General features: G+C 75.3%; 36 protein-coding genes and 3 pseudogenes. 18 read left to right on the plus strand and 21 right to left on the minus strand.

The window, feature by feature from the left end; genetic code table 11:
* Window positions 1-115 precede the first annotated feature (115 nt).
* From GQS09_RS05450 to GQS09_RS05475, 6 genes are all read left to right on the plus strand, one after another.
* Window positions 116-9,247, plus strand: a complete 9,132-nt coding sequence (locus GQS09_RS05450) for a type I polyketide synthase (protein WP_165984835.1) — start codon at window positions 116-118, stop codon at window positions 9,245-9,247.
* Between the two features lie 101 nt (window positions 9,248-9,348).
* Window positions 9,349-10,242: a 3-hydroxyacyl-CoA dehydrogenase family protein gene (locus tag GQS09_RS05455; RefSeq protein ID WP_165984836.1), complete on the plus strand. Its 894-nt coding sequence runs from the start codon at window positions 9,349-9,351 to the stop codon at window positions 10,240-10,242.
* 11 nt (window positions 10,243-10,253) lie between these two features.
* The gene (locus tag GQS09_RS05460) at window positions 10,254-10,514 is read left to right on the plus strand and encodes an acyl carrier protein (RefSeq protein ID WP_165984837.1); all 261 of its coding nucleotides are present in this window, start codon (window positions 10,254-10,256) and stop codon (window positions 10,512-10,514) included.
* Between the two features lie 13 nt (window positions 10,515-10,527).
* A complete protein-coding gene (locus tag GQS09_RS05465; protein ID WP_165984838.1) occupies window positions 10,528-11,727 on the plus strand; it encodes an acyl-CoA dehydrogenase family protein in 1,200 nt (399 codons plus the stop codon).
* Window positions 11,724-12,794, plus strand: coding sequence for an HAD family hydrolase (locus GQS09_RS05470; RefSeq protein WP_165984839.1), 1,071 nt, complete (start codon window positions 11,724-11,726; stop codon window positions 12,792-12,794). Before GQS09_RS05465 ends, GQS09_RS05470 begins: the two co-directional genes overlap by 4 nt.
* On the plus strand, window positions 12,791-13,570 hold the full coding sequence (locus GQS09_RS05475) for a thioesterase II family protein (protein WP_207957497.1): 780 nt from the start codon (window positions 12,791-12,793) through the stop codon (window positions 13,568-13,570). Before GQS09_RS05470 ends, GQS09_RS05475 begins: the two co-directional genes overlap by 4 nt.
* A 168-nt stretch (window positions 13,571-13,738) precedes the next feature.
* Here GQS09_RS05475 and GQS09_RS05480 read toward each other — a convergent pair whose 3' ends face one another.
* Complete coding sequence (locus GQS09_RS05480) at window positions 13,739-14,452, minus strand: NAD(P)-dependent oxidoreductase (RefSeq protein WP_165984840.1); 714 nt, start codon at window positions 14,450-14,452, stop codon at window positions 13,739-13,741.
* Window positions 14,453-14,662: 210 nt separating this feature from the next.
* On the opposite strand from GQS09_RS05480, the gene GQS09_RS05485 reads away from it, so the two are divergent.
* Complete coding sequence (locus GQS09_RS05485; protein ID WP_165984866.1) at window positions 14,663-15,286, plus strand: TetR/AcrR family transcriptional regulator C-terminal domain-containing protein; 624 nt, start codon at window positions 14,663-14,665, stop codon at window positions 15,284-15,286.
* On the opposite strand, the gene GQS09_RS30270 is transcribed toward GQS09_RS05485, so the two are convergent.
* The 5 genes from GQS09_RS30270 to GQS09_RS05510 all read right to left on the minus strand — a co-directional run bounded on the left by GQS09_RS30270 (window position 15,225) and on the right by GQS09_RS05510 (window position 21,678).
* Window positions 15,225-18,017 carry a beta-ketoacyl synthase N-terminal-like domain-containing protein gene (locus tag GQS09_RS30270; RefSeq protein ID WP_165984841.1) on the minus strand — a complete coding sequence of 931 codons (2,793 nt, stop codon included), beginning with the start codon at window positions 18,015-18,017 and terminating at the stop codon, window positions 15,225-15,227. The two genes, GQS09_RS05485 and GQS09_RS30270, sit on opposite strands and share 62 nt — an antisense overlap.
* 69 nt (window positions 18,018-18,086) lie before the next feature.
* Complete coding sequence (locus tag GQS09_RS05495) at window positions 18,087-18,932, minus strand: ABC transporter permease (protein ID WP_165984842.1); 846 nt, start codon at window positions 18,930-18,932, stop codon at window positions 18,087-18,089.
* Complete coding sequence (locus GQS09_RS05500; RefSeq protein ID WP_165984843.1) at window positions 18,922-19,755, minus strand: ABC transporter ATP-binding protein; 834 nt, start codon at window positions 19,753-19,755, stop codon at window positions 18,922-18,924. The genes GQS09_RS05495 and GQS09_RS05500 overlap by 11 nt, the downstream gene beginning before the upstream one ends.
* Window positions 19,749-21,404, minus strand: coding sequence for an acyl-CoA ligase (AMP-forming), exosortase A system-associated (locus GQS09_RS05505; RefSeq protein WP_165984844.1), 1,656 nt, complete (start codon window positions 21,402-21,404; stop codon window positions 19,749-19,751). The genes GQS09_RS05500 and GQS09_RS05505 overlap by 7 nt, the downstream gene beginning before the upstream one ends.
* Window positions 21,397-21,678, minus strand: a complete 282-nt coding sequence (locus tag GQS09_RS05510; RefSeq protein ID WP_165984867.1) for a phosphopantetheine-binding protein — start codon at window positions 21,676-21,678, stop codon at window positions 21,397-21,399. The genes GQS09_RS05505 and GQS09_RS05510 overlap by 8 nt, the downstream gene beginning before the upstream one ends.
* Window positions 21,679-21,936: 258 nt before the next feature.
* On the opposite strand from GQS09_RS05510, the gene GQS09_RS05515 reads away from it, so the two are divergent.
* A complete protein-coding gene (locus tag GQS09_RS05515) occupies window positions 21,937-23,103 on the plus strand; it encodes a helix-turn-helix transcriptional regulator (protein WP_165984845.1) in 1,167 nt (388 codons plus the stop codon).
* A gap of 234 nt (window positions 23,104-23,337) precedes the next feature.
* Here the strand turns inward: GQS09_RS05515 and GQS09_RS05520 are convergent.
* From GQS09_RS05520 to GQS09_RS05590, 15 genes and pseudogenes are all read right to left on the minus strand, one after another.
* Window positions 23,338-23,868 (minus strand): annotated as a pseudogene (locus tag GQS09_RS05520) (class I SAM-dependent DNA methyltransferase); the annotation flags it as partial.
* A 65-nt stretch (window positions 23,869-23,933) separates the two neighbouring features.
* Complete coding sequence (locus tag GQS09_RS05525) at window positions 23,934-24,452, minus strand: NUDIX domain-containing protein (RefSeq protein ID WP_165984847.1); 519 nt, start codon at window positions 24,450-24,452, stop codon at window positions 23,934-23,936.
* A 20-nt stretch (window positions 24,453-24,472) separates the two neighbouring features.
* Window positions 24,473-25,678 (minus strand): annotated as a pseudogene (locus GQS09_RS05530) (IS256 family transposase).
* Window positions 25,679-25,784: 106 nt separating this feature from the next.
* Complete coding sequence (locus tag GQS09_RS05535; RefSeq protein WP_165984848.1) at window positions 25,785-26,579, minus strand: hypothetical protein; 795 nt, start codon at window positions 26,577-26,579, stop codon at window positions 25,785-25,787.
* Window positions 26,572-27,711, minus strand: coding sequence for an acyl-CoA dehydrogenase family protein (locus GQS09_RS05540; protein WP_165984849.1), 1,140 nt, complete (start codon window positions 27,709-27,711; stop codon window positions 26,572-26,574). Before GQS09_RS05540 ends, GQS09_RS05535 begins: the two co-directional genes overlap by 8 nt.
* Window positions 27,708-28,715: a 3-oxoacyl-[acyl-carrier-protein] synthase III C-terminal domain-containing protein gene (locus GQS09_RS05545; protein WP_165984850.1), complete on the minus strand. Its 1,008-nt coding sequence runs from the start codon at window positions 28,713-28,715 to the stop codon at window positions 27,708-27,710. The genes GQS09_RS05540 and GQS09_RS05545 overlap by 4 nt, the downstream gene beginning before the upstream one ends.
* Before the next feature lie 22 nt (window positions 28,716-28,737).
* Entirely contained in the window at window positions 28,738-28,998 is a 261-nt protein-coding gene (locus GQS09_RS05550; protein WP_165984851.1) for an acyl carrier protein, read from the minus strand.
* A 140-nt stretch (window positions 28,999-29,138) separates the two neighbouring features.
* Window positions 29,139-30,443 (minus strand): AMP-binding protein, encoded by a 1,305-nt coding sequence (locus GQS09_RS05555; RefSeq protein ID WP_313896003.1) that lies wholly within the window; start codon window positions 30,441-30,443, stop codon window positions 29,139-29,141.
* Window positions 30,341-30,709, minus strand: a pseudogene (locus tag GQS09_RS30580) (AMP-binding protein); the annotation flags it as partial. The gene GQS09_RS05555 and the pseudogene GQS09_RS30580, both read right to left, overlap by 103 nt.
* Window positions 30,710-31,732: 1,023 nt before the next feature.
* The gene (locus GQS09_RS05565) at window positions 31,733-32,893 is read right to left on the minus strand and encodes an acyl-CoA dehydrogenase family protein (protein ID WP_165984853.1); all 1,161 of its coding nucleotides are present in this window, start codon (window positions 32,891-32,893) and stop codon (window positions 31,733-31,735) included.
* The gene (locus GQS09_RS05570; RefSeq protein ID WP_165984854.1) at window positions 32,890-33,522 is read right to left on the minus strand and encodes an acyl-CoA dehydrogenase family protein; all 633 of its coding nucleotides are present in this window, start codon (window positions 33,520-33,522) and stop codon (window positions 32,890-32,892) included. Before GQS09_RS05570 ends, GQS09_RS05565 begins: the two co-directional genes overlap by 4 nt.
* Window position 33,523: 1 nt before the next feature.
* Window positions 33,524-34,486: a 3-oxoacyl-[acyl-carrier-protein] synthase III C-terminal domain-containing protein gene (locus GQS09_RS05575; RefSeq protein WP_313896002.1), complete on the minus strand. Its 963-nt coding sequence runs from the start codon at window positions 34,484-34,486 to the stop codon at window positions 33,524-33,526.
* Window positions 34,483-35,847 carry a diaminopimelate decarboxylase gene (locus tag GQS09_RS05580; protein WP_165984868.1) on the minus strand — a complete coding sequence of 455 codons (1,365 nt, stop codon included), beginning with the start codon at window positions 35,845-35,847 and terminating at the stop codon, window positions 34,483-34,485. Before GQS09_RS05580 ends, GQS09_RS05575 begins: the two co-directional genes overlap by 4 nt.
* 128 nt (window positions 35,848-35,975) lie before the next feature.
* Window positions 35,976-37,319 (minus strand): ATP-grasp domain-containing protein, encoded by a 1,344-nt coding sequence (locus GQS09_RS05585; protein WP_165984855.1) that lies wholly within the window; start codon window positions 37,317-37,319, stop codon window positions 35,976-35,978.
* A complete protein-coding gene (locus GQS09_RS05590) occupies window positions 37,316-39,229 on the minus strand; it encodes a condensation domain-containing protein (RefSeq protein WP_165984856.1) in 1,914 nt (637 codons plus the stop codon). The genes GQS09_RS05585 and GQS09_RS05590 overlap by 4 nt, the downstream gene beginning before the upstream one ends.
* A 231-nt stretch (window positions 39,230-39,460) precedes the next feature.
* Between GQS09_RS05590 and GQS09_RS05595 the strand changes: the two genes are divergently transcribed.
* The 10 genes from GQS09_RS05595 to GQS09_RS05640 all read left to right on the plus strand — a co-directional run.
* Window positions 39,461-39,655, plus strand: a complete 195-nt coding sequence (locus GQS09_RS05595) for a hypothetical protein (RefSeq protein ID WP_207957499.1) — start codon at window positions 39,461-39,463, stop codon at window positions 39,653-39,655.
* 130 nt (window positions 39,656-39,785) lie between these two features.
* Complete coding sequence (locus GQS09_RS05600) at window positions 39,786-40,394, plus strand: acyl-CoA dehydrogenase family protein (RefSeq protein WP_165984857.1); 609 nt, start codon at window positions 39,786-39,788, stop codon at window positions 40,392-40,394.
* Complete coding sequence (locus GQS09_RS05605) at window positions 40,391-41,698, plus strand: acyl-CoA dehydrogenase (RefSeq protein ID WP_279577702.1); 1,308 nt, start codon at window positions 40,391-40,393, stop codon at window positions 41,696-41,698. The genes GQS09_RS05600 and GQS09_RS05605 overlap by 4 nt, the downstream gene beginning before the upstream one ends.
* Entirely contained in the window at window positions 41,695-42,288 is a 594-nt protein-coding gene (locus GQS09_RS05610) for a hypothetical protein (protein WP_165984858.1), read from the plus strand. Before GQS09_RS05605 ends, GQS09_RS05610 begins: the two co-directional genes overlap by 4 nt.
* The gene (locus tag GQS09_RS05615) at window positions 42,285-42,755 is read left to right on the plus strand and encodes a GNAT family N-acetyltransferase (protein ID WP_165984859.1); all 471 of its coding nucleotides are present in this window, start codon (window positions 42,285-42,287) and stop codon (window positions 42,753-42,755) included. Before GQS09_RS05610 ends, GQS09_RS05615 begins: the two co-directional genes overlap by 4 nt.
* The gene (locus GQS09_RS05620; RefSeq protein WP_165984860.1) at window positions 42,748-43,329 is read left to right on the plus strand and encodes a hypothetical protein; all 582 of its coding nucleotides are present in this window, start codon (window positions 42,748-42,750) and stop codon (window positions 43,327-43,329) included. The genes GQS09_RS05615 and GQS09_RS05620 overlap by 8 nt, the downstream gene beginning before the upstream one ends.
* A complete protein-coding gene (locus tag GQS09_RS05625) occupies window positions 43,323-43,964 on the plus strand; it encodes a GNAT family N-acetyltransferase (RefSeq protein WP_165984861.1) in 642 nt (213 codons plus the stop codon). The genes GQS09_RS05620 and GQS09_RS05625 overlap by 7 nt, the downstream gene beginning before the upstream one ends.
* Entirely contained in the window at window positions 43,964-47,401 is a 3,438-nt protein-coding gene (locus GQS09_RS05630) for a S41 family peptidase (protein WP_165984862.1), read from the plus strand. Before GQS09_RS05625 ends, GQS09_RS05630 begins: the two co-directional genes overlap by 1 nt.
* Complete coding sequence (locus GQS09_RS05635; RefSeq protein ID WP_165984863.1) at window positions 47,398-48,156, plus strand: 4'-phosphopantetheinyl transferase superfamily protein; 759 nt, start codon at window positions 47,398-47,400, stop codon at window positions 48,154-48,156. Before GQS09_RS05630 ends, GQS09_RS05635 begins: the two co-directional genes overlap by 4 nt.
* Before the next feature lie 150 nt (window positions 48,157-48,306).
* A partial coding sequence (locus GQS09_RS05640) for a type 2 lanthipeptide synthetase LanM family protein (protein WP_165984864.1) occupies window positions 48,307-50,941 on the plus strand: 2,635 nt, incomplete at its 3' end.

The following is a 50,941-nucleotide window of genomic DNA, read 5'->3' on the forward strand; positions in this document are numbered from 1 at the left end:
GCTGCCGGGCCGGACGGCACGCCCGCCCCGGCGGCCGGACCCCGGCCGACCGGCGGCACGGCCCGCGGCCGACGGCGCCGCGCACGGATCTCCGGCTCCCAGAAGTGAGGACGACGTGACCGACCTGACCGAGCACTCCCCCACCGACATCGCCCTGGTCGGCATGGCGGGCCGCTTCCCCGGCGCGGGTGACGTCGGCGCCCTGTGGCGGACCGTACGGGCCGGCCGCACGGGCATCACCACCTTCACGGACGAGGAGCTGCGCGCCGCGGGCGTGCCCGAGGAGCGGCTCGCCGACCCGTCCTATGTGAAGGCCGGCGCGGTCCTGGACGGCATCGAGCTGTTCGACGCCGAGTTCTTCGGCATGAACCCGCGCGAGGCGCAGATCCTGGACCCGCAGCACCGGCTGTTCCTGGAGCACTGCTGGCATGCCCTGGAGGACGCGGCCTGCGACCCGGCCCGTCTGGACGGCTCGGTCGGCGTGTTCGCCGGCTGCGCCTGGAGCTCCTACCTGACCAGCAATCTCACCCCGGCCGGCGTCCCGCTGGACATGGGTGTGGTGCTGGGCAACGAGAAGGACACCCTGGCCACCCGGGCGGCTCATCTGCTCGGCCTGACCGGCCCGGCCCTGGCCGTGCAGACCGCCTGCTCCACCTCCCTGGTCGCGGTCTGCCTGGCGGCGAACAGCCTGGCCGACTTCCAGTGCGACGTGGCACTGGCCGGCGGTGTCTCGCTGTCCGTGCCGCACCGGGTGGGCTACCAGTACCAGCCGGGCGGCATCGCCTCCCCGGACGGCCGGTGCCGGGCCTTCGACGCGGCCGGGCAGGGCGCCCCGCTGGGCAGCGGCGTCGGCGTGGTGGCGCTGCGCCGCCTGGAGGACGCGCTGGCCGACGGCGACCGGGTGTATGCGGTGCTGCGCGGCTGGGCGGTCAACAACGACGGCGACCGCAAGGCCGGTTTCACCGCGCCCGGGGTGGACGGGCAGGCCGCGGTGATCGAGGAGGCCCTCGGCGCCGCCGGCCTGGACCCGGGCGACGTGGACTACCTGGAGGCGCACGGCACCGGCACGGCCCTCGGTGACGCCGCCGAGATCACCGCGCTCCAGCGGGTGTTCCACGGCCGCTCGCTGTCCATCGGCTCCGTCAAGACCAATGTGGGCCACCTGGACCGGGCCGCCGGGGTCACCGGCCTGATCAAGGCCGCGCTGGCCCTGCACCACGAGGAGATCCCCGCCACCCTGCACCTGGACCGGCCCAACCCCCAGCTCACCGACGGCGGCGCCGAACTGACCGTGGTCACCGAGCGGCAGCCCTGGCCCCGGCGCGGCGGAGAGCGTCCCCGGCGGGCCGGGGTGAGCGCCTTCGGCATCGGCGGCACCAACGCCCATGTGGTGCTGGAGGAAGCACCGCCGCAGGCCGCCGCCCCCGGGCCGGCCGAGCCCGCAGAGCCGTCCTCGGAGCCGTCCTCGGAGCCGCGGCCGGCCGTGCGGGCCGAGCCGCTGGTCTGGTCGGCCCGCACCGCCGAGGCCGCCGACCGGGCCGCCGAGGCCCTGGCCGGGCACCTGCAGACCACCGGGGACCGGCTGACCGACATCGCCCACACCCTGGCCACCGGCCGCCGGGTGTTCGCCCACCGCCGGCTGCTGGTCGCCGGTTCCGCCGCGGACGCGGCCGGGGCGCTCCGCCGGGGCGAGGGCGTGCTGGCCGCCGAGAACGGCGCCACCGGCCGGCCCGTCCGCCTGCTGCTGGACGGCACCGTGCCCGCGCACCGCCCCGGCGTCGCGGAGGAACTGTGCGCCGCCGACCCGGAGTTCCGCGCGGTGTACGACGCCTGCCGGGAGCCGTCCGGCGAGCGGGGCGGCGATGCGCCCCTCGGCGAGGCTTTCGCGCTGGCGCTGGCCCTGGGCCGGCTGGTCCGCTCCTGGGGCGTCGAGCCCGCGCTGGTGGCCGGGCGCGGCCCGGCCGGTCATGCGGCGGCGGCCTGCCTGGCCGGGGTGATGTCCCCGGCCGACGCCCTCGCCCTGGCCGAACGCATCGAGCGGACCGGGCGCTCCGCAGACGCCGGTGGTGCCGGCCGGGCGGAGCTGACCCGGTGGGTGGCCGACACCCTCACGCTCCGCCCGCCGGCCCTGCCGGCGGCCTGCCCGCGCACCGGCCGGCCGCTGACCGCCGCACAGGCCACGGACCCCGCCCACTGGGCCGGGCTGCCGGCCGACGGCGCCAACGGCGCAAACGGCACCGCCGGCACCGGCACGTGGCCGGTGCTGCCGGACGACGACAGCGTGCTGCTGCATCTCGGCCCGGAGACGGAAACCGTCGCCGGTGACCGGCCGTTGCCGGTGGTGGCCGCCCTGCCCGGGGCCGGTGACGCCCGCCCGGCCGCCACCGTGCTGGCCGAGGCGGCCGGCCGGCTCTGGCTGGCCGGAGCGGACCTGGACTGGTCCGCCTACCGGGCCGGGCGCGCGCCGCGCCGGGTCGGGCTGCCGGGCTACCCGTTCCAGCGCAGGCGCTACTGGATCGACCCGGTGCCGCGCCCGGAGCCCGCTGCGGCGCCGGAACCGGAGCGGCAGCGGGAACCGGGGCAGGAGCGGGTGCGGCTGCTGGTCCCGGAGTGGCACCCGGCACCGGACGCCGGCACCTGCGCGGCCGCCTCCCCGGGCGGCGGCCGGTACCGGATCATCCCCGACCGGGGCGGCGTGGCCGGGGAACTGGCCCGCCTGCTGCACGGGTCCGGTGCCGACGCCGTCCTCACCGGCCCCGCCGGGGACACCGCCGGCACGGTGGTGGATCTGTCCGGGCTGGACCGTACCGAGGACGAAGCCGTACCGGCCGTGCGCTCCGTGGCCGCCGCTCTCGCCTCCGGTGCGGGGCGGGTGCTGGTGGCGACCCGGGGCGGCCAGGCGGCCGGCGGCTCCGGCTCCGGCTCCCCCGTGTCCGCGATCCAGGCGGCCCTCGCCGTCCTGCCGGTGGTGGCGGGCCAGGAGCACCCCGGCCTGGACAGCCGGTGTGTGGACCTCGATCCCGCCTACGGCCCCGCCGAGGCGGCCCGCGCGCTCGCCGGGGAACTGGCCCGTCCCGCCGAGGGCGTGGTCGTCGCCCACCGCGCCGGCCGCCGCCTGCTGCCCGGCTACGCCCCGGCGCCGGAGGCGTCCCCCGAGGCAACCGGTGAGGTCACCGCCCCGGCCGCCCCGGGCATCCGCCCCGGCGGCACCTACCTCATCACCGGCGGTCTGGGGGTGGTGGGCCGCACCCTGGCCGGACATCTGATCCGGCGCGGCGCCGGCCGGGTCGTGCTCACCTCCCGCAGCGGCCCCGGCTCCCGGGCCGGCCGGCTGCGTGCCCTGCAGGACCTGCGTGACCTGGGCGCCGAGATCGTCACCCCGCGGGCCGATGTCACCGACCCGGCCGCCATGCGGGAGCTGTTCCTGGGCGGCGAGCGGATCGACGGGGTGATCCACGCCGCCGCCGACGCCGACCAGGACGGCCTGCGGCCCCTGGCGGACCTGGACGAGGCCACCGTGGCCCGGCACTTCGGCGCCAAGGTGCGGGGTGCCCGGGTGCTGGCCGAGGTGCTGGACGCGCTCCCGGCGGAGCGGCGGCCCGACTGGTGCATGCTGTTCTCCTCCACCTCCGCGGTGCTGGGCGGCCTGACGCTCGGCGCCTACGCGGCGGCCAATGCCGCGCTGGCGGCCCACGCCCGTGGCCGCGGCAGCGACGGCACCGGCGGCACCGGCGGCAGCACCCGCTGGATCTCGGCGGCCTGGGACACCTGGCCGGGCACGCTGGAGCGGGTGGACGGCCGGCTCGCCGAGGCCATGGCCGCGCACGCCATGACCGAGCCGGAGGCGCTCGCCGCGTTCGACCGGGTGCTGGACCTGGCCCGGCCGGCCGTGGTCGCGGCGGCCGGCGGCCTGGACGGCAGGCTCCCCACGGCCGGGCCGTCTCCCTCGGCCGTGGCGGCGACGACGGCCGCGACGGCGCCCCGGTTCCCGCGGCCGGACCTGCCGCAGCCGTATGTGGCGCCGCGGACCGCGACCGAACGGCGCCTGGCGGAACTGTGGTCGTCGGTCCTCGGCGTGGAACCGGTCGGGGTGCGGGACAACTTCTTCGACCTGAGCGGGAACTCGCTGCTCGCCCTGCGGATGCTTGGTCTGGTCAAGGACGAGTTCGGGGTCGCGGTGCCGACCGTGACGCTGTTCGACAAGCCGACGGTTCGGGATCTGGCGACCGTCGTCGGGGCCGGCGCGCCGGCCGCCGAGCCGCCGGCCCCACCCCGGGAAGGACCGGAAACCCCCGCCCCGAACACCCTGAACGCCCCGGAGGTCCCGGAGGTCCCGGAGGTCCCGGAGGTCACCGCGTCCGTCACCACTGCCGGGCCCGCCGCCGCCGTGCCGGCGCAGCCGGCCACGCAGCCGGACCCGGACGGGGACCGGCACATCGCCATCGTCGGGATGGCCGGGCGCTTCCCCGGCGCCGGGGACGTGGGCGCGTTCTGGCGGAACCTGTGCGACGGCGTGGAGTCGATCAGCTTCTTCACCCCCGAGGAGATGATCGCCGCCGGTGTGGCCCCCGAGGTCGCCCGTGACCCCGCCTATGTCGCGGCCCGCCCGGTGCTGGACGACATCACCGGCTTCGACGCCGGGTTCTTCGGCCTCAGCCCCCGCATGGCGGCCCTCACCGACCCCCAGCAGCGGCTGTTCCTGGAGGTCTGCTGGGAGGCCCTGGAGCAGTCCGGCTACTGCCGCCCCGAACACCGCGGCCGGGTCGGCGTCTTCGGCGGCTGCAACCTGAGCACCTACCTGCTCGGCATCGCCGGCCGGTTCACCTCCGACGAGGACGCCAGCATCTACGAGCTGGTCATGGGCAACGACAAGGACGCCCTCACCACCACCGTCTCCTACCTGTTCGACCTGCGCGGCCCCAGCGTGGCCGTGCAGTCCTTCTGCTCGACGTCCCTCGTGGCCGTGCACACCGCGATCCGTGCGCTGCGCGCCGGCGAGTGCGAGATGGCGATGGCCGGCGGCGTGTCGGTGCGCGTCCCGGACCGGGTCGGCCACCTGCACAGCCCCGGCGGACAGGAATCCCCCGACGGCCATGTCCGTGCCTTCGACGCGCAGGCCCGCGGTTCCATGTTCGGCGACGGGGCCGCCGTGGTGGTGCTGAAGAAGCTGGGCGACGCGCTGCGCGACGGCGACCACATCTGGGCGGTGATCCGGGGCTCGGCGCTCAACAACGACGGTGCCCTGAAGGTCGGGTACACCGCGCCCAGCGTGACCGGCCAGGCCGCCGTGATCGCCGACGCCATGGCCGACGCCGGGGTGACCGCCGAGGACGTCGGCTATGTGGAGGCGCACGGCACCGGTACGGTCCTCGGCGACCCCATCGAAGTGGCCGCCCTGACGCGCGCTTTCGGCCCCACCGGGCGCACCCAGTACTGCGCGCTCGGCTCGGTCAAGCCCAACGTCGGCCACCTGGACCGGGCGGCCGGCACCACCGGGCTGATCAAGACGGCGATGGTGGTGCGGGACGGGCTGATCCCGCCCACGCTGCACTTCACCGAACCCAACCCGGAGATCGACTTCGCCGGAAGCCCGTTCCGGGTCGCCGGCGAACTGACCCCCTGGCAGGACGGCGGCGACGGGACCGGACGGCCGCGCATCGCCGGCCTCAACTCCCTCGGCATGGGCGGCACGAACGTCCACGTGGTGGTGGAGCAGCCGCCCGGCCGGCCCGCCCCGCCGCCCGCCGATCCCGCGACCGTCCGCCGCCACCAGGTGCTGCCGGTGTCCGCGCGCACCGCGGACGCGGCCGATGCATCGGTGCGGCGGCTGGCCGGCCACCTGCGCGGCAACCCGGATCTGCGGCTCGCCGACGTGGCGTTCACCCTCCAGGTGGGCCGCCGCACCTTCGAGCACCGGCGGGTGGCGGTGGCCGAGACCCTGGCCGGCGCGGTCACCGCGCTCGACGAGGGCCCGGCCGGGCGGACCGAGACCGCCGACGACCGGCCGGTGGCGTTCCTCTTCGCCGGGGTCGGCGAGCAGTACCCGGGCCTGGTCGGCGAACTCTACCGGCGGGAGCCGGTGTTCCGGGCCGCGCTGGACGACTGCCTGGCCCGGCTGCCGCAGGACTGCCCGGCCGCCGGCCTGGGCGAGCTGCTGACCGGGCCGCGCGGCGCCGGGCCCGACCTGGTGGCCCTGCTCGGCCGTGGCGGCCCCGGCGGCCCCGGCGGCCCCGGCGGCGGCCAGGACGCGCGGGCGGCCGAGCTGGAGCGCACCGAGGTGGTCCAGCCGCTGCTGTTCGCGGTGGACTACGCGCTCGCCCGCACCCTGATGGAGTGGGGCGTGCGGCCCTCGGTGATGCTCGGCTACAGCCTCGGCGAGTACGTGGCGGCCTGCCTGTCCGGGGTGCTGTCCCTGGACGACGCACTGGCGCTGGTCGCCCACCGGGCCGCGCTCATCGCGCGCCACGCCGAGCCGGGGGCCATGGCGGCCGTGCCGCTGCCCGAGGACGAGCTGCGCCGCCGCTTCCCGCCGGCCGCCCTCGGCGTGGACGTCGCCGCGCTCAACGGGCCGGAGCTGACCGTGGTGGCGGGCCCGGCGGACGCCCTGGACCGGCTGGCGGAGGAACTGCGCGCGGCGAACACGGTCTGCCGTCCGCTGCGCACCACGCACGCCTTCCACTCCCGGATGCTGGCCCCGCTGGCCGGCCGGCTCACCGCCTGGATTCGGGAGCACATCACGCTTCACGCGCCGGCCATCCCCTACCTGTCCAATGTCACCGGTGCCGAGGCGGATGCCGCGCTGGTCACCGACCCGGCCTACTGGGCCCGGCACATGTGCGAGCCGGTGCGGTTCCACCGGGCGGCGGGCGCGCTGCTCGCCGACGAGGAGCTGGCCGTGGTGGAGATCGGACCGGGCCAGTCGCTGGGCGCGCTGCTGCGGGGCGGCGGCTGTCCGCCCGCCCGCTGGCCGATGATCACCTCCACGCTGCCCGCGGCCAACGACCGGCGCCCGGACGACCAGGTGTTCGCCGACTGTCTGGCCCGGCTGTGGCTGCTGGGCGCGGACATCGACTGGGCGGCCCACCACCGGGGCGCGGGCACCGGGCGGATTCCGCTGCCGACGTACCCGTTCCAGCGGCAGCGCTACTGGATCGACCCGGCTCCCGCCGTCTCCGCGCCCGCGGGCACCGCGGCCGCCGGGGCCGGCCCGGCCGCTCCCGCCGCAGGTACCGGGCCGGGCATGCCGGAACTGCCGGAGGGCACGTCCGATCCGCTCACCGAGTTCGACCGGATTCCGCTGCTGCCCGAGGAGCGCTGGCTGCATGTGCCGGTGTGGCGGCAGTCCCCGGCCGGGACCGCGCCCGCCCTGGCCACCGCCCGCTCCTGGCTGGTCTTCACCCGGGAGGGTGCGGCCGAGCGGATCGCCGGGGAGCTGGCCCGGGCCGCGTCCGTCACCGGTGCCCGCCTGACCCTGGTCCGGCCCGGTGACGCCTACCGCGCGCCCGCCACGGGCTCCGGCCCGGCCACGGGTTCCGGGGACGGCCCGGCCGTCGCCGCCGTCCGCCCCGGCAATGTGGCCGACGCGCTGGCCCTGCTGCGCGATCTGAAGGCGGCCGGCGCCCTGCCCGACCGGGTGGTCCATCTGTGGAACCTGGCCCCGGACGGCGACACCCTCGCCCTCGGCCTGCACACCCTGGTGGCCCTGGCCCGGGGAGCGGGTGACATCGGCCTGGAGAACTGGGCGCTGGACATCGTGGCCAGCGGCACCCAGCGGGTCCTGGACGATGCCGAACTCCGTCCCGACGCGGCCACCCTGACCGGCCCCGCCCTGGTCATCCCGATGGAGTACCCGACCGTCTCCACCCGGCTGATCGACACCGTCCCCGACCCCGACCCCGCGGCCGTGGCCGCGGAACTGCACCGCCGGGCGCCCGGACGCACCGTCGCGCTGCGCGGCCGTCGCCGCTGGCTGCCCACCTACCAGGCGCTGCCGCCCGCCGACCCGGACGCCACGGCCCGCGAGGTGCTGCGCGAGGGCGGCGTCTACCTGATCACAGGCGGCCTGGGCGGCATCGGCCTGGCCATGGCCGAGCACCTGGCCCGCGCCTGCCGCGCCCGGCTGGTGCTGTTCGGGCGGCGCGGGCTGCCGCCCCGCGAGCGGTGGGGGTCCATCGCGGACGGGACCGCCGAGGCGCCCGAGCAGATCCGGGCCCGGGTCCGGCGGGTGCTGGACGTGCTGGAGCAGGGCGGCGAGGTCGAGATCGTCGAGGGCGACGTGGCCGAACCGGCGGATGTGCTGCGGGCCGTGGAGCTGGCCCGGGAGCGGTTCGGCGCGCTGCACGGCGTGCTGCACACGGCCGGGGTGCCCGGCACCGGGCTGATGCAGTTCAAGCAGCCCGGCGACGCCGAGCAGGTGCTGGCCCCGAAGCTGGCCGGCAGCCGCGCCCTGGACGCGGCCCTGGAGCGGGCGGGCGTGGCGCTGGACTTCCTGGTGCTGTTCTCCTCCATCACCTCGGTCACCGGCGGCGGCCCCGGCCAGGTCGACTACTGCGCGGCCAACGCCTTCCTGGACGCCTGGGCGCCCGGCCGCCGGGACCGGCACCGCACCACCGTCTCGGTGGCCTGGGGCGAATGGACCTGGAACGCCTGGGACGAGGGCCTGTCGGGCTACGAGGAGAACATCCAGACCTACTTCCGCGAGCACCGGGCGCGCTTCGGCATCGCCTTCGACCAGGGCTGGCGCACCCTGCTGCGGGCGCTGGCCGCGGGCGAGCCGCATGTCGTGGTCTCCACCCAGGACCTGCCCGCGGTGGCGGACGTGGCCGCCCGGTTCAGCGTGGCGTCGCTGACCGAGGGCCCGTCCGCGCCGGACACCGGGGAGCGCCACCCGCGGCCCGACCTGGTCACCCCGTACCGGGAGCCGCAGGGCCCGGCCGAGGAGGCCATCGCGCGGGCCTGGTCCGACGCGCTGCGTCTGGAACGGGTCGGCGTGCTGGACAACTTCTTCGAGCTGGGCGGCACCTCGCTGCTGGGCATCACCCTGCTCGGCACGCTGCGCAAGTCCTTCCCGGACGCGGAACTCCCGCCGCACGTCATCCACGAGGCCCCCACCGTGTCGGCGCTGGCCCGGCTGGTGGAGGGCACGCCCGCGCCGGCGGCCGCGGCCCCCGGCCGGGACGGTGCCGAGCAGGCCCGGCTGCGCCGCTCCGGGGTGCGGGCGGCAGCCGCCCGCCGGCGCCGCCCCTGACCCACCGCACCCACCCACCACACGCACCACACGCACCACACGCACCACCGCACCTCAGTACACGCCCACCAGCACTCGGAAACACCCGGAAGGGGAACGTCATGTCGGTCATCGGAGTCGTCGGCGCGGGGGTGATGGGCATCGGTGTCGCCCAGAACCTCGCCCAGGTCGGTCACGAGGTGGTGCTCGTCGACCGGGAGGAACGGATTCTGGAGCAGGCCCGGACGGCCATCGCCCGCAACTGCCGGCTCAGCCGGATGATGGGCGGCCCCGCCCTGGACCCGGACACCGTGCTCGCCCGCATCACCACGGCCGTGGGCCTGGGCCCGCTCGCCAAGGCGGACATCGTCATCGAGAACGTCACCGAGGACTGGGAGACCAAGCGGGCGGTGCACGCCGAGCTGGACCAGGTCTGCGGGCCGGAGACGGTGTTCGTCGCCAACACCTCGGCCATCCCGATCACCCGGCTGGCCTCGGTGGGCAGCCGGCCCGAGCGGGTGGTCGGCGTGCACTTCATGAACCCCGTCCCCGCCAAGCCGGTCGTGGAGCTCATCCCCGGCGTGCACACCTCGCCGGAGACCGTGGCGCGCACCCGCGAGCTGCTGAGCAGCATGGAGAAGCGCTGGGTGGACGTGAAGGACGCGTCCGGCTTCATCTCCAACCGGGTGCTGATGCTGACCGTCAACGAGGCCGCGTTCCTGGTGCACGAGGGGGTGGCCACCGCCGAGGCCGTGGACGAGGTCTTCCGGGGCTGCTTCGGCCACCCGATGGGCCCGCTGGAGACCGCCGACCTGATCGGCGTCGACACCATCCTCTACAGCGTCGAGGTGCTCCACGAGCACTACGCGGACAGCAAGTACCGGCCGTGCCCGCTGCTGAAGCAGATGACGGACGCCGGTCTCCACGGCCGCAAGACCGGCCGCGGCTTCTACACCTACGCCGCTCCCGCCTCCCCCGCCGCTTCCACCGCTTCCGTCACCACCGACACCAAGTGAGGTCATCCGCCATGTCCGACACGACCAGCGCCCGCATTCTGGACTTCATCACCGCCCGCTTCCCGCAGGCCGAGATCACCGAGACCGAGGACATCTTCTCCCTGGGCTACATCAACTCCCTGTTCGCCATGGAGCTGGTGATGTTCGTGGAGAACACCTTCGGCATCCGCATCCCCAACGACGAGCTGCGCCTGGACGACTTCCGCACCGTCAAGGCGATGACCGAGCTGGTGAACCGGCTGCGGCCGGCCACCGCCGTCCCGACCGCGTGAGCAGGCCGCGGCGATGACGGACCAGTTGACCGCTCCCGCCCCCGCCGCCGGGGCCGCCACCGCCCCGGCGGCCCCGGCCGCCCCGGCAACCCCGCCCGCGCCGGACCGGGCCTCCGCCCGGGCCTTCACCGACGCGCACCTGGTGCCCGTCGCCGAGGAGATGGACCGCCGGGGCGTGGTGCCGGAGGAGCTGCTGACCCGGATCGGCGAGGCGGGTCTGTGGGCGCCGTTCCTGCCGCCCGAGCTGGGCGGCAGGGGCACCGCCATGGTGACCCTCGGCGAGATCCACGAGGAGATCGGCCGGGGCTGCTCCTCCACCCGCAGCCTGCTGACCGTGCACACCATGGTGTGCTGGGCCCTGCACCGCTGGGGCACGCCCGAGCAGCTCCGCCGCTGGGCCCCCGGCCTGGCGGCGGGCCGGCTGCTCGGCGCGTTCTGCCTCTCCGAGCCGGGCGCCGGCAGCGACACCGCCGCCCTGGCCACCACCGCGGTGCCCGCCGACGGCGGCGGCTGGCTGCTCAACGGCACCAAGACCTGGATCACGGGCGGGCAGCGCGCGGACCTGTACCTGGTGTTCGCGCAGGGCCCGGCCGGGACCATCGCGCTGCTGGTGCCGCGCCGCACCCCCGGCGTGCGCGTCACGCCCATCGAGGGCATGCTCGGCACCCGCGCCTCCATGCTCGCCGAGATCACCTTCTCGGACGTCCGGCTGGACTCCCACGCCCTGCTCGGGCCCAGCGGTTTCGCCTCCGGCATGGTGCTCACCGGCACGCTCGACCTGGGCCGCTACAGCGTGGCGGCCGGGTCGGTCGGCATCATCCAGGCCTGCCTGGACGCCTGCGCCGCGCACACCGCGCGGCGCACGGTCGGCGGCTCGCCGCTGCGCGACCTGCCGCTCATCCAGGCCAAGCTCACCGACATGGTGACGGACGTGCGGGCGGCACGGCTGCTGCTGGCCGAGGCGGGCCGGCTGAAGGACGCCGGTGACGCGGCCACGATCATGGCGACCTGGATCGCCAAGTACTTCGCCTCCACCGCCGCGGCCCGGCACGCGTCCGAGGCGGTGCAGATCCACGGCGCGCTCGGCTGCGCGCCCGACTCCCCGGTGGCGCGCTGCTACCGGGACTCCAAAGTCATGGAAATCATCGAAGGCAGCAACGAGATCCAGCGGATGACCATCGCTGCCGAAGCCCATCGGAGGTGGACACCGTGACCAGCCCCACGCTCGACACGTCGGCCCCGGCCAAGCCGGTGCAGGGCAGGATCAAGTGCATCGTCTGGGATCTCGACCACACGCTGTGGGACGGCATCCTGCTGGAGGACCCCGACGTCGCGCCCCGGCCGGCCGTCATCGAGCACATCCGGCGGCTGGACGCCATGGGCGTGCTGCACTCCATCGCCAGCCGCAACGACCACGAGACCGCCATGGCGGCGCTGGAACGGTTCGGCCTGGCCGACATGTTCCTGTGCCCGCAGATCGGGTGGAACCCGAAGTCCTCCTCCATCCGGCACATCGCGGAACGGCTCAACCTGGGCCTGGACGCCTTCGCCTTCATCGACGACCAGGACTTCGAGCTGGCCGAGGTGGGCCACGCCCTCCCCGAGGTGACCTGCGTCCACGCGGACGACATCGACGAGACCCTCGTCCGGCCCGAGTTCCGGCCCCGCTTCGTCACCGACGAATCCGCCCAGCGCCGCGCCATGTACCGCAGCCAGCTCGCCCGCGACGAGGTGCGCTCCGACTTCACCGGCACGGACGAGGAGTTCCTGGCCGGCCTGGACATGACCTTCACCATCGCCCCGGCACAGCGCGAGGACCTGCAGCGCGCCGAGGAGCTGACCGTCCGCACCAACCAGCTCAACTCCACCGGCCGCACCTACTCCTACGACGAACTGGACGCCCTCCGCGGCTCACCCGACCACCTGCTGCTGGTCGCCTCCCTCACCGACCGTTTCGGCTCCTACGGCAAGATCGGCCTGGCCCTGGTCGAGAAGGGCTCCCCGGACTGGCACCTCAACATGCTGCTCATGTCCTGCCGGGTGATGTCCCGGGGCGTCGGCACGGTGCTCCTCGGGCATCTGATGGAGCGCGCCCGGGACGCGGGTGCGGGGCTGCTGGCCGACTTCGTGGAGACCGGCCGGAACCGGATGATGCAGATCACCTACGCGTTCAGCGGTTTCCGGGAGGTCGCCCGGGACGGCTCCCGGGTCACCCTGGCCGCCGATCTGTCCGCGGTCCAGCCCGCGCCGTCCTATGTGCGGCTGGAGGTGACCGGGTGAGCACGGCCGCCACCGCGGGGCCGGCCCGTGCCCGTCCCCTGCGTTCCCGCTGGCTTCCCTTCCCCGTCGATCCGGACGCCCGCATCCGCCTGTACTGCCTGCCCCACGCGGGCGGCTCCGCCTCCGCGTTCCGCTCCTGGACGGGCCGGGCCGGGGACGCGGCGGTCTGCCCCGTCCAGCTCCCGGGGCGGGACGCCCGCGTCTCCGACCCCACCCACCCGACCATGCCGGCCCTGGTCGGCGACCTGGCCGACGTCGTCCTGGCCGAGGCGAGCGCCGATCCCCGCCCTTACGCGCTCTACGGGCACAGCCTGGGCGCCCTGGTCGGCTTCGAGCTCGCCCGCGAGCTCCGCCGGCGCGGCGGCCCGCAGCCGGAGCACCTGATCGTCTCCGGCTGCTCTGCCCCGCAGGCGGTCGAGGACCCGGCCGACGACCTGTCCGACGCGCAGATCGTCTCCCTGCTGCGCAGCCTGGGCGGCACGCCGGAGCTGTACCTGTCCGACCCGCGGGTGCTGCGCCTGATTCTGCCCGCCATCCGCGCCGACCTCACCGTCCGCAACAGCTACCGCTACCGGCCCGAGCAGCCCCTGGCCATCCCGCTGACCGCCATCGCCGCCACCGCCGACGCCCGCGCCCCCGCCCCCTCGCTCGCCGCCTGGCGGGACCAGACCATCGGCCGGTTCCGGCTCCACACCCTCATCGGAGGCCACTTCGCCGTCCTGGAACAGTCCGACACCACCCTCCGCCACCTCACCACCGCCCTGCGCCCCGCCTGAGTGAGCGGCCCCGTCGTCCCGGGGCCGCCCGTCCTTTCACGGCGGCGGGTGGACCGAGCGCTCCGGCCACGAATGCGCCCCGGACCAGGCGGTGGAGGTGGCTCTCCGGCCGGCCGGGCACCGGGCGGAGCCGGGCGCCGGGGAAGGCGGTGCCGCCCGGGGGCGCTTCTAAACGGGGCCGGGGCCGGCGGCGTGGGCGAGGGCGCTGGGGGTGCGGCAGCCGACGATCGCCGGGGCCTCGTGGACGAGGGTGTCGTCGGTGAGCGCCTCGACCATGAACAGGGCGAAGTCCACCCGGCGCGTCAGGTCGCTGGCCAGGACCGGGTCGCCCACGTGCCGGCTCCACACCGGCAGGCCCTGGCTCTCGCCCTCCTCCAGGGTGCTGCCGCGCACCACCGTCCACCGGGTGTCGCTGGCGAACACGCGGCGGCACGCCTCCACCTGGTCGTCGATCTCGACGGCGCGGACCAGCCTGCCCAGCAGGGCGGCGATCCGGACGCCCGCGGTGAACCTCCGCGAGTACCTGTCCTTGCCGTCCCGGGTGATGTGCCACCCGCAGGAGAAGACCAGGCGCGCGCCGGGCCGTGCGTGGTCGAGCACCGCCTGCGCCGTGCCCGACGCGTACTGCTGCACGCCCCAGGGCACCAGCACCGTCAGCACGCCGTCGCACCCGTCGACCGCCCGCCGGATGACCTCCGGGTCGTTCGTGGGTCCGGGGACGACGGTGATCCTGTCGCCGAAGGCGGCGAGCTTCGGCACACTGCGCTCGCGGCACACGCCGACCACGTCGTAGCCGCGTTCCAGCGCGTGCCGGACCATGTACTGCCCGAGCTTCCCCGAAGCCCCGATGATGCAGACCCTTTTCACCCGGTCCGTGCCCATGACGCAGCCCTTTCGCCGCAATATCAGCCTTATGCCATAAGGCAATGTAGGCTTATGCCATAAGGCCAGTCAAGGGAAGACGGTAGGAGGCGGCGGATGCCCGAGGCAGGCAAGGGCAGGGGGACGGGCAAGGGCGGGGGGACGGGCAAGGGCGGGGCCGGGGCGCCGGCACGCCGGCCGCTCAGCCGTGAGCTGGTGATCCGCACGGCAATGGCGGTGGCGGACGCGAAGGGCACGGCCGCGCTCACCATGCGGGCCATCGCCGAACCGCTGGGCGTCGAGTCGATGTCGCTCTACCACCATGTCGCCGGCCGGGAGGACGTCCTCGACGGCATGGTGGACGCGGTCTTCGGCGAGATCGACCTGCCGCCGCACGGCACGGACTGGCGCAGCGCCATGCGGCACCGCGCGGAATCCGCCCGCGAGGTGCTGCGGCGCCATCCGTGGGCGGTGCCCCTGCTGGACTCCCGCGCCCGGCCCGGCCCGGCGACCCTGCGCCACCACGACGCCGTCCTCGGCGCGCTGCGCGCCGGCGGGTTCTCCGTCCCGATGGCCGCGCACGCCGTCTCCCTCGTCGACAGCTACCTCTACGGCTTCGTGATCCAGGAGCTGAGCCTGCCGTTCCGCGGCGCGGCCGAGCTGGACGAGGTCGCGGGCGCCATGCTCCGCGACCTGCCGGCCGACGCCTACCCCCACCTCACCGAGCTCGTCACCGAGCACGCCCTGAAGCCCGGCTACGACTACGCAGACGAGTTCGCCTTCGGTCTCGGCCTCATCCTCGGTGCCCTGCACCCGGACGAGGACCCGGGTGCAGGGCGCCGCCGGGCCGGGTGAGGGCGGCGTGCAGGGCACGGAGGGTGGGATGTTCCAGGAGGGCGGTGGCGGGGAGGGGGATGCCGAGGGTGCGGCTGAGGCGGTCGGCGATGCGGACGGCCTGGGCGGACCGTCCGCCCAGTTCGAAGAAGCTGTCGTCGGCGCCGACCCGTTCCACGCCCAGGCCCTCGGCGAGGGCTTCGGCGAGGATGCGCTGCATGCCCTCCGCCGGTTCGGCGTAGGGGGTGCCCAGGGAGGGGCGGGGGCGGACGGTGCCCGGGGCGGTGGAGGTGGGGGTGGAGGTGGGGGTGGAGGTGGGGGTGGAGGCGTCGGTGCCGGCGCGGGGGTCGGGGGCGAGGAGCCCGGCCAGGGTGAGGTCCGGGGAGGCGGACGGCGGGACGGGATGGTGGCGCAGGCCGGGGGCGGCCGGGGGCGGTGCGGCCCCCGCGGGGGTGAGGACGACGGTGTCGGCGTCGGGCAGGTGCGGGTGTGCGGACAGTGCCGCGGCGAACGCGGCGGCCGAGGCGGCGTCCTCCGGCGAGGCCAGGCCCAGGGCGTGCACGACGGTCCTCGGCGCGGCGACCAGCGCGTCCGGCAGGGAGGGGAGCTGGGACGGGTCGCGGAAGGTGAGGTCCCCCGAGTCCAGCAGGGCGAGGCGCGGCCCGGGGCGGGCGGCGGTGACCTCGGCCCCGGCCCGGAAGAGGCGGTCCACGAGCGCCTCGCCGTCCTCGTCGGCGGCCAGGACCAGCCAGGGTGAGGCGAGGCGGAGCCGGTGGTCCAGATCGGGCGGCACGGGGGACGACGGCGCGCCGCCGGTGCCGGGGCGGGGGTCGATCCAGTGGCGGGTGCGCTGGAAGGGGTAGGCGGGGAGGGGAACGCGACGGCCCTCATGGCCGTGCAGGGCGGGCCAGTCGATGGTGGCCCCGGCCAGCCAGAGACGGGCGAGGGCGGGCACCAGGCCGTCCTCGGCGGTGAGTTCCAGGTCGGCGTGCTCGCCCTCGGCCGCCAGGAGGACACCGAGGCGGGCCAGGCCGGAGGCGAGCGCGGCGGCCCCCGGGCCGGTGAGACGGACCCGGGGGTCGCGGCGCGCGGTCTCGCCGTCCAGCCGGCGCTCCGGGTCGGCCAGCGCGGCCAGCGCGTCCGCGTGGTCGGTGACGACCACCGCGCGGCGCAGCGGGAAACGGCCCCGGGAGACCTGGAGGGTGTGGGCGATGTCGGCGAGGGACTGGGACCGTCCGAGGTCGCCGGCCAGGTGGGCGCGGAGCCGCCCGGTGAGATCGTCCAGGGCGGCGGGGGTGGCGGCGGAGAGGGTCAGCAGGTGCGGCCCGGGGCGGCCGGCGCCCGCGGGCGGGGCCGGGGGCTCCTGGAGGACGACGTGGGCGTTGGTGCCGCCGACGCCGAAGGAGCTGACGCCCGCCCGGCGCGGTTCCGGTCCGGACGGCCAGGGCCGCGGGGAGGTCAGCACGGTGAACCGGTCGGTGGCCGTGGCCAGGGCCGGGTTGGGGGCGGTGAAGCCCGCCGTGGCGGGCAGGACGGCCTCGCGCAGGGCGAGCGCGGCGTGGATCAGGCCCGTGACGCCGGAGGCCCGGTCCAGGTGGCCGATGCGGGGCTTGAGTGTGCCCAGCACGCACGGCTCGGTGCGTGCGGAGGTGAAGACGCGGGACAGCGCGGCGAGTTCGATCGAGTCGCCGAGCGGGGTGCCGACGGCGTGGCACTCCACATAGCCGATGGACTCGGGTTTGACGCCGGAGACGGACAGCGCGGTCTCGATGGCGGCGGCCTGGCCGGTGACCCCGGGCGCGGCGTAACCGGCGCGCTCCCGCCCGTCGTTGTTGACCGCCGTGCCCAGGATCACCGCGTGCACCGTGTCGCCGTCGGCCAGGGCGTCGGACAGGCGCTTGAGCGCGACGACGGCGGCGCCCGAGCCCATGACGGTGCCGTTGGCGGCGGCGTCCAGGCTGCGCACCCGGCCGTCCGGGGAGAGGATGGAGCCCTCCTCCCACTGGTAGCCGGCCGGCTGCGGCAGCGGCAGGAACGCGCCCCCGGCCAGGGCCATGTCGCACTCGTAGGTGAGCAGGCTCTGGCAGGCCAGGTGCACGGCCACCAGCGAGGTCGAACAGTACGTCTGGACGGTCAGGCTGGGGCCGCTGAGGCCCAGCTTGTAGGAGATGAGCGAGGTGAGGGAGTCCCGCTCGACACCGGAGGCGAGCAGCGCCTTGCCGCCGGGTTCGCCGCCCAGGTCCGGGACGTTGCGCAGCAGGTAGTCGGGGAAGGCCGCACCGGCGAAGACACCGACGGGGAAGCCGGGATCGGCGGGCGGGTAGCCGGCCCGTTCCAGCGCCTCCCAGGCGCACTCCAGCAGCAGCCGGTGGTGCGGCTCCATGGTGTCGGCCTCCCGGTCGGTGAGACCGAAGGCGGTGGCGTCGAACTCCTCCAGGCCCTCGACCGGGCCGCCGACGGGGACGTATCCGGGCCGGTCCGCGGGGACTCCGGCGGCGGCCGACTCGGCGTCGGTGACCGGGCGCAGGCCGTCGATGCCGGACAGCAGGTGGCGCCAGAGGGTCTCCGTGTCGCGGGCGCCGGGGAAGCGGCCGGACATGCCGACCAGCGCAATGGCGGAATCCGCACCGGAATCCGCACCGCGGTCCGTGGCCGAGTCCGTGGCCGAGTCCGTGGCCGAGTCCGTGGCGAAGTCGGTGGAGTCTGAGAGGTCGGTGGAGTCGCTGGAGTGCGTTTCCGCTTCCGGGATCATGGGCGTCACCTCAGTGTCCGAGGAATGCTCCGGCCGTCCGGCTTCCCTCCCCCCACGAGGGCGCGGCGGTCAGACCAGATGGCTGCGGCCCCACCCGTGGGCGAGGCGGTAGGTGGCGACGGCGCCGAAGACGACGGCGATGGCGAGGCAGACAAGCGTGGGCCGGAGCATGGCGGCGGCATCGCCCTCGACGGCGGCGCGCAGCACCAGCAGCCCCCAGTAGCCCGGCGAGAAGGGCGCGAGCGCCTGGGCCCAGCCCGGCATCAGGTCCACCGGCAGGAAGGTCCCGCCGATGGTGCTGACCAGGATGGCCCCGACATCGCTCGCCACGATCAGGTCGCCGCGGCTGCGCACCAGCGTGGCCAGGGCGGCGCCCATGGCCAGCAGCGTGAAGCCCCAGACCGACATGGCCAGGCAGAGCAGCGGGATGCTGGGCGGGATGTCCATGCCGATGACGAGAATGCCGTAGAGCATCAGCACGGCCTGCTGGAAGAGCAGCACCAGGAAGACCGGCACGCCCTTGCCGAGGAGGAGTTCGGCGCGGGCGGCGCGGCTGGCGCGCAGCCGGTCCCAGGTGCGCCACTCCCGCTCCACGAAGATCGAGTGGCCGACGATGGCCATGGCGAAGACCGAGAACATCACGAGCTGGCCGGTCACCGCCCACTGGGTGCCGGCGTCCAGCGCCTCCCGGTACAGCGGCTGGAGCATCAGCATGAACACCATCGGCGTGACCAGGTAGCTGATGAGCTGTGAGGGGTCGCGCAGCCGCAGCAGCAGGTTGTAGTGGATCAGCGCGAGGGTGCGGTGCAGGGAGTCGGCGAGCCGGGTGCGGACGCCCGCCGGTGCCGCGCCGCCGGCCGCGGGGCCGGGGGCGCCGGAGGGCGCGGAAGGGGCGAGAAGGGTGTCAGACGCCATCGGTGACCGCCAGGGAGTGGTAGAGGTCGTCCAGGGTGGGCTTGCGCAGCTCGACGGACTCCACCGGCCGGGGGGCCGTGCGCAGCAGGTCGAGCAGGGACCCGGTGGGGTCGGTGGTGGACGCGTGCAGCTCCTGGCCGGCCGCGGTGACCCGGACCTCGCCCGGCAGGCCCTCCAGCAGTTCGGCGCTGGTGCCGCGGGCGATGACCCGGCCCTTGGCGGCCACCGCCAGGGTGGCCCGGAGGTCCATCAGCTCGGTGAGGTAGTGGGTGGTGTAGACGACGGCGGCGCCCTCCCCGGCCCGCTGCTTGACCACGTCCAGCAGCGCCTGCCGGGTCTCCGGGTCGGCACCGGCCGTCGGCTCGTCCAGCAGCAGCAGGGACGGCCGGTGGATGAGCGCGGCCCCGGCCTGGGTGCGGCGCTGCTGGCCGCCGGAGAGGAACCCGGCGCGGCGGTCCAGGAAGGCGGTGAGGTGCAGCGCGACGGCGAGCTCCTCGACCGCGTTGCGCAGGGCGGCGCGGCGCAGCCCGGCCAGGCTGCCGTACAGTTCGAGGTGCTCACGCACGGTCAGGGGCCGGTAGAGGGCGATGTGCTGGGGCGAGATGCCGATGATGCCGCGCGCCTCGGACGGCGGGCGGCCGTCCACGAGCACGGTGCCGCTGTCGGGCTTCAGCAGCCCGGAGACCATCTCCACGAACGTCGTCTTGCCGGCGCCGTTGTGGCCGACCAGGCCGACGATCTCGCCGGCCGCGACGCTCAGGGTGAAGCCGTCCAGGGCCTGGATGTCGTCGTAGCGTTTGGTGAGTCCGACTGCCTCTAGCACGGCAGTTCCTCCTCCGCTTTCTGCGTGTGCTCCGGGTGCCCGGCCGGCGGCGCCGGTTCGGCGGGCCGGGCGGACGGGTCGGGCGGGGCGGGCGGGGCGGCCCGCCGCAGGGTCTCGCGCAGTCCGACCCGGTCGAACTTGCCGTTGGCCGTGCGGGGCAGCCGCGGCAGCAGCTCGATGCGCCGCGGCATCATGTAGGCGGGCAGCTCCCGGGCCAGGGCGCGGGACAGATTCTCGGCCGAGGCCCCCGCGGCATCGGCGGGCCTGGCCGCCAGCACGATGTGGCTGCCGAGCCGCGGGTCCTCGACTCCGAAGGCCACGGCCTCGGCGGCCAGCCCGGTGGCGTACGCGGCCTCCTCGATCTCCGTGGGGCTCACCCGGTAGCCGGAGGTCTTGATCATCTCGTCGTCGCGGCCGACGAAGTAGAGGAAACCCTCCTCGTCCCGGTAGACGGTGTCGCCCGACCACACGGCGATCTCGGGCCGCCCGGTGGGCGGCCGGCCGGGCGCCGGGCGGAAGCGCTGCGCGGTGCGCTCGGGGTCGTTCCAGTAGCCGAGGGCCACCAGCGCGCCGCGGTGCACGAGTTCGCCGTGCTCACCGGGCGCGCAGGGCGTGCCGTCCGGGCGGACGACCAGCACCTCGGCGTTGGGGACGGCCCTGCCGATGGAGTCCGGGCGCCGCCCCGCCTCGGCCGGGTCGAGGTACGTGGAGCGGAACGCCTCGGTCAGCCCGTACATCAGATACGGGTCGGCGGCCGGGAAGATGTCCCGCAGCGCGGCCAGGGTGGTCCGGGGCATCCGGCCGCCGGTGTTGGCGAAGTACCGCAGCGCGGCCGTGGACTCCGCGGGCCAGTCCTGCTCGGCCAGTTGCAGCCACAGCGGCGGTACGCAGGTCAGGCCGGTGACCCGGTGCCGGGCGCACAGCCGCACCACCTCGCGGGCGCGCAGGTAGTTGACCAGCACCACATGGGCGCCGGCCACCAGAGCGGTGGTGAGCTGGCTGAAGCCGGCGTCGAAACTCAGCGGCAGCACGGCCAGCACCACGTCGTCGCGGGTGTGGCCCAGGTATCCGGCCACGCTGGCGGCACCGGCCAGCAGGTTGCGGTGGGAGAGCACCACGCCCTTGGGCCGGCCGGTGGAACCGGAGGTGTAGAGGATGGCGGCCACATCGTCGTCGATGACGTCCCCGGCACCGGGCACGGGTGCGCCGGGGAACGGCGGCTCGGTGCCCTCCAGGGCATGCCAGCCGGCGCTGCCGAAGGACACCACATGGGCGACGGAGCTCTCCGGGGCCAGGGCGCCGAGCACACCGGCGCGCCGCTCCTCGGTCGTGAGGACCACGCGCGGGGCGCAGTCGGCGAGGACGTGCCGCACCTGGCGGGACCGGTAGACGGGATTGAGGGGAACCAGCACACCGCCGGCCGCGGCGACGGCCAGCAGCGCGACCACGGTCTCGATCCGCTTCTCCGCCCAGACGGCGACCCGGTCGCCGCGCCGGACGCCGAGCCCGTGCAGGCCGTGCGCGACGCGGGACACCCGGTCGGCCAGCTCCCGGTAGGTCAGGGTCTCGGAGCGGAAGGTCACCGCGGGCCGGCCGGGCTCGCCGCAGGCGGTGAGCTGGTCCAGGCGGCGGGGCGGCTGCTCACACATCGGCTTCGACGACCTCGGCCCCGGTGAGCCGCTCGGCGGGGATCAGCGGGCCGACGGCCTCCCACAGCGAGCCGACCGTCTCGAAGGTCTCCTCGGTGATCAGCTCGTCGGGCAGCTCCAGGCCGTAGGTCTCCTCCAGGTCGGTGAGGAGCTGCACCACCCCCATCGAGTCGAGGCCGAGCGCGGACAGGTCGTCGCCCGGGGCGAAGTCGTCCCCGGACGCGACGGGCAGGTGGGCCAGCAGCGTCGTGCGGAACGTGCGCGGGATGTCCATCGTCACCAGTCCCTTGTCGGTAGCGTGTCGTGGCGCCGGGCAGCGGCGGGGGCGGGCGGCGGCGCGTGCCCGCCCCGGTGCTGCGAGTCCAGCAGGGGCCGCTCCTGAAGCGGCCTCATGCCGCTATCACGGGCGCGGTAGCGGGCGGAGAGTGCGGCGGTAGCGGGCCGGTAGCGCCCGGGTAGTGAGCCGATAAGGCGGTCTGGAACGGTGGCGGGACGCTGAGCCCACGGAACGGAACCAGGCTTCGGAGGAAACATGTCGACGGTCGCCCCGCCCGCCCGGTCGCAGTCCGCCCTTTCGCAGTCCGCCCTCCCGCAGCCCTCGCTGCCGCAGGTCGCGCTCGCGCCGGCCCTGGACGGCCGCGGCCGCGCAGGTGCCGCTGGTCCCGCCGTGGCCGCGGACGGCCCGGACGACCGCGCGGGCGCCCTCTACCGCTACGCCGTCCGCCACGGCGGCATCGGCGCGCTGGAGCCCGCCGCCGCGGAGCTGGGGGTGTCCCTGCCCGAACTGTTCCTCACCGCGGGACGGCTGGTCGAGCTGGGCCTGCTGCGCACCGACGACACGGCGGGCGGGCGGCTGGTGCCGGCGAGCCCTCAGGACGCGGAGGCACGGCTCGTGGCACCCGTGGAGCGGGAGATCTTCCGGCAGCGGGACCTGGTGGACCGGCTGCGCGCCCGCATCACCGCCGTCACCGACCCCTCCCCCGGGGCCGGCGGGGAGGGGCCCGCCGGGGCGATCGACGGCCTGCACGGCACGGCGGAGATCCGCGGCCTGTTCACCCTGGCCGCCGAGGTCTGCCGCAAGGAGCTGCTGGTGCTCCAGCCGGGCCACGAACGGGAAGACCTGCTGGAGCAGCTGCTGGCCCCCTGCTACGGGGTGCTGGACCGGGACGTGGCGGTGCGCGTCGTGTGCCCGCACCGCAGCCGGACCGGGTTCGCCGACCGGGCGCGGGCCAAACGGCTGGTGGAGAACGGCGCCCGGGTGCGCACCCTCAGCAGGGTGCCGCAGGCGACGGTGGTCTTCGACGACACCCTCGCCGTGGTGGTGGACCTGCCGCCCGGCCCGGACGGGCAGCCGACCGCCCGCCGGGTCCAGGACCGGGGCATGGTCCGCTTCCTGACCGACCTGTTCGACCAGCTGTGGGAGACCGGCACGCCGTTCACCTCCTCGGAGCCCGGCTACGCCGCCGCGGCGGACGATCTCCAGCAGGCCATCGCCCGGCTGATGGCACAGGGCCTGACCGACGAAGTGGTGGCGCGGCGGCTGGGCATGTCGGTGCGGACCTGCCGGCGGCACATCGCGAGCCTGCTGCGTGACCTGGACGCGGTCAGCCGCTTCCAGGCGGGTGTGCAGGCGGCCGGCCGGTTCACCATCAGCCCCTCCGCGCCCGCACCCGCGGTCGCGACCGCGCGGAGCGCATGACACGCCACGGACCGGAACGGCCGCGCACCGCACCCCACCGCACGACCGCGGCGAGGTGAGGTGCGCGGCCGTTCCGGGCCCCCACCCCCTGGCAACACGTCTGCGACCGGGCGGTCCTTGCCGACCCCAACACTCCTGACTACCGGTTCTGAGCATGCCCACAGCTCAGCGGGCACAACAGAGCCCCTTCCGCACACCACGTGGGCAGCGCACGGACGGGGCCAGGTGGGGCGGTCAGCGACGCTGCGCAGTGCCGATCAGTGTGCCGATGTGGCTGGGCCTGGGCGCGTCCAGCACCCGGACATGAGGGTCGGTGAGCCCGGCGGCGGACAGGAAGTCCTCCCATGCGTCAGGGGTGTAGCTGTAGCGGTAGGTGAACATCGCGGGTCCGGCGAAGCCGCCCTTGTACATGCCCTGCGGTCCATAGGCACCGGGGATGGCCGGGGGTTGGGAGAACACGAAGACTCCGCCCGGGTACAGGCGCCGTGCGACCAGGGGGAAGAGCCGGGCGGGGTCGGCGAACCACGCAGCGCCGAACATGGAGTAGATCGCGTCAGAGGTGGTGGCGTCGCTCTCCAGGTGCTCGATCACCTCCGCACAGATGAAGCGGACACCCAGCGGCCCCCACGTCTCGGCGGTGCGCTTCACCATCACCGGAGAGATGTCGATTCCTGTCGCCTCGATGCCCTGCTGAGCGAGGTAGGCCAGCGCCCGGCCGGTGCCGCACCCGAGTTCCAGCACACTCTTCGGGCTGTCCCCGAGGAGGAGGAATGGTCAAGTCCTGTGGATCAAGATCTTTTATTGCGTTGGTCGCATGAGTGATCTGATGGTCAGAGGCCGTGGAGGTTGGGGCGGGAGATGGCGGCTTCTGCGAACAGCCGGCGATAGAAGGGGCCAAGGCCGTCGGGGATGGCCAGGGACCGGAACGCCTCCTCGGCCGGCAGGAGACGGCGGTGGGCCATCTCGAAGCGTGGGTCCCATGGAGCCAGACGCACCTCTGCTCCCCACATCGACCGGACCAGCACCAGCCCTTCCTGGGGACCTCGCACGCAGAGGCCCCGGCTGAACCCGAGGAGCCGGCAATCCACCACCTCGGCGCAGGCTTCCTCACGGACCTCGCGGCGCATCGTGTCGACCCACTGCTCACCCCGCTCCGGGCGACCGGCGGGCAGACCCCACCGCTGTCCGTCTGGGCTGACCACGACGATCCGATCGCCGGCGGCGCACACCGCCTCCGCGCCGTGTGGCGTACCCGACGGTGGGTCAGGAGGCGGATACCAGGCAACGTGCCATTCCTGACCGTTGATGGATGCGGCGAAGTCGGCGCCATTCCCAGCGACGTCGTTCATGGTTTCGCTCCGTGAAGGGATCAAGCAGCAGTGGGGACGGGGTCTTCGTCGGGGCGTTCGACGAGGTGGCCGCGTTCGAAGCGGGCTCCGGCGCGGACGAGGACGACGAGGTGGGGTGCGTTGACGGCTCGCCAGCGAGCCTGAGCGGATTCCACCGGCTTGAAGACCATGGCCAAGGCGGCGGCCGCGCTGCCGGCGCCCTTGGTGACCTTCGTCCGCAGCCGCACGGTGGCGAACGTCGGCTCGATGGGATTCGTGGTGCGCTGGTGGATCCAGTGCTCGGCGGGAAAGTCGTAGAAGGCCAGCAGCTCGTCCACGTCGTCGGTGATCTTCTTGACGGCCTTGGGGAACTTCGCGCCGTAGGTCTTCTCGAACGCTGCGACCGCCAGTAGCGCGTGATCACGGTCCTCGCGTGGTAGATCTCCTGCAGGGCCTTCTTCGCCCCGGGCTGGGCCGACTTCGGGAGGGCGTCGAGGGTATTGGCGATCTTGTGAACCCAGCACCTCTGATGGCGGGCTTCGGGAAAGACCTCACCGAGGGCCTTCCAGAAGCCGCGCGCCCCGTCACCGACCGCGAGCACCGGGCCGCGCATGCCGCGGCGGGCGCAGTCGCGCGGCAGGTCGCCCCAGGAATCGGCTGATTCGCGGTAGCCGTCGCTCATGGCGATCAGCTCCTTGGTGCCGTCCGCGCGCACGCCCATCAGCACCAGCACGCACGACTTCGTCTCCCGCAGGCGTATGCGCAGATGGATGCCGTCGGCCCAGACACAGACGTAGTCGCTGCCGGACAGATCGCGCTCGCCGAACGCCTGATGGCCGGTCTGCCACTGCTGGGTCAGACGGGTGACCGTCGCCGGCGACAGGCCCGCCGAGCTGCCGAGGAACTGCTCCAGCGCGGGCACGAAGTCGCCGCAGGACAGGCCGTGCAGGTAGAGCAGCGGCAGCACCTCGCTGATCTTCGGTGACTTGCGGCACCACGGCGGGAGGATCGCCGAGGAGAACCGCTTGCGCTCGCCCGTTTCCTCGTCGACCCGGCTGTCGTTCACCCTCGGCGCCTTCACCTCGACCACCCCGGCCGCGGTGATCACGGGCACACCACCACGGTACCGCTCGATGGCTGCGGCCGTCCGGCTCGGTGGCGATGCCACGGGCTGCCCGACTTGCTCCGCTGCGCGGTCCGGCCGCACCTGCCTGCCTGAGCGTGGCTACCGAGGGAGTCGACTGCAAGAGGGCTGCCCCTCGCCTGTCATCACCCGTCTGGCTGCGGAAACCGTCCAACTGCCGGGGAGAGCCCCGGGGTGGGATGCTCCGGTCCGGTGGGCCGTCCGGCGGCTCAGGCGGGGGCGGGAAGGCGGAGGCGGGCGGGGTCGGTGGCGTGGAGCGTGAGCCAGCCCTCCCGGCGGGGGCCCTTGGTGTGCAGCAGCAGGGTGTCCCCGGGAGCGATCCGGCCGGCGGCCAGCGCCTGGTGGGCGGCGAGCCAGGCATCGCACGGGCCCCGGCCGGTGAACAGGTGCCCGGCGGTGTCGGGCGCCCCGGGCGGGGCGCCCTCGCCGCAGGCCACCACCTGCAACGGGCCGGTACCGCGCCGCAGACGCAGGGCCACCGCGGAGAACCGGGCGCCGCCCGCCCGGGCGTCGGCGTACAGGGGTTCGTCACAGATCAGGGCCGTTGCCCCGGCCGGCACGGCCCACTCGATCAGGTCCAGGACCAGGATGCCGCCGAGTTCCTCCAGGTGGGTGAGGCCCATGTCGTCGCCCTCCCACCGGAAACGGTGCACGAGCCCGGCGAGTTCGGCGACCATGGCGTCCCGCAGCGGGCCGGAGCGGACGAAGAACAGCGGCTCGTCCCGGGCGTCCTCGCCGCGCGCGGCCAGCGCGGCCAGCGCCAGGGCGCTGACGCCGTCCTCCCCCGCGGCGTCGCCGGGGGCGGCATCGGCGTCGGCGTCGGCGTCGGCGGTGACCATGAGGTGGTCGAGGGGGATGCCGGAGAAGGCGGAGGCACGGCGGGCCGCGGGCAGGATCGAGGCCGGGAAGGCGGAGAGCGGGACATAGCCGGTGTGCCAGCGTCCGGCGGTGGCGATGGCATCGACGCACAGCGAGGGGGCGAGGGGGGAGCCGGGCTCAGCCATCGGCCTCTCCCGACCGGTAGCCGCGGGCCACGTGCAGACGCTGGATGTTCCCGGTGCCCTCCATGAACTCGAACGCGCACACGTCGCGGGTCCACTTCTCCAGCAGCGGGTGGTCCAGCAGCCCGGCCGGGCCCAGCGCCGCCGCCGCCCAGTGCGCGGTCTCCACGGCCATGCGGGTCGCGCCCAGCTTGGCCGCGCAGGAGAGGTAACCGCGGTCCGGGTCGCGGTCGATCCGGGCGGCGGCCTCGTACACCAGGGAACGCGCGGCCTCGGCGCGGGCCACGGCCCGCCGGGCACCGGGAGCGCCGGGGCGGTGCTCCCGCACATGGGCGGCCATGGCCAGGGCGGTGCCCACGGCCGCCGCGGCGACGCGCAGGCGCATGGTGTTGAAGGTCCGCACCGCGCCCCAGATGCCGCGGCGGGTGGCCGGCAGGTGCTCGCCCAGCAGCATGTGCCCGGGGACGGGGACCCCGTCCAGCCGGATCTCGCTCAGCGCGGCCCCGCGCAGCCCCACCATGTCCAGGGGCTCCGCCCGCCACCCCGGAACCGGGAGCTCCACCAGGGCCGCCCGCACCGAGAGCGCCGAACGGCGGGTGCGGGCGAAGACGACTCCGATGCCGCCGCGGGCGCCGTTGCCGATGTAGCGCTTGGTGCCGTGCAGCAGCCAGCCGCCCTGCCCGTCCCGTTCCAGCCGGGACTCCATGGCGGTGGCGTCACTGCCCCGGCCCGGCTCGGTCATGGCGAAGAACGTCCAGGTGCGGCCGTCGCCGACCCGCTCGTAGAAGCGTTTCTTCTGCTCCTCGCTGCCCAGGAACTCGACGAAGGTGCCGGCCAGGCCCGGGGCGGGGCAGGCCAGCAGGGCGCCCACGTCGCCGCGGGCCAGCTCGCACATGCCCACCACGTTCTGGAGACAGGAGTGCCGGTCCGGCAGGACCGCGCCGGGCGGCTCGGGGCCCCACCGGTACTCCTCCGGGGTCTCGCCGTGCCGGATCGCGGCGTACACCTCCGAGTCGAGGTGCGGGGCCATGGTGTGGGGGTCGGTGTCGATGGACAGGGCGCGGGCGCGCAGGTCCTCGGCCGCCTCCCGGGCGCGGTCGCGCACCGCCCGGACCCTGCTGTCGAATTCGGTCATGGTTGTGCTCCTTCGTCGCGTTCGGCCAGGACCTCGACGACCAGGGACTGGACGTAGGCCCCCTGGCCGATCGCCACCAGCACGCAGCGGTCCCCCGGACGCAGCCGCCCGGCGGTGTCCGCGTGCTCCAGCGCCATCAGCGCGTCCCCCCCGAAGTTGTGGCCGCGCTCGGGGAGCAGATCGAGACAGATCCGGTCGGCCGGGATACCGGTGGTCCGGCTGAAGGAACGCCAGAACATCCGGTTGGAGAAGTGCGGCATCACCCAGTCGAGCCGCTCCGCGCTTCCGCCGGACGCCTCGGCCGCCCGCCGGACGGTGTCGGCCACCAGATCCGAGCAGGCCCGGCCGAAGGCGGCCAGTTCCTCGGCCGTCATCCGCAGGTTGCGGTGGAAACGGGCGTCCCGGGCACCGGCGGCGGCCAGACAGCGGTAGCGCTGGGGCACCGTGGCCCCGTGCGTGCCGCCGGTGCCGTCGGTGCCGCCGGCGCGGTTCACCAGGACGCCGACGGCACCGTCACCGCTGACCGTGGTGCCCTTGATGTAGCGGGCGACATCGCTGATGCTGCCCTGGTCGCCGCCGAGCAGCAGCACCTGCTCGTCGGGCCCGGCGCCCGGCCGGTGCAGGTAGCGGCGGGCGTACTCCACACCGCGCAGCACCGAGACGCAGTTCACGTGGGAGAGGCCGAAGAAGCGGCTGCCGTGCAGGCCGAGCCGGTCCCGCAGCCGGTCCGGGAAGTCACCGCCGAGGTCGTGCTGGGCCATGTGCAGGGTGTGGCCGTAGAGGACCAGGGAGGCGGTGGTGCCGGCCAGGGCGCCGTGGCCGGCCGCCGCCAGCAGGTCCTCCATGCGTTCGCCCCGGGCCAGCACCGGGCTGTCGCGCAGCCCGTAGATCCGGGAGAACATCTTGCGCTCCATGGCCCCGCAGCCGATGCGGGCCAGTACGTCGTCCACGGGTTCGGTCCCGCCGGGCAGCCGGACGGCCACCCGGGACAGTCCCACGCTCATGGTCCCCGTCCTTTCCCGACGGTCAGACCGTTGTCCTGGCGAACCCGGCCTCGATGTAGTCGGCCAGGCTGCCGACCGTCCGGAAGACGTCCGGGCCCAGTTCGTCGGGGTCGACCTCCAGGCCGATGGCGTCCTCCAGGCTCATCAGCAGTTCGATCACGCTGGTGGAGTCCAGCGCCAGGTCCTCGAACAGCCGCATCTCGGGGCTGACCTCGGGGAGTTCCTTGTTCAGCACGGCGGACAGGGCGGCCCGCAGGTGCTCGGTGATCTCGGTGCGGTCCATGGTCGGTGGTGTCCTCTCTGCGATGGCGTGACGCGGGCCCGGGGGCGGGCACGGGCGGTCGGTGCCGCGGGTCGGTGCCGCGGGTCGGTGCCGCGGCGGTTCCGGGAAAGGGTCCGGGGGTGTTGTTCCGGGCAGGGGTCTCAGACGGCGGCGGTGCGCAGCGCGGCGGCGCGGGCGGCGAGCGCCGGCCGGTCGGTCTTGCGGTTGGCGTTGAGCGGGAACTCGTCCAGGTGCTGGTAGCGCAGCGGGATGAGCTGCCGGGGGAAGAAGGTGCCCAGCTCCTCCATCAGGTCGGCGGCGGGGCGCTCCTCGCCCAGGTAGAAGGCGAACAGTTCGCCGTCCAGGGCGACCGCCACGGCATCGCGGACGCCGCGGCAGCGGCGCAGGCCCCACTCGACCTCGGCCAGCTCGATGCGGACGCCGTTGATCTTCACCTGGTGGTCGCGGCGTCCCAGGTAGGCGAGTTCGCCGCCGGGCAGGCGGCGCACCAGGTCGCCGGTGCGGTACCAGCGGCGGCCCTCGTGGGTGAGGAACCGGCCGGCGTCGTCCGCGGGATCGAGATAGCCGGGGACCATCTGCGGTCCGGTGACGCACAGTTCGCCGGTGTCCGGGGCGGGCCGGCCGTCGGCACCGGCCAGCAGGTACCGCAGGGCGGGGTGCACGGTGCCGATGGGCACGATGCCGTTGACGCAGCGCCCGGGCGAGGTCCGCGGGTCCCAGCGGTGCACGCTGCACGAGATGGTCAGCTCGGTGGGCCCGTAGAGGTTCTCCACGGCCGAGTGCGGGGCCGCGGCCTGCCAGTCGGCGGCGTCGTGGCCGAGCAGCGGCTCGCCGCAGAACAGGCTGTACCGCAGGGTCGGCATGGCGTCCGGGGTGAGCGCCCGCAGCCTGCGCACCAGGGAGATGACACTGGGCGAGGAGAACCACACGGTGATGCCGTGCCGGGCGATGAAGTCCGGGACGGTGGTGAAGGCACCCGGCGGCATGGAGACCAGGGTGCCGCCGCTGCCCCAGGCCGCGAACATGTCGAACATCGCCAGGTCGAAGGTGAGGTCGAAGGTCTGGGAGAACACGTCCTGCGGGGTGAACCGGTAGCGGTGGTGGACGAACTGCAGGTAGGCGTCCACGTTCCGGTGCAGCACGGGCACGCCCTTGGGGCGGCCGGTGGAGCCGGAGGTGAAGAGGATGTAGGCGGTGTCGTCCGGCGCGGGGGNAAGAGGATGTAGGCGGTGTCGTCCGGCGCGGGGGACGCGGGCCGCTCCAGGGGCGGTCCGCCGGGGTGCCGGATCACCGGGGTGCCGCCGAGTTCGTCGGCGAGTTCCGGCAGGACGGGGCGGGCGGAGTCGTCGGTGAGCAGCACGTCCGGCCGGGCCGCACAGATCATGCGGCGGGTCCGCTCGGCGGGGAACTCCGGGTGCAGCGGGACGACGGCGGCACCGGCGTATCCGGCGGCCAGTATCCCGGCGTACGCCTCCACGCTGCGGGCGGCCAGCAGACCGACCCGGCGGGGGCGGCCCTTGGCCGCGGCGGTGAGGGTGCCGGCCAGGGCCAGGGCGTGGGCGTGGAGTTCGCGGTAGGTGAGGGAGCGGCGGCCGATGCGCAGGGCCTCGCCGTCCGGGCTGGTCCGCAGGCCGCGCCGGAACCACTCGGGCAGGGTGGCCGCCGGAGCCGAGGTGCCGACCGGCTCCAGGAGTTGGTGGAACGGGTTCATGGCTGTCCTTCGCTGGGGCTGGGCCGGGTGGCCGGGGTGGCGTCGGTGAGGCGGAGGCGGGCGGGGTCGGTGGCGCGGAGGGTGAGCCAGCCCTCCCGGCGGGGGCCCTTGGTGTGCAGCAGCAGGGTGTCCCCGGCGGTGACGTGGCCGGCGGCCAGCGCCCGGTGGGCGGCGAGCCAGGCATCGCACGGGCCCCGGCCGGTGAACAGGTGCCGCGCGGTGTCGGGCGCGCCGGGCGGGGCGCCCTCGCCGCAGGCCAGCACCTGCAGCGGGCCGGTACCGCGCCGCAGACGCAGGGCCACCGCCGCGGGGACGGGCCGGCCGTCGCCGTCGCCGGGGGAGGTGCCGGGGGAGGTGCCGGTGCCGGTGAAGGCGGGCNCGCCCTCGCCGCAGGCCAGCACCTGCAGCGGGCCGGTACCGCGCCGCAGACGCAGGGCCACCGCCGCGGGGACGGGCCGGCCGTCGCCGTCGCCGGGGGAGGTGCCGGGGGAGGTGCCGGTGCCGGTGAAGGCGGGCTCGTCGCAGATCAGCACCGCGGCCGAGCCGGTCTCCAGGGTCCAGGCGGCCAGGTCCAGGACCAGGGTGCCGCCGAGTTCCTCCAGGTGGGTGATGCCGAGGTCGTCGCCCGCCCAGTCCAGGCGGTGGACCAGCCCGGACAGCGGTGAGGCGACGGCGTCCCGCTGCGGGCCGGAGCGCACGTAGTACAGCGGCTCGTCCCGGGCGTCCTCGCCGAGCGCGGCCAGCGCCAGGGCGCTGACGTCGGGGCCCCGGTCGGGCACCAGGAGGCGCAGTCCGGCGACGGGGATGCCGGTGGCCCGGGAGGTGGCCCGGGCCAGCGGGACCAGGTAGGCGGTGTCGGTGAGCGCGGGGGCCGGTTCGTACCGGGCGTGCTCGTGGCGGGCGACGGCGACGGTGCCGATGGAGAGGCCGAGGTCGCCGATCGCCGGAGGGGCACCGGCGGGGACGGCCTCGGGATGCGGTGCGGGGTCGGCCGCGGGACCGGCCGCGGGCACAGCCGCGGGATCAGCGGCCATCGGCGTCTCCCGACTGGTATCCGCGGGCCACGTGCAGACGCTGGATGTTGCCGGTGCCGTCCATGAACTCGAACGCGCACACGTCACGGGTCCACTTCTCCAGCAGCGGGTGGTCCAGCAGCCCGGCCGGGCCCAGCGCCGCCGCCGCCCAGTGCGCGGTCTCCACGGCCATGCGGGTCGCGCCCAGCTTGGCGGCACTGGAGAGGTAACCGCGGTCCGGGTTGCGGTCGATCCGGGCGGCGGCCTCGTAGACCAGGGAACGCGCGGCCTCGGCGCGGGCCACGGCCCGCCGCGTGCCGGGGGTGCCGGGGCGGTGCCGGGCGATGTACTCGGCCATGGCCTGGGCGGTGCCCACCGCGGCGGCGGCTACCTGCATCCGCATGTTGTTGAAGGTCTGCACCGCTCCCCAGATGCCGCGGCGGGTGGCCGGCAGGTGCTCGCCCAGCAGCATGCCGCCGGGGACGGGCACCCCGTCCAGCCGGATCTCGCTCAGTGCGGCCCCGCGCAGCCCCACCATGTCCAGGGGCTCCGCCTGCCACCCGGAGGCCGGGAGTTCCACCAGGGCGGCCCGGATGTGGAGGGGGGAGGGGCCGGTGCGGGCGAAGACGACTCCGATGCCGCCGCGGGCGCCGTTGCCGATGTAGCGCTTGGTGCCGTGCAGCAGCCAGCCGCCCTGCCCGTCCCGTTCCAGCCGGGTTTCCATGGCGGTGGCGTCACTGCCCCGGCCCGGCTCGGTCATGGCGAAGAACGCCCAGGTGCGGCCGGTCCGCACCCGCTCGTAGAAGCGCTTCTTCTGCTCCTCGTCACCCAGCAGGGCGACGAAGACTCCGGCCAGGGCGGGAGACGGGCAGGCCAGCAGGGCACCCACGTCGCCCCGGAAGAGTTCCAGGACGCTGACCATGCTCTCCAGGCAGGAGCCGCGGCCCGCCGGGTCGTCGCCGCCGGCGAGGGCGGGGGCGGGGGCGGGGGATGCGGAACGGTACTCCTCGGGCAGCGCGGACTCGCGGATCATGGCGAAGGCCGGGGAGTCCAGGTGCTGTTCCATGGCGTGCGGCTCGGCGTCGATGGACAGCGCGCGGGCGCGCAGGTCCTCGGCCGCCTCCCGGGCGTGGTCGCGCACCGCCCGCAGCCGGGCGTCCAGCTCGATCATGCGGCCTGCCCTCCCTGCTGCCGGTCGGTCCAGACGTTGGCGACGAGCGCGGAGACGTACAGGGCCCGGGCGGGGTGGTCGGCGATGTAGCCGGAGGCGCCGAACAGCTTGGCCACCTGCCAGCCCAGGTCGTCGAGGCGGTTGTGCAGGTCGGCCAGCGCCTCGGGGTCGTCGTCCCCGGTCAGGGCGTGCTCCCGCAGGAGCTCCACCTCGGCGATGATGTCGGCCACCGCGCCGGTGATGAGCTGTTTGCGGATCAGCGGCTCGTCCCCCGCGGTACGTTCGGACAGGTGCTCGACGGCCTCGTCCAGCAGGCGGCGGACGATGCCGAGCCGGACCGCGGCGATCAGCCGGGCGGCCTCGGCCTGTTCGGGCGTGCCGGCGGGGCGGGGGCCGGGGCAGGCGACGAAGGCGATCTCCTCGCGGTCGGCCAGCGGGTGGGTCCGGACCCGGGCGCCGGGCGGCACGTCCGGCGCGGGGAGCGCGGCCCAGGGGCCGGGCGCGGCGGCAGCGGCTCCCCGGCCGGAGAGCGCCGGCCGCTCGGACAGCGCCGACAGGGCGGCGGCCAGCCCGGCGGCCAGCCCTTCCTGACGTGCCGTCCGTTCGGCCCGGTGCAGCAGGGTGGTCATGTCAATCCTCCTCGACCTCGACGATCACGGCCTGGAAGTAGGCGCCCAGGGCCAGTGAGAGCAGCACGCAGCGGTGTCCGGGACGGAGCCGTCCGGTGCTTTCGGCGTGTTCCAGCGCCATCAGCGCGTCGCCGCCGAAGTTGTGGCCGCGCTCGGGGATGAGATCCGTGCAGATCCGGTCCCGGGGGATGCCCGTCAGACGGCCGAAGGTGCTCCAGAACATCCGGTTGGACAGGTGCGGCATCACCCAGTCGATGTCCGCGGGGGTCAGTCCGGCGTCCCGTACGGCGCGCAGCGCGGTGTCCACCGCCTGCTCCCGGCAGACCTGGCTGAACAGGACGGCCCGGTCGGCGGACAGGTCCTTGCGGTGGAAGCGGGCGTCGCGGGAGGCCGCGCCGCCCAGGTAGCGGTAGCGGGCGCGGCCCCGGGGGCGGACCGCCACCGCGATCACGCCGTCGCCGCCGACCGCCATGCCCGGCATCACCCGGGAGGCGTCGTGCACGCTGGCGTGGTCGCCGCCGAGGATCAGCACCCGGTCGTCGGGGGATACGCCGGGGCGGCGCAGGTAGCGGCGGGCGATCTCCACGCCGCGCAGCACCGAGACGCAGTTGATGTGGGAGAGGCCGAAGAAGCGGCTGCCGGGCAGGCCGAGACGGGCGCGCATGCGGTCGGCGAAGCCGCCGCGGAGGGCGAACTCCTGGGTGAGCAGGGTGTGGCCGTACAGCACCAGGGAGGCGTGCCCGCCGCCCAGTGCCTCGCGGCCGGCCGCGGTGAGCAGGTCCTCCCACTGTTCGCCGGGCGCCAGCGAAGGGCTGTGGCGCAGCCCGAACAGGGTCTTGAACAGGCGGCTCTCGGCGGGGTCGTGGCCGGTACGGCGCATGATGTCGGTGACCTTCTCCACCCGGCCGGGCAGCCGTACCGCCACGCGCTCCAGGCCCACCCCGGTGCTCACCGCGGCGGTCACCTCGGCAGCCCTCCCCGGTCGGCGGCGGGCACCGCGGCCGACCCGGCGGGACCGGCGGACTCTGCGGAGTCGGCGGGACCGGCGGGAGCGGCGGGACCGGCCGCGGTGACCAGCCGCTGGGGGCGGAGCAGGTCCTCCGGCCGGTCGCGTTCCCGCACCAGGTGCGCCCGCCCGCCGGTGACCAGCACCTCGGCCGGGAAGCCGTGGGAGAGGAACAGACCGGGCGACGCGGAAGGGCCGTAGGCGCCGGAGTTGAGCACGCCGATCAGGTCACCGGGCACCAGGTCGGGCAGTTCGGCCTGCTTGAGCAGGGAGTCGTTCGGGGTGCACAGCGGCCCGGTGACGTTCCACGGCCGGGGCTCGCCGGCCTCCCGGTCGCTCAGCAGCACCGCGGGGAAGTTCCGCTTGACGAAGGAGCCGATGCCGACGGCCGCCATGTGGTGGTGGGTGCCGCCGTCCGCCACCGCGAACCGCTCCCCCAGGGATTCCTTCACATAGCGCACGCCCAGCACATAGACGCCGGCCCGGGCGGCCAGGTAGCGGCCGGACTCCATGATCAGCCGGGTGCGGGGGTGAGCGGCGGCGAAGGCGTCCAGCAGCGGGTTGATCTCCCGGCCCGCCTCGGCCGGGCCGAGCTCGGCCTCGCCGTCGAAGTAGGGCACGCCCAGGCCGCCGCCGATGTCGACCGCGTCCAGGCGGATGCCGGTGGCCGCGGCGATCCGCTCGGCCAGGTCCAGGATGTAGCGGGTGTTCTTGCCGAGCACCCCGGCGTCCAGGATGCGGGTGCCGAGATAGACCTGGATACCGGCCACGTCGGCGTGCCAGTAGCGGGCGGTGAGGTCCCCGGCGGCCAGCACCTGGGCCTCGTCGATGCCGAACTGGCGGGGCTTGCCGCCCATGGTGAGCCGGGAGCCGCTGATCGCCAGGGCCGGGTTGACCCGCAGCAGCACCCGCTGCCGGATGCGGCGGGCGGCGGCCAGCCGCTCGATCCGGTCGAGTTCCGCGAACGACTCGCAGACCACCGCGTAGACGCCGGTGTCCAGGCAGGCGGCGAGTTCCTCCTCGCTCTTGCCGGGGCCCAGGAAGAGGATGTTCTCCGGCTCGGTGCCGGCCGCCAGCGCGGTACGCAGCTCGACGAGGGAGGAGACCTCGGCGCGGGCGCCGCCGGCGCGCAGCGCGGCGAAGACGCTGATGTTGGGGTTGGCCTTGAGCGAGTAGAAGACCTCCAGGGCCGGGTGGAGCGCACGGCGCAGACCGGTGACGGTGGCGGTGAGCAGATCGCCGTCGTAGACATAGAGCGGGGTGCCGAAGCGCTCGGCGAGCTCGCGGTAGCCGATGCCCTGGACGCTGGTGCCGCGCATCGCCTCGGTGACCGCGGCGACGTCCAGGATGCCGGGCCCGCCGGTGCCGTGCCCGGCGTTCGCGTCCGGCGAGTCGGGTGTGCCGGGTGTATTGGGTGTGCCGGGTGTGTTGGGTGTGTTGGGGGAGCTCATGACGTCATGCCTGCCATTTCCCGCAGCCGCTGCTCCGCCTCCCGGCGCACGGCAAGGGCGGTGTCCGGGCCGTCGGCGACGCAGATGCCGTAGAGCCGGCCGTGGAAGCCGCCTTCGCCGGTGTCCGCGGCGTTCAGCGTGGCGAAGTTGTTGATCAGCAGCCCGGTCCGGCCGGGGCGGTCCATCAGCAGGTCCCCCAGGGCCGCCTCGACCTCGGCGAAGCGGTGACGACGGGAGAGCCTGAGGCCGAAGGTGGCGGCGATGGCGTGCCGGCCCTCGGGGATGAACCGTTCGGCGATCCGGCTCTGGTAAGTGGACATGTTGAACCTGGCGTTGATCTCCAGGCAGGGGTAGAGGGTGCCGTCGCGGCCGAGCATGGCGTCCACGCCGACCATGCCGTAGTAGCCCTCGGCGTACAGGGCCTCCCCGATCACCTGCACGGCGTCGTGCAGCTGCGCGGACGCGGCCGGGGGAAGCTCCACCGGGAAGCGGTGTCCCTGGTGGACGCCGTCCCGCAGCACGGCCGCCTTGACGGTCTCGAACCGGACCCGGCCGGTGCGGGAGATCACGAACTGGTAGTTGAGGTCCAGGGCGTGCTCGATCCAGGTCTCCACCACCAGGGCGGCGGGCGCGTCCGGGCCCCGGCGTTCGATCAGCCGCAGCAGCCGGGCCGCGGACCGCTCGTCCTCGATCACCACCATGCCGCGGCCGGAGACGCCCAGGGACTCCTTGACCGCCACCCGCCCGCCGTCGGCGAGCTGGGCGGAGAGCGCGCCGCGCAGTTCGCCGACCCGCTGGCAGACCCGGCCCGGCACGGCGGTCAGACCGGCCGCCGCCACCAGCCGGTGGCTGAAGATCTTGCCGTTGACGGCCTTGCAGGTCTGCGCGGAGGGTCCGGCCAGCGGCAGCCCGGTCTCCTTGGCCAGCAGCTCCTCGTGGGGCGAGACGCCCAGCGGCATCAGGTAGGTGCGGCCGTCGTCCAGGGCGCGGAGCCGGTCGAGCAGGCCCGGGGAGGCGAGGGCGTCCTCGGTGACGGTGCGGGCGGGCTCGCTGTGCTCGGCCCAGACGGTGCGGCCGGCGGCGGCGCCCAGCCGGTCCAGGTAGCGGGCGAACTCCTCGTCCATGGGCGCCTTGAGCATCACCACATCGCCCTCACCGGCGAGCAGCACGCCCAGCTCCTCCATGCGATTGACGGTTGCGTCGGCAAAGGAGATCCCGGCCCCGGGGAGCTTGGGTTCACCGGCGGCCCAGCTCCTTTCGACCTCGAAATTGTTGATGAAGACGAAGCGGGCCTGGGGATCGCCCGTCAGATCGGATTTCAGTCGCTGGACGAAATTCATCGGGCACTCCCGGAATTCTCGGTGGTCGTCGGGCGCATCCGCCGGGCGAGCGTGCGCAGCGGGCGGGCACTGTTCAGCCGGCGCGGGGACACGCCCGCCCAGCCGTGCTCGGCGAGGGCGGCCAGCACCCGGGGCAGCCGCAGCACGCGCCCGCCCGCCGCGGCGTAACCGGCCCCGGGGTCGACCCGGTCCGGGTCCAGGCCGTTGGCCTCGGCCACGGCCGCGGTCAGCGCCCGCTCGGCGGCGGTCGGAGACGGGGCCGGCGGAGCGGGGATGCCGCCGGCGGCGGTGGCGGTGGCGGCGCTGACGGTGATGCGGAAGGCGGCCGGGCAGCGGGCCGCGGGGTGGTCGTGCACCGCGCCCAGCAGGTGGGTGCGGAGTTCGGCGGCGGTGACCGGCCGGCCGGCGGTCACCTCGGCGGTCAGGCCGGGTCCCTCGTCGCCCTCGTCGCCCTCGTCGCCCTCGCGGCGGCCGTCGTGGCCGGCGGTGACCCGGGCGGCGGTGACCGCCTCGTGCTCGCGCAGCGCCGCCTCGGTGGCGTCCAGGTCCACCAGGTCGGTGCCGATGCGCACCAGCCGGCGGGCGGGCGGCGGCGGAAAGGCCGGCAGTCCGGCGGCCCGGCTCACCCGCAGGTCGGCGGTGCCGTCCCGGTGCGCGTGCAGCAGCGTGGCGTAGCCGCGCAGGAAGCGGGCCGCCGCATCCCGGTCCATCACCGCGTCCAGGACCTGGAGGGCGAGGGTGATCCCGTCGCTCCATTCGTAGACCCGGAAGTAGAGATCCGAGCCGGCCCGGGCCCAGTCGGCCGGTGCGGGGTTCCAGGTCAGCCGGTCCCGGCGGGTGCCGCAGGAACGCGGCCGGTTGTCCAGGAAGTTGAGCTCGGACACCACTCGCATCCGCTGCCCGCGCCGGGCGCTCTCCCGCGCGACGGCCTCCTCGACCTGGTCGAAGGGCACGTGGGCGTGGGCGATGGACGCCTCGATGCGCTCCGCGGCCCTCCGCAGCACCTCGCCGAACGGCGGGTCGTCGGTGAGGTCCAGCAGCACCGGCGTCGGATAGGACTGGCAGGTCATCACCGAGGCGGAGCCGCCCGCCTCGCGCTGGCTGGTGTAGATGCGGTGGGCGATCCGCCGCTCGCCGGTGTAGGCGGCGAGGGTGACGGCGAAGGCGGCCACATGCACGGCCGAGGGCCACACCCCGGCCCGGGCGGCGATGTCGCGCGCGGCGCCGAGCAGGGCGGGCGTGGTCAGGGCGGCGCTGTGCGCGGCGTCCGGGGCGGCCGGCCGGGTGCGGCGGCGCGCGTACACGTCGGCAGGCAGCTCGCGCACGGTCCGCCGCCAGTGGGCCAGCGCCTCCTCGGGGTCGGTGGCCTGCTCCCGGCGGGCGAGGTCGACGGGCTGGTGGACGACCGGCGGCAGGCTCACCGGGCGGCCGGCCACCCGGGCGGCGAGCAGGGCGTCCAGTTCGCCGCTGAGCCGGTCCAGGGCCACGTCGTCGAAGGCCAGATGGTTGAAGACCAGGTGCAGGCGGAGCAGCCGGCCGCCGGAGGTGACCGCGCAGGCCCGCAGCGGCCATTCCCGGGCCAGGTCGAACGGGGCCTGGTAGAGCTCGCGCACCGTGCGGACGGGGTCGTCGGCGGTGTCCGCCTCGATCAGCGGCAGCGGGGCGAAGGGCTGCACCAGCTGGCGCGGCCAGGGCCGGGCGTACAGGTCGTAGACGGTGCGCAGGCCCTCGTGCCGGCGGACCAGGTGGTTCAGGGCGGCCCGGACGTGCGTGGTGGTGCAGCCCTCGGGCAGCGGGTAGCTGGTGGTGATGTGCGCCTCGTGGCGGGACGCCTCGGGTGCGTGCAGATAGCGCAGCACGTGATGGTGCTGGCCCCAGCACAGGGGCGCGGTGCGGATCGCCGCTGCCATCGTTCCCTCCCGCCGCATCGTTTGCCGGTCACGTTTTCCTGGCCACATGCTGGCGGGTTCCGCGCGTTTTCGTCAGGGGCTCACGGTGACATCAAGGGGACGGCACAAAGCTGTCATTGACATCCCGTATTCCGGCGCGGGAATCTCGAATCGCCACCGCCGGACGGGAATTCCCGCCACCGGATTGACGGAGGCGAACCGTTCTCGCATCTCACGACGAGGAGAATCACCATGGCAAAGGTTGCCACCAAGGCCGTCGCCACCAAGGCCGTCGCGACCAAGGCGGTTGCCACCAAGGCGGTCGCGACCAAGGCGGTTGCCACCAAGGCCGTCGCCACCAAGGCGGTTGCCACCAAGGCCGTCGCCACCAAGGCGGTCGCGACCAAGGCGGTTGCCACCAAGGCGGTTGCCACCAAGGCCGCGTGATCGTCGGCGGTGTGGCGGCGGTGTTCCCTGTCGCCACACCGCCGCCGGACCCCCTCGGAGCGAGAACGGACAGCACCACCGCACCACCGCACCACCGCACCACGAGAGAACACGGGAAACGGAGGACGCCATGCGGGAGACCCTCGCGGAGTGCGAGCGGGCCGGCCACCGCGACGGCCTGGCGGCCGGCCTGGGGCCGGCGCTGGACGGCGCGGGCGCCGACGCCGCTCCGGGCAGCGTTGCCGCGCTGCCGTCCGCGGCGGTGCCCCCGCGGGCGTCCCTCGTACCCCACCCCCTGGCAGCCCGGGAGGGCGTCAGCTTCGTGCGGCGCCCCGCCCGGCACCGCTCCGCCACGCCGGAACGGCTCACCGCGCTGGCCGCCAGACTCGCGGCGGTGCGGCTCGGGCTGACCCGGCGGCTGGCCGAGCGGGCCGTGGACCATCTGTCGGGGCGGGTCGGCGGCGGCGAGCCGCTGATCCGGCGGCAGCTGGTTCTGGGCACGCTGGCCGACGCCCGGGTCGAGCTGGAGGTCGCGCGCCGCACCCTGCGGGTCGCCGGATCGCTGCCCGCCGCCGTGGCCGAGGTGCACGACCGGCTCACCGAACTGGACTGGGAACTGGCCAAGCTGCTGGGCGGCTCCGGCTACGCCGGCGACAGCGCCGTGCGCGGCGTCGTGGTGTCCCGGCTGGTGGCCAACTGCTGGGTCGCCCGGGAGGCGACCGGAGAGGCCGCTCCATGACCCCCGCCACCCCGACCGCCGACGTCACCGGTGGCGCCGCCACCGCCACCGCCGGCACGACCGGCACCGCCACCACCGGCACCGCCACCGCCGGCGCGACCGGTTCCCCGGCCGCCGCTGCCGCCGCCGCTGCCGTCGCCACGGGCAGGGCCACGGGCACAGCCGCGGCGGGATCGCTGCCGCCCGCGGTCCGCGACCTGGTGGCCGGCTGCCGCGAACTCGGCGCCGAGCTGCGCACGCTGGCCCTGGCCGTGGACCGCACCCCGGAGGACCACCGGCTGCTGCGCCGCTCCGGCGCCCTGGAACTGCTGCGCGTGGTCGGCACCCCGGAGCGCTTCCGGCCGCACCCGGTGCCCGCCTGGGCGCGTGAGTTCACCGCCTCCTGCCTGGGCCGGGTGGCGGCCAACATCGAACTCGCCCGCGGCGACGCCGGCGTGCTCAACGCCTGCGCGGCCCCCTCGCTGGCCGGGTTCACCGTGGACGCCCTCGGCGACGAGCGCCAGCAGGAGTTGTTCTACGGCGAACTGGCCCGCACCGGATGCTGGACCTTCTTCGGCATGACCGAGCCGGAGCACGGCAGCGACGCCACCGCCCTGCGCACCCGGCTGGACCGGGACCCGGCCGGCGGCTATCTCATGCACGGCACCAAGCGCTATGTGGCCAATGCCGAACGCGGTTCCATCGGCGTCGTCTTCGCCCGCGTCGGACCGACCCCGCTGTCCATCCGGGCGGTACTGCTGAAGCGCCCGGCGCCCGGCTTCACCGGCTCCCCCCTGGAGATGCTGGGGCTGCGCGGAGCACGCATCGGCGAGATGCGCTTCGACTCGGTGCCGGTGCCCGAGGAGCACGTCCTCGGCCGGCATCTGCCGCTGTCCCGGCGCGGACTGTGGGGCGCCAACCGGGCGTTCACCGTGGTCCGGCTGCAGATCGCCGCCCAGGCGCTCGGGGTCGCCCATGCCATCCACGACCAGGTGCGCGCCCTGCGGCCCGGCCGCCCCGGCCACGACCTGGTCACCGCCCGGCTGGATGCCGCCCGGCAACTGCTGTACGACACCGCCGCCGAGGTGGACGCCCGGCCCGACGACCGGGAGCCGGCCTGCGTGGCCAAGCTGCACACCACCCATCTCGCGGTGCGCACCGCCCGCTGGGCCGAGCGGGAGCTGCCGCCCGGTGCGCTGGCCGGGCACCCGCTGCTGGAGAAGTGGTGCCGCGACGTCTGCGCCTTCGAATTCATGGACGGCACCACCAACATCCTCCGGCTGGCCGTCGCACCCGCCCCCGCATCCCACAGGGAGGGTTCATGACACCCACCGCGCACCACACCGCGCCACCCACGGCGCCACCCACGGCGCCGGATACCGCGCCGCACGCCGAGCCGGATACCGAGCCGGATGCCGCGCCGCGGTGGTCCGGCCGTCCCCGCACGCCGGAGGACACCGACGCGGTGCTGGCGATGTTCACCGAGCCGGACTTCTACTACCGCACCGACCGTCCGGACACCCGGTCCGAGGCGGAGATCCTGCGGCTGCTCGACGACGACACCCGGCTGCTGCTCGCCGACGGCCGCCCGGCCGGGCTGTACGCCGTTCAGGCCGCGGGCGCCGCGCACGGCTGCCACTACCAGGTGGAGCTGCGCCTGACCGGCGAGGCGCCGCTTGCGTGGTGGGTGTCCGCCTACCGGGAGCTGGTGCGCGCTCTGCGGTGGGAGCGCGAGGTGGTGCGGATCGCCCTGCCGCTGCACGAGTTCGACGACCGCGGGCTGCGGTTCGCCCGTGCCGCCGGCCTGACCGAGGAGGGCACCCTGGCCCAGGTCACGGCGCGCGGCGGCGGACGGCACGGCCGCGTCTTCTTCGCCCGGATCTTCCCGCCGGAACGGACAGGGGCACCACGATGACGAGGCTGCGCGGATACCGCGGCACCGACCGCGAACTGCTCGCCGGCCCCTGGCTGCCGGGGGAACTGCTCGGCCTGCCGGTGGCCGGCCGGCCACCGCTGGCGGAACCGGCGGCGGTCGCCGAGCCGGACGGCACCGAGGGCGGGCGGGACGAGCTGTGCATCGTCCCGGACACCGGCTTCGTCCGCTGGACGGATATCGACTGGGTCAACCGCCGGGCCTGCCTGGAGATCGGGCTGCACCGCCGCCCGGACGACCTTCCCGGCCTGCTGGCGGCGGCCGTGGAGCACGGCTTCCACGGCCTGAATCTGCACCGGCTGTACGGCTGGGTCACTCCGGCCGCGCAGCCGCCCGCCGCCGCGCTGGCGGCCTGCGGCTTCCGGCGGGAGGCCGTCGCGCCGGAGGGCATGTGGTTCGACGGCCGCGCCGTCGACCGGGAGATCTGGGGAGCGGTACGCCGTGACTGACAGCCTGACCGACACCACGACCGGCACCACGACCGGCACCGCGGCCGGCACCGCGGCCGGCACCGCGGCGGGCGGCTCGACCGCGACCGCCGCACCGCCCGAGGCCCGGGCCGGAACCGACGCCGACACCGCGCCCGGGCTCGTTCTGCTGGACGCCACGGCCGCCGCAGCGGCCCTGCGCGCCGCCGGGGACGCCGCCCGCGGCTTCCTGGACACCGACCCCGTCACCCAGAACGATCCCCTGCTGGCCCGCACCCTCACCGGTGCCGAGGCGCAGGTCTTCCGGTCCGGTGACGCGCTGGTCGGCTGGGCCCCCAATCCCCGGCAGCCCCGCCAGGCTTACGTCGCCGCCACCTCCCCGGACCCCGCGCCGCTGCGCGCCCTGCTGGAGTTCCTGGCCGCCTACCAGCGGTGCACCTCCTGCCTGGCGCTGGTGCCGGACGGCAGCCCGATGGCCGCCGCGGTCGCCGCCTGCGGCTTCACCGCCACCGGCGTGCTGCGGGACCACCGCTTCCAGGGCGGCGCCCACCGGGACGTCCTCGTCCACTTCCGGAAGGCGGAGAACCCATGCTGAACGCGACCATCCGGCACTTCACCGAGGACGACATCCCGCTGCGCGCCATGCTGCTCCGCGACCCGCGCTTCCAGGCGAATCTGACCGACTTCGCGGTCTCCATCGACGACGAGACCCTGTCCGCCGACGTGCGCACCACCATCGCGGAGAGGCAGCAGGAGAAGCGGATCTTCGCCATGTGCACCCCCAGGGGCGACGTCATGGGGTTCTGCTGGATCACCTCGGTGGACTGGCGGAGCCAGACCTGCGAGCTGTCCTTCGGTGTCTTCCCCCGCTTCCGCGGCGGGCCGGGTGCGCTGGCCGTCCAGGCCGCCCACGACTATCTGCGCGCCGAGCTGAACATGCGGGTCATCGTCAACCAGGTGCTGGAGCACAACACCATGCTGCAGTCCGCCGAGACCCTGGCGGCCAGCCGACAGGTGCGCTGCGCCTACGACTCCTACACGGTCGGCGAGTGGCGCTCGGCCTGCTACTGGAGCCTCACCGAGGAGGACGCGCGGGCCGAGCTGGAGGCCCGGCAGGCCCGCCATCGCGAGCTGGTGGAACGCATCCGCGAGCGCGGCCGGCGCCAGGGCGGGAACCCGGACGGCACGCAGGACCGGGACGGGTCCCCGCCCGTGGCGGGAGGTTCCTGATGCCCGGTTACCTGCGCTTTCCCACCCTGCACGGCGAGACGATCGTCTTCGCCTGCGAGGACGACCTGTGGAGCGTCCCGGCCGGCGGCGGCCAGGCCCGCCGGCTGACCGCCGGTGTGTCCGAGGCCGCCCGCCCCCGGCTGTCCCCCGACGGCACCCGGGTGGCGTTCACCGGCGCCGACGACGGCCCCACCGAGATCTGCGTACTGGACCTGGCCGGCGGCGGCCCGGCCCGGCGCCTCACCTACCAGGCCGCCCGCTGCGCCACCGCCGGCTGGCACCCGCGCACCGGGGAGATCCTCTACGCCTCCGCCGCCGAACAGCCGGCCGGCTTCGGCAACCGGCTGTTCGCGGTGCACCCGGACGGCGGCCCGCCGCGGCTGCTGGGCCCGGGAATCGCCGACGCCGTCGCCCACGGACCCGGCGGCCGGGTGGTGCTCGGCCGCAACACCGGCGACCCGGCCCGCTGGAAGCGCTACCGGGGCGGCTGCACCGGCGAGCTGTGGATCGCCGACGACGAGGCCGGGCCGTACCGGCGGCTGGTGTCCCTGCCCGGCAATCCGGCCTTCCCGTGCTGGGCCGGGGACCGGATCTGCTTCGTCAGTGACCACGAGGGCACCGGGAACGTCTACTCCTGCCTTCCCGACGGCGGCGATCTGCGCCGCCACACCCGGCACCGCGACTTCTACGTGCGCCATCTCTCCGGGGACGGGCGGCGGCTGGTCTATCAGGCCGGGGCCCGCATACACCTGCTCGATCCCGCGGCCCCCGGCGACGGCGGGGCCGGCCCCCGGCCGGTCGACATCCGGATCACCTCCTCCCGCGACCGGTGCGGACGCCGCTTCGTCCCGGCCGGGGAGCATCTGGACGGCGCCCGGCTCAGCCCGGACGGCACCCGGCTGGCGCTGGCCGCCCGCGGCCGGGCGTTCACCCTGGCCCCCTGGTCCGGACCGGTGCGGCGGCACGGCCGGCCCGAGGGCGTGCGCCACCGGCTGCCGGACTGGCTGCCGGACGCCTCCGCGCTGGTGGCGGTGGCCGCCGACGACGGCCCGGAGGAGCGGCTGGTGCTGCTCCCCGCGGACGGCACCGGCCCCGAACGGGAGCTGGTGGCCGGCGGTTTCGGCTGCGTCACCGAACTCGCCGTCTCCCCCGCCTCCCCGGTGGTCGCCTTCGCCACCAACCGGCAGGAGCTGTGGACGGTGGACGCCGCCGCGGAACGGCCCGTCCCCCGGCTGCTGGACACCGCCCGGCACGAGCGGATCGAGGACCTGGCCTGGTCACCGGACGGCCGCTGGCTGGCCTACACCTTCCCCGTCTCGCCGCAGACCTCCGCGATCCGGATCGCCGACGTGCCGGCGGGACGGCACCACCAGATCACCGAACCGGTGCTGCGGGACAGCTCGCCGGAGTTCGACCCGGAGGGCCGGTATCTGTACTTCCTCGGCCAGCGCACCCTGAGCGCCGAGTACGACCAGGTCCTGTTCGGCCTGGGCTTCACCTTCGGTGCCCGGCCCTACCTGGTGACGCTGCGGGACGGCGATCCCTCGCCGCTGGGGCGGGGGCCGGAGCAGTCCGCACCCGCCGCCGCCCCCGCCGGAAACGAGCCCGGCAACGATCCCGGGGAGGCCGACGAGCCCGGGAAGGCCGACGAGCCCGGGGACGGCTCCGGGCCGCCCGCGGTGCGGATCGACCTGGACGGCATCGCCGACCGCGTGGTGCCGCTGCCGGTGCCCGAGGGCCGCTACACCGCGCTGACCGCCCTGCCCGGCCGGGTGCTGGTGCACGCCGCCCCGGTCACCGGCCCCGATCCGGACGGCTCCGGCACCGGGGCCGGAGGCGGCGCCGCGGCCGGTGCCGAGGCCGCCGCCACCGTGACCCTGGTCGACCTGGCCACCGGCGAGGTCGCCGAGGACTGCCTCGGCCCGGTGGACGAGCTGTCCGCGGACCGCCGCGGCGGGGTGCTGCTGTACCGCTCCGGCACCCGGCTCCGGGTGATGGCCGCCGACCGGCTCGACGAGTACGACCCCGACGCCCCGCCCGGACGGCACAGCGGCTGGGTCGACCTGGACCGGGTCCGGGTCGAGGTGCGCCCGGAGGCCGAGTGGCGGCAGATGTTCCGGGAGGCGTGGCGGCTCCAGCGGGAGAACTTCTGGGACGCCGGCATGTCGGGGCTGGACTGGGAGGCGCTCTACGCCCGCTACGCCCCGCTCGTCTCCCTGGTCGCCTGCCGTTCCGAACTTTCCGACCTGATCTGGGAACTGCACGGCGAGCTGGCCACCTCGCACGCCTACGAGCAGGGCGGCGACCACCGCACCCCGCCCCAGCAGCAGCCGCAGGGCTTTCTCGGCGTCGACTGGCGGGCCGGGCCGGGCGGCGCCGGACGGGACGGCTGGCGGATCGCCCGGGTGCTGCGCGGCGACCCCTGGCAGCGCGGCGCCACCTCGCCCTGCCGGGGGCCCGGCACCGGCATCCGGCCCGGCGACACGGTCACCGCCGTGGACGGCCGCCCGGTGGGCCCGCCCGGCCCGGGCGAACTGCTGGTCGGACAGGCCGGCCGGGAGGTGGAGCTGACGGTGCGGCGGGACGGCGGGCCGCCCCGGCAGGTGACGGTCCGGACCGTCGGCAGCGAGACCCGCGCCCGCTATCTGGACTGGGTGGCCGCCAACCGGCGGGCGGTGCACGAGCTGTCCGGCGACCGGCTCGGCTACCTGCACGTGCCGGACATGATGGGCACCGGCTTCGCCGACTTCGTGCGCGGTTTCCTCGGTGAACTGGACCGGGAGGGGCTGGTGGTGGACGTCCGCTACAACACCGGCGGGCACATCTCACCACTGCTGCTGGACCGGCTGGCCCGCCCCCGGGCCGGGGTGCAGCGCGGCCGGTGGAACGGGCTCGCGGTCCATCCGGCGGAGTCCCCGCCCGCCGTCATGGCTGTACTGGTCAACGAACACACCGGCTCGGACGGGGAGATCTTCGCCCATCTCTTCCGCGCCCAGGGGCTGGGCACCCTGGTCGGGCGGCGCACCTGGGGCGGGGTGATCGCCACCTGGCCCCGGCATGTGCTGGTGGACGGCACCGTGACGACCCAGCCCGAGTACCGCTTCTTTCTGCGCCAGGCCGGTGACCTGCTGGAGAACCGGGGGGTGGTGCCCGATGTGGTGGCCGACCCGCCGCCCTTCCGGGACCAGTCCGGTGCCGGGGACGAGCAGCTCGCCACCGCCGTCTCGCATCTGCTGGACCGCCTGCTCCGCCCGGCCCCGCCCGCGCCCGGCATCGCCGGCTCCGCCGCGGACACCGCGGACACCGCCGGCACCGCGGACACCGCGAAGGCCGCCCAGACCTCAGAGACCACAGCATCCACAGAGACCGCGGACCCCTACGAGGCCGCCGTGCCCGCCCGGGCAGCGGCCTCCCATCCCCTCGGGAGGCAGCGATGATCGCCCCGGGTGAAGTACACCTGTGGCTGGTGCCCGTCCATGTCCGGCCGGGCTGGCCCGGCCTGCTGGACGCCGGGGAACAGCAGCGGGCCGCCAAGCTGGAGGGCACCCCGGCCCGGGACGTGTTCATCACCTCCCGCGCGGCCCAGCGCCTCATCGGCTCCCATTACCTGGGCGCGCAGCCGTCCGACATCGTGATCGACCGAGGCTGCCCGCGCTGCCCCGGCGCCCGGCACGGACGCCCCGTCTTCCAGGGCGCGGCCCTGGACTACTCGGTCTCGCACACCCGGAGCTGGCTGCTGCTGGCCCTCACCGGGACCGGCCTGGTGGGCGTGGACATCGAGGAGATGGACTCGTTCCAGAACCCGGAGGCCATGTCCCGCACCATCCTCAGCGAGGCCGAGCGGACGCACTTCGCCCAGCTCACCGGCCCGGAGCGGGCCACATGGCTGCTCGCCGCGTGGACCCGGAAGGAGGCCGCGCTGAAACTGACCGGGCTGGGACTGCGGGCCTGGCCGCACCGGGTGGACGTGAGCGGGCCGACGGTGCGGGCCACCGCGCCCGAGTGGCCGTCCTGCACGGTCCACCTCTACGGCCTGGCCGCGCCGGACGGGCATGCCTCGGCGCTGGCCACCACCGAGCCGCTGGTCGCCGTGCACCGCTTCGAGCTGCCCGACAGCGTGCACCGCCCGGTACCGCCCGCGGTCCCGGCGGCCGTCCCGGCGGCCTCCGGCCGGCTGCTCATCGCCGGATGAGCCACCGGCCGGGCCGGCCGCCGGGCGGGCCCGCGGACGGCCGGCCCCCATGCACCCCCGTCCCGGACCCCCAGGCCGCGGACCGGGGGCGGGAGAATGTGGGGGTTGTTTCCCCATGAACACGGTGTGGTGCTCTGTCACGATGCTTGCGTGACCAGCGCATCCGTCCTCGCCGGCCAACCGCCGCGGACTCCGCTCTCCCCCTGGTGGTGGGCCCCGGGCCTCACCCTCGGGGAGCGGCTCGCTGCGCCCGACCGCCCGGAGCCGGTTCCGGCGCGAGACGACGCCCCGGCGCGCCCCGCGGAACCGCACGAGCAGCACGCGCAGCACGAGCAGCACGAGCAGCACGCGCAGCACGGGCGGCACGGGCGGCACGCTCCGGCCGGGCTCCACGAGCTGAGCCGGGGCGGGCTGGCCGCCCGCCTCGCCCGGCTCGGCATCGACGACCGCACCCTCGCGGCGCTGTGCGCGGAGCCCGCCGACCGCCTCGGCGCCCGGGCCGCCAAGCCGTCCTGGGCGGCCTTCACCGAACGCGCCCTGGCCGCCGCCCCCGAGCACCCCGGCCCCGGGCATCTGGCCCCGGACCCGGAGGAGTCCGCCGCGGGCCCGGCGGGTGCGGAGGTGTTCGCCCCCGCGCTGCGCCCGCTGAGCGAGACCGCCGTCCGCACGGTGGCCGACCAGGTGGCAGAGGACCGGTCCGTCGCCGCCGGGATCGCGGGCCACGGCGAGTCCCCCGTCGATCTGGAGTCCGTCTGCGCCGGCCTGGAGTTCCGGCTGCGGCTGCGGCTGGCGGAACTGGCCGCCCGGGCCCTGGTGCTGGAGCTGGACCGGGCCCGCGGCGAGGGGCTGCTGGACGGCGCAGGGCCGCGCGAGCGGTTCGCCGACTTCCTGCGGCAGGTGGCCGGACGCCCCGGCCTGGCCCGGCTGTTCGGCCGCTACCCGGTGCTGGCCCGGCTGCTCGGCCAGACCGCCGAAGGGGCCGCCGAGGCCGCCGCCGAACTGCTCACCCGGTTCCGCGCCGACCGCAAGCGGATCGTCGCCGACCTGCTGCGCGGCCGCGATCCGGGGCCGCTGGTCACCGTCGAGACCGGCCACGGCGACCCGCACCAGCGGGGCCGGTCCACCGCGCTGCTGCGGTTCACCGACGGCACCGTCGTGGTCTACAAGCCCCGGCCGCTGGACCAGCACGTGTTCCTGGCCCGGATGGCCGACTGGCTGGACGGCAAGGTGCCCGGCCTGGGCCTGCGGGTGCCCGCCACGGTCACCGGCGACGGCTACGGCTGGATGGAGTTCATCACGCACCGCCCGTGCCGGTCGGTGCCGGAGGTGGCCCGCTTCCACCGGCGGCAGGGCGGCCTGCTGGCGCTGTTCCACGCCGTGGACGGCGTGGACATGCACTGCGAGAACGTCATCGCCTGCGGCGACCAGCCCGTCCCCATCGACGCCGAGACCCTGCTCCACCCGACCGTTCCCGAGGCCACGCTCACCCGGCCGGACCCGGCGGGCACCGCGCTGGCCGGGTCCGTGCAGCGCACCTGCGTGCTGCCGCAGCTCCTGATCGGCGAGCACGGCGCGGTGGACATCTCCTCGGTCGGCGGCCGGCCGGGCGGCACCCTGCCCACCGAGAGGGCCGTCTGGGACGGTGCGGGGACCGACCGGATGCGGCTGGTCCGCCGGCCCGCGCCGTTCGGCGGCAGCCGCAACCGGCCGCTGCCCGGGGACGGCCAGGCCGGATACGCCGACTTCGAGATGGCGCTGCTGGCCGGCTTCCGCTCCGGATACGACGCGGTGGTCGCCCACCGGGACGAGCTCCTCGGCCCGGACGGCCTGCTGGCCGCGCACGGCACCGGCACCGGCCGGGTCATCCTGCGCGCCACCCGCCTCTACACCGCGCTGCTCGGCGAGATGACCCACCCGGAGCTGCTGCGCTCGGCACTGGCCGGGGACGCGCTGTTCTCCGCGCTGTGCACGGAGTCGGCCGGCGACCCGGTGCGGCAGCGCCTGGTGGAGGAGGAGATCACCGATCTGTGGTCCGGGGACGTGCCGGTGTTCTTCCAGCGGACCGGCGACCGGGCGCTGTGGACCTCGCGCGGGGACCGGGTGCCCGATGTGCTGCCCGAGCCGAGCCTGGAGGCCGCCGCCGCGAAGATCGGCCGGATGAACGAGGTGGACCGGCACGACCAGGAGTGGATCATCTCCGCCGCGCTGGCCACCACCCGCTCCGACCCGGGCGCGGCGCACCGCCCGGCCCCCGCCCGGCTGCCCGCCGCCCCGTCCCTGGCGCCCGCGCCGGAACTGCTGCTCGCCATGGCCTGCGGAATCGCGGACGAGATCGTGGGCCGGGCGGTGCACGGGTCCGGCCGCGCCAACTGGCTGGGCCTGGAACTGGTCGAGGAGTCGTACTGGACGGTGCTGCCGATGGGCGCCGGGCTGGCCCAGGGCTACTGCGGGGTCGCCCTGTTCCTGGCCCAGCTCGGCGAACTGACCGGCGGCCACCGCTACCGGGAACTGGCCCGTGAGGCGCTGGCCGCGCTGCCGGAACTGCTGGCCATGCTGGCCGCCCGGCCGGAGCTGGCCCGGGCGGTCGGGCCGGGCGCCCAGCACGGCCTGGGCGGCATCTGCTACGCGGTGGCCCGGCTGGCCACCCTCCTCGGCGACGGCCTCGACCGGTGCCTGCCGCCCGCCCTGACGGCCCTGGCCCACGCCACGGCCGGGCCCGGACCGGCGGAGACGCAGGCCGGGGACGGCGCCGCGCACCGGCCGGTGCTGGGCGTGGCGGCCGGAC

Source organism: Streptomyces sp. YIM 98790 (assembly GCF_011421595.1).
In the GTDB taxonomy this organism is placed as follows: Bacteria; Actinomycetota; Actinomycetes; order Streptomycetales; family Streptomycetaceae; genus Streptomyces.

Excerpts from the sequence above, each read along its gene's own strand:
- GQS09_RS05630 (WP_165984862.1), top strand. The coding sequence starts at position 43,964 with ATGCCCGGTTACCTGCGCTTTCCCACCCTGCACGGCGAGACGATCGTC.
- GQS09_RS05595 (WP_207957499.1), top strand. The coding sequence starts at position 39,461 with ATGGCAAAGGTTGCCACCAAGGCCGTCGCCACCAAGGCCGTCGCGACC.
- GQS09_RS05505 (WP_165984844.1), bottom strand. The coding sequence starts at position 21,404 with ATGTGTGAGCAGCCGCCCCGCCGCCTGGACCAGCTCACCGCCTGCGGC.
- GQS09_RS05455 (WP_165984836.1), top strand. The coding sequence starts at position 9,349 with ATGTCGGTCATCGGAGTCGTCGGCGCGGGGGTGATGGGCATCGGTGTC.
- GQS09_RS05585 (WP_165984855.1), bottom strand. The coding sequence starts at position 37,319 with ATGAATTTCGTCCAGCGACTGAAATCCGATCTGACGGGCGATCCCCAG.
- GQS09_RS05480 (WP_165984840.1), bottom strand. The coding sequence starts at position 14,452 with ATGGGCACGGACCGGGTGAAAAGGGTCTGCATCATCGGGGCTTCGGGG.
- GQS09_RS30270 (WP_165984841.1), bottom strand. The coding sequence starts at position 18,017 with ATGATCCCGGAAGCGGAAACGCACTCCAGCGACTCCACCGACCTCTCA.
- GQS09_RS05495 (WP_165984842.1), bottom strand. The coding sequence starts at position 18,932 with ATGGCGTCTGACACCCTTCTCGCCCCTTCCGCGCCCTCCGGCGCCCCC.
- GQS09_RS05635 (WP_165984863.1), top strand. The coding sequence starts at position 47,398 with ATGATCGCCCCGGGTGAAGTACACCTGTGGCTGGTGCCCGTCCATGTC.
- GQS09_RS05550 (WP_165984851.1), bottom strand. The coding sequence starts at position 28,998 with ATGGACCGCACCGAGATCACCGAGCACCTGCGGGCCGCCCTGTCCGCC.
- GQS09_RS05510 (WP_165984867.1), bottom strand. The coding sequence starts at position 21,678 with ATGGACATCCCGCGCACGTTCCGCACGACGCTGCTGGCCCACCTGCCC.
- GQS09_RS05540 (WP_165984849.1), bottom strand. The coding sequence starts at position 27,711 with ATGACCGAATTCGACAGCAGGGTCCGGGCGGTGCGCGACCGCGCCCGG.
- GQS09_RS05545 (WP_165984850.1), bottom strand. The coding sequence starts at position 28,715 with ATGAGCGTGGGACTGTCCCGGGTGGCCGTCCGGCTGCCCGGCGGGACC.
- GQS09_RS05485 (WP_165984866.1), top strand. The coding sequence starts at position 14,663 with ATGGCGGTGGCGGACGCGAAGGGCACGGCCGCGCTCACCATGCGGGCC.
- GQS09_RS05570 (WP_165984854.1), bottom strand. The coding sequence starts at position 33,522 with ATGACCACCCTGCTGCACCGGGCCGAACGGACGGCACGTCAGGAAGGG.
- GQS09_RS05610 (WP_165984858.1), top strand. The coding sequence starts at position 41,695 with ATGACACCCACCGCGCACCACACCGCGCCACCCACGGCGCCACCCACG.
- GQS09_RS05515 (WP_165984845.1), top strand. The coding sequence starts at position 21,937 with ATGTCGACGGTCGCCCCGCCCGCCCGGTCGCAGTCCGCCCTTTCGCAG.
- GQS09_RS05535 (WP_165984848.1), bottom strand. The coding sequence starts at position 26,579 with ATGGCTGAGCCCGGCTCCCCCCTCGCCCCCTCGCTGTGCGTCGATGCC.
- GQS09_RS05565 (WP_165984853.1), bottom strand. The coding sequence starts at position 32,893 with ATGATCGAGCTGGACGCCCGGCTGCGGGCGGTGCGCGACCACGCCCGG.
- GQS09_RS05525 (WP_165984847.1), bottom strand. The coding sequence starts at position 24,452 with ATGAACGACGTCGCTGGGAATGGCGCCGACTTCGCCGCATCCATCAAC.
- GQS09_RS05625 (WP_165984861.1), top strand. The coding sequence starts at position 43,323 with ATGCTGAACGCGACCATCCGGCACTTCACCGAGGACGACATCCCGCTG.
- GQS09_RS05605 (WP_279577702.1), top strand. The coding sequence starts at position 40,391 with ATGACCCCCGCCACCCCGACCGCCGACGTCACCGGTGGCGCCGCCACC.
- GQS09_RS05615 (WP_165984859.1), top strand. The coding sequence starts at position 42,285 with ATGACGAGGCTGCGCGGATACCGCGGCACCGACCGCGAACTGCTCGCC.
- GQS09_RS05600 (WP_165984857.1), top strand. The coding sequence starts at position 39,786 with ATGCGGGAGACCCTCGCGGAGTGCGAGCGGGCCGGCCACCGCGACGGC.
- GQS09_RS05460 (WP_165984837.1), top strand. The coding sequence starts at position 10,254 with ATGTCCGACACGACCAGCGCCCGCATTCTGGACTTCATCACCGCCCGC.
- GQS09_RS05590 (WP_165984856.1), bottom strand. The coding sequence starts at position 39,229 with ATGGCAGCGGCGATCCGCACCGCGCCCCTGTGCTGGGGCCAGCACCAT.
- GQS09_RS05465 (WP_165984838.1), top strand. The coding sequence starts at position 10,528 with ATGACGGACCAGTTGACCGCTCCCGCCCCCGCCGCCGGGGCCGCCACC.
- GQS09_RS05580 (WP_165984868.1), bottom strand. The coding sequence starts at position 35,847 with ATGCGCGGCACCAGCGTCCAGGGCATCGGCTACCGCGAGCTCGCCGAG.